Here is a 57173-nt window from a genome sequence, read left to right as displayed (position 1 = left end):
TTTCCAAGGGGGCGATCCGGCTCGATGGCTGGAATGTCGAAGGTGCGGACCCGGAACGTGCCGTTGTATTTCAATCGCCCAATCTGTTTCCATGGTTAACTGCCAAGGAAAACGTCGCGATTGGTGTGGACAAAGTTTACCCGCGCGCATCGCAAGCGGAACGACAGGATGTTGTTGAATATTACCTCGAACGGGTGGGTCTGGCCGACAGCATGAACAAGGGGGCCGCATCCCTGTCGAACGGTATGAAGCAACGTGTTGGAATCGCGCGTGCTTTTGCATTATCGCCAAAGTTGTTACTGCTGGATGAACCCTTTGGAATGCTCGACAGTTTGACCCGTTGGGAGTTGCAAGAAGTCCTGATGGAGGTCTGGTCGCGCACCAAAGTGACCGCGATCTGCGTCACCCATGACGTCGACGAAGCAATCTTGCTGGCGGATCGCGTGGTGATGATGACCAACGGGCCGCAGGCCACAATCGGCAAAATCACCGACGTCAAATTGCCACGTCCGCGCACCCGCAAGGCGCTGTTGGAACATCCAGATTACTACGCCTACCGCCAAGAGGTTCTTGATTTCCTTGAGGAATACGAACACGGCGCGAAACCCAAGCCCAAATCAATTGCAGCGGAGTAATCGGTATGACACAGAAACTGATCATCATCGGCGCGGGCATGGCCACGGGGCGGATGCTTGAAACCTTGATCGAGGCCGAGGCGGATTACGACATCACGTTGATCAACGGCGAGCCGCGCGGGAATTACAACCGCATCATGTTGTCGCCGGTGTTGTCCGGTGAAAAGACGTACGATGAAATCGTCACCCACGACGACGAATGGTACGATTTGAACGGCATAAAAACGCGATTTGGTTGTTTTGTGCAGGACATTGACCGCGAAAACCGGACGGTTACGACCGATACCGGAGAGGTAATTGCCTACGACAAGCTGGTCTTCGGGACGGGGTCGAACCCGTTCATGATCCCGTTGCCCGGACATGATCTTGAGGGCGTCATCGCCTACCGTGATCTGGAAGACACGCAGCGGATGATGGACCTTGGACCTGATCACAAGTGCGTCGTCATTGGTGGTGGGTTGTTGGGCCTTGAGGCGGCGGCAGGTATGGCCGCGCGCGGTGTTGATGTGACCGTGGTGCATATCATGGGGCACCTTATGGAACGCCAGTTGGATGAGGCGGCGGGCTATCTGCTGCGCAAGGCACTGGTGGACAAAGGGATCACAGTGAAGTGCACCGCAAATTCAAAAGAAATTCTGGGCGACAATGGCCGCGTCAGGGCGCTGTTGCTCGATGACGGGACGCAATTGCCTTGTGACCTGCTGGTTATGGCTGTTGGTATTCGACCGAATGTCAAGCTCGCCAAAGACTGCGGACTGGCCGTTGGCAAGGGCATCCATGTGGATGATCAGATGATTACATCTGACGCGGATGTCTTGGCCGTGGGCGAGTGTGTGGAACACGACGGGGCGATCTTTGGGCTTGTGGCCCCGCTGTATGATCAGGCCAAGGTGGCGGCGCGGACGTTGATGGGGGAACCCGCGCAATTCGTTCAAAAAGAGCTATCCACCAAGCTGAAGGTCACCGGTTGTGATCTGTTCAGTGCGGGCGATTTCGCGGATGGTGAAGGCCGCGAAGACATTGTGTTTCGCGATCCGGCGCGCGGTGTCTATCGCCGTTTGGTGATTGAAAACAACGTGATCATGGGCGCGGTGATGTATGGTGATACCGCTGACAGCAATTGGTTTTTCGGCCTGATCCGTGACAAGGTCGATATCAGCGATATGCGCGATACGCTGATTTTTGGCCCCGCCTATCAAGGGGGGACCCCCCTGGACCCTTTAGCAGCTGTTGCAGCCTTACCGCGTGACGCGGAGATCTGTGGCTGCAACGGAATCTGTAAAGGACAAATCGAAGATGCGATCGCAGCCGGGGCCTCTGATCTGGGTGCCGTGCGATCAACCACCAAGGCATCGGGGTCCTGCGGGACCTGCACAGGGCTGGTTGAACAGGTACTGGCCGTCACGCTGGGCGATGATTTCGTCATGCCCGCGGCCGCGGCCATTTGCGGCTGTACCGACATGACCCATGAGGACGTGCGCCGCATGATCAAATCACAGCGCCTGATGTCGATGCCCGCCGTCTGGCAAGAATGCGGGTGGAAGACTTCGTGCGGGTGCCATGTGTGTCGCCCGGCGTTGAACTTTTATCTGCTGGCTGATTGGCCGTTGGAATATCAAGACGACCCTCAAAGCCGTTTCATCAACGAACGCAAACACGCCAACATCCAGAAAGACGGCACGTTCAGTGTCGTACCGCGCATGTGGGGCGGGATCACCACACCCAACGAATTGCGCGCGATAGCCGATGCCGCCGACAAGTACATGGTGCCCACGGTAAAAGTCACCGGCGGGCAGCGTATCGATCTGTTGGGTGTCAAGGGCGAGGATTTGCCTGATATCTGGGCCGATCTGAACGCGGCTGGCATGGTGTCGGGCCACGCCTATTCCAAAGGTTTGCGCACGGTCAAGACCTGCGTCGGGACGGATCATTGCCGTTTTGGCACGCAGGATTCCACGGGTCTTGGGATCAAGTTGGAGAAAGAGCTTTGGGGGTCTTGGACACCACATAAACTGAAGCTCGGTGTGTCCGGTTGCCCGCGAAATTGCGCGGAGGCAACGTGCAAGGACATCGGCGTTGTCTGTGTCGATAGCGGATATCAGATCAGCATTGGCGGTGCGGCGGGGATGGACGTGCGCGAGACCGAACTGTTGTTACAGGTCGCCACCGAAGACGAGGCGATAGATGTGATCAAGGCTGTGACCCAGCTCTATCGTGAGAACGCCAAATACCTTGATCGTATCTACAAATGGATGGGCAAAGTGGGTCTTGATTGGATCAAGGAACGTGTTGAGGCCGAAGGTCCAGCTTTGGTTGACCGGTTTGAATTGAGCCAGTCGATCTATCGCAAAGATCCTTGGGCAGAACACACGCAGACCAAAGCGGATCGTTATCAGCCTTTGGCGAACTTGACGTTGGAGGCCGCAGAATGACGGACTGGATTGATATTGCCCCGCTTGAAAACGTTCCGATGCGGGGTGCACGAATGGTAAAGACCGCTTTTGGATGCGTGGCGGTTTTTCGGACGGCTGAGGATGAGATATTTGCACTCGACAATGCGTGCCCACATAAAGCAGGGCCCCTGGCCGAAGGGATTGTGCACGGAAAGTCAGTGACCTGTCCGCTGCATAACTGGGTCATTTCGCTGGAAACCGGGCGCGCACAGGGCGCGGACGAGGGCCGCGTCGCAACTTATCCCGCGCGCGTTGAGAACGGGCGCATTCTGCTGGATCGCGCCTTTTTGCGGGCGCGGGTGGCCGCATGAGCGTGACCCGCACCACATGTCCCTATTGCGGCGTGGGCTGCGGGGTTCTGGCTGGGGCTGATGGCACGATCAAAGGTGACCCTGATCATCCGGCGAATTTTGGACGTCTGTGCTCCAAGGGGGCGGCGTTAGGCGAAACGATTGATCTTGAAGGACGACTTTTGCACCCCAAGGTGAACGGCGCGGATGCCGATTGGGACACTGCCCTTGATCTGGTGGCGCAGAAATTCAGTGCTGCGATTGCCGAACATGGCCCCGAAAGCGTGGCTTTTTATGCCTCTGGCCAATTGTTGACCGAGGATTATTACGTCGCCAACAAGCTGATGAAAGGGTTCATTGGTGCCGCGAATATCGACACCAACTCGCGGCTGTGCATGGCGTCATCTGTCGCCGGACATAAACGTGCATTTGGCACGGATACGGTTCCGGGCATCTACGCTGATTTGGAACAGGCTGAACTGATCGTGCTGGTTGGGTCCAACCTCGCGTGGTGCCATCCGGTGTTGTATCAACGCATTGCGGCGGCGAAAGAGGCGCGGCCCGGCATGCATGTCGTTAACATCGACCCGCGCCGCACTGCCACGACGGACCTTGCGGACATGCATCTTCAAATTGCGCCTGATGGTGATATCGCGCTGTTCAATGGGCTGCTTGCGCATCTGGCTGATACGAACAAACTGGATGCGGCATTCACCAAGAACCACGTGAATGGCACATCTGCTGCGATCGACACAGCGCGCGCGTCTGATCCGTCCCAATCCGGTTTGACCCATCAGGAACTGGCGAATTTCTTTGCCCTTTGGGCAAGGACCAAACGGGTCATTACAATCTATTCCCAAGGGGTGAACCAAGCCAGCTGTGGCACTGACAAGGTCAACGCCATCCTGAATTGTCATTTGGCGACGGGCCGCATCGGGCACCCGGGGGCGGGGCCTTTTTCTGTCACCGGTCAACCCAATGCGATGGGTGGTCGCGAAGTCGGGGGGCTTGCCAATATGCTGGCAAACCATCTGGAATTGGACAATGCAGAGCATCGACAGGTGGTGCAGGAATTCTGGGACAGCCCGACCATTTGTACCAAACCGGGCCTGAAGGCGGTCGATCTGTTTGAGGCTTGTGCGAACGGGAAAATCAAGGTGCTTTGGGTGATATCGACCAATCCTGCTGTGTCCTTGCCCGACTCTGACGGCGTCTCAGCTGCCATCGCCAAGGTTCCATTTGTCGTCACGTCCGACATCATGGAAAAGACAGATACCAACGATCTTGCTCATGTTCTTTTACCAGCCACCGGGTGGGGTGAAAAGGACGGCACCGTCACCAACTCCGAACGCCGTATTTCGCGTCAACGGGCCTTCTTGCCGGCCCCGGGAAGTACGCGGCCCGATTGGAAGATTCTCAGCGACGTGGCGGTGCGTATGGGGTTTGGCGATGCCTTTGATTACCAAAAACCTGCCGATATCTTTGCGGAATATGTGGCGCTGGACAAAGCCGCCTCCCATATTGCGCGTGATCTGGATCTGAGCATTTTTGCTGATGCCGATTATGCCCGTCTGATCCCGACACAGTGGCCGGGAAATGATCATCGGTTTTTTGCGAACGGTCGTTTTTTTCACCCCGACGGCAAGGCCCGCATGATCGCGGTGACCGCGCCGGTATTGTCAAAATCACGATTCACGCTCAACACAGGGCGCAACCGCGACCAGTGGCACACCATGACGCGGACGGGCAAATCGGCGCGGTTATGCGCCCATTTCGCCGAACCTTATGTTGAGGTAAACCCCACTGACGCGGCTGAATTGGGCGTCACCCCCGGCGCTTTGATGACAGTGGAAAGCATCTATGGTCGAGCGATTTTGCGCGCGCTCGTCACCTCCCGCGTGGCGCAAGGACAGCTTTTCGCGCCGATGCATTGGACACGTCAACGCACGACAACAGGGACCGTGAACAGTGTCACAGCGCCACGGGTGGACCCGTTTTCTGGCCAACCTGCGTTGAAATCGAACGCCGTAACAGCGCAGCTATATAAGGCGAAGTGGTACGGGTTTTTGGCCTGTATCAATGAGCCCGACCCCCAAACACCCTACGCTGCCATCGCGCGCACGCAAACGGGCTGGCAGGTGGAACTGGCGAGCGCAAAAAACCCAAGCGATTGGGAAACCGAGGTGCGGGATCTAAGTGGACAACCGGGGGGTGATGCGTCAATCCAAACGGACGCCGCCACTGGAAATACACGCATCGCCATAACGCAGAACGGCCAAATCACAGCGCTGCTCTTTGCCGCGCCGACCCCTGTTGTCGTGTCGCGCATGGCGATCGTTGATATGATCGGCACAGAGACACCACCGCTTGTCGCTCTGGCAGGACGCAGTCCCTCTGACCGGCCAGATGTGGGCGCAACCGTTTGTGCATGTTTCAACGTGGGCCGAAATACTCTGTTGGCTGCCGTTGCGAATGGCGCGCACAGTGTTGCCGCTTTGGGCGAAGCAACCTGTGCAGGCACCAACTGTGGATCCTGTAAGCCTGAATTGACCGCTCTCCTGGCGCAGGCTCACCTTCCGATGGCGGCAGAATGACCCTCGCGCCCTTTGTTCAGATCTTGGCACGTGGCAAGGGCCGTGCTCGGACAATGACGGATGCCGCGCAAGGTGTGATGGCGTCGATCCTGACGCGGAGCGCCGCACCTGCCGCGGTGCAAGGTACGTTTCATCCGTCCGACCGCAGCCGTCAGGCGCAGGTCGCGGCCATCGGAGAGGCCGGGCTTGCGCTTTGGACGCCAAAGGCGGCACCAACCCCCGATAAAGCACATCAGATCGCGCAGGACCTGTGGGACGCGCGTCATCACACAGAAAGCCCGTCCGCATGAGAACCTTCCCCATGTTCCTGCAAATGGCAGGTCGCCGCGTTGTCATCATTGGTGGTGGCGAACAAGCCGCGCAAAAAACAAGGCTGATCCTCAAAACCGAAGCGATGGTCGACATCTGGGCACCGGCGCTCGACCCTGAATTGTCGGGCCTCGCGGTTGAGGGGCGGATCACACATCAAATTGGCCCCATTACGCCCGACACGTTTTCAGATACCGCGCTGGTGTTCATTGCTTCGGGGTGCCCCGGTATCGACATGGCGCTGCATGCGCTGGCAAAAGCGGGCGGCGCGACGGTAAATGTGGTGGACCAGCCCCGGCTGTGTGACGCCATCACGCCGTCAATTGTGGATCGTGACCCTGTGGTTGTCGCCATTGGCACCGAAGGCACAGCCCCCGTGCTGGCGCGCCAAATCAAGACCAAATTGGAAGAGGTACTTGAACCTCGCCTTGGTGATCTTGCGGCCCTTGCGGGTCGTATGCGCGGGGCGGCGGCGGCCCGTCTCGGACCTCGCGCGCGGCGGGACTTGTGGCGCTGGGTGTTCAATGACACACCGCGCCAATTGTTTTCCGGCGGGGCCGAACGCGAAGCAGCCAAGTTGATAAAAACGGCCATCGAGACAGGTGACTTTGGGGCCACAAAGGGCGGTAGCGTTAGCCTTGTGGGGGCGGGGCCCGGTGCGAAGGATCTAATCACCCTGCGCGGCGTTCAGCGCCTGCAAGAAGCAGATGTCATTTATTATGATCGCCTTCTTGATCCCGAAATTCTGGAACTGGCACGCCGCGACGCTGAACGCATCTATGTTGGTAAGTCTCCGGGGTGTCATAGTTGGCCGCAAGAAAAGATCACTCAAACGCTTGTCGCTGCCGCCAAACGTGGGCAAAGGGTGGTGCGCCTGAAATGCGGTGACCCCGGAGTGTTCGCACGCAGTACTGAGGAAACCGATGCCCTCAAAGCCAGCGATATCCCGTTTGAAATTGTGCCCGGTGTTACGGCGGCCTGTGCGGCGGCTGCGAGTGTCGGCCAAAGCCTCACGGAAAGAGGCAATATCGACACACTTGTGCTGAGCACAGGGCACCGCCAAAGCGGATTTACGGTGCCCGATGCGATCAAGGACATCAAACCGGGTACATGTGTCGCTCTCTATATGGCTGTTGGCGCAGCCCCCCAAATCGTCGCACACCTACAAACGTGTCATCCCGATGTTCCATTTGACGTTCATGTCGTCGCAAAAGCCCAGCGAAAGGGACAAATCGTCCTGAACTGCCCCCTTGGTGATTTAGCGCACACCTTGCTCGTCCATGATATTGCGGGCGAATCCATGCTCTTTGTGCGTTGGCCCTTTGGCGTTCAAACGTCAAATGATGCCGGCACGAGAGCCTTGGCGACCGTATGACTGGACGAGCGCCCTCAGCTTTCTCCCTCTGAAAGCAAGCATGCATCGCTAAGACGCCGCGAAACACCGAATTGAAATCAACCTGGATTGGTCACATTGAACGGCCGATTTAACGCGAGAGGCTGCAATGCAGCAAAAATTCTGCTGCAACAGCGAGGGAATGGTGCGTGAGCAAAGGTCGAACATCGAATGTCCGGTTTGTTTCGCATGGTGTGAGTTCACCGCGAACCCGATAGCGCAGTTGCAGCGAATGGCTGGTTTGACGGGCCGCATCTCAGCATGGCCAATTTAACGCGAGAGGCAGCTTTGGGCCGTGCCTCATCCGAGCGAAATGCGCATAGATGCTGCGCTTGCTCCAATGGCGCTAGCGAGCCCGGAGTGCGTCGTTTCTGCGCCGCAGCGCATGTCTGCCATCACAATAGAGCCAAAAACCTCGACCAACTGATTGGATTTTGAAACACTTCTTTTGGTAACTTTGATCAACGTGGCTTACGTATACTCTAGAGTTAGGATTTTTTGGAACATATTAAGGTCGGGGCGCGGAGGTTTGGTCGGCCATCATTACACTTGCCGGATAGTGGACAGTCGCCGGTTTCGTAAAATCAGAACCAGCGCGATTGTCTCTGGGATTAGGGCGAGTATGGCGGTCATCGTCAGGCTGATTGTTTCACTGGCTGTATTGGCTCCCGACTGACCGCTCAAGACTGCCGTCAAAATATCAACACTGTCGATGACGATGCAGCCAATCAGCAGTGGGACGATAGTTGCAGGCGTGGCAATGACCACTAGCACTGTGATAACCATATCGCGAATGGCCCACACGCGCACGACATAGGGCATCTGCAAATTTTCATCAGGCAACGCGCCCAGCTCCAGCATCAGGAAGTCCGGTGCAACATATCCTACAGCGCCGAGTGAGAAACGAACCAGACACATCAATCCGATGAAAATTGCGATGGTCCGTGTTTGTTGTCGCATGTCTTGTTCCTTTCAAATGTATTCTTGCTTTTCAACATTAGCCGTTTGAAGGTAATCAAATCTATTACTAGAACATCATAAACGGAGACCTGTTTGAAATTCGGGCAAACCCTCACCGAAGCTAGACGCCGGTTTCGCGCCTCTCAGACTCAGCTTTCGGCGCTGTCGGGGATTTCTCAACGACAGATCAGTTTTTTGGAAAGTGGCCGTGCAGTCCCAAGACGGCAGACCGTCGACAAATTAGCTGAGGCGTTGGCACTTAATTACGAAGACGCTGCTCCGCTGTATGCAGCTGCCGGATTTCTTCATTGGAACGCTCGGGTCGAATGGTCAGATGTTGCATTTGACGAAATACGCTCACCGGTCGCCGCTGTCCTTCAAAAGCAGGAGCCCTACCCAGCCTATGCTGTTAATCGCGCTGGTGATATCCTGACATCCAATCAGGCGTTCTGCTCTCTGGTAACTCAAGCGCTTGGAAAGGGCGGTGTGCAGGACAGGCTGCGCAGAAACATCTACGATTTGACACTATCGCCCGATGGAATTGGACGCTTTCTTTTGAACCCAGAACAGGTAGTCCCGCATGTGTTGCGCCGTCTTAACATGGCCGCTCTCATAAGCGCTGACGCCAGACATGTTTTAGACAGGAACCAGCAGACCCCGCTTGCCCGAAAATATGCACCGCGATCACGCGAACCCATGCGAGGAATGCCTGTATTTCCGGAACGATACCGGATCAATACCGCCGAAATCGGGCTGATTGCCATCACGGCCAGTTTTGGTAGTCCAGAAGATGCGGTTGCTCAAGAAATCCAGATTGAGTTCTTTCTGCCTTCAGATAAGACCACGTTTGATTGGCTGTCAGCCTGAATACAACCATGTTCAAATAGGACCGTTCTTGTCAGAGGCAGAATCACAGTCGATCTTAGGCCGTTAGCTCAAAAGCCGTCGTTAGTGCAACTGCGGCGAAAGCCCGCTTCTGGTCAGTTGGGACTTACGTTCTCGCTGCGAAAAGAATGATCGACCGGATTGTCCGCCGCATTGCAGCGGATCCAGTTTTGCGCATGCTGCGATTTCCATACTGCGAGCGCGCACAGCAAGAAATCAAATTCACAAGCTGTGCTCGTAGCGGCCATCAGAGGCGATGCAGCATGCACCTCGGCCCAATTCAAACGGATCTTGCGGACGGCCCACAAGAGACATTGGATGTGCGTCCGCAACGCTGCGGCTGTAGCCCGATTGCCGAACACTCGCTGCAAGCGCAACACTAAGACCCTTACTAAATCACAGTCGGCGAGACAAACTTGCCGTTCGATTGGTAGTAACCAAGACTTGCTAAGTGCGCTTCGCGGGAACCACAGCAAGCGCCGCAGGAGGAAAAGTGTGAATTCGCTGCTATCTTGCGTGATATTGCGGTCTCTACAGCGTTCAGTTTGGTGGACGGCAGCTCAATCCTTCGCCGTCAGTGCGCGCGGCAAGGATGGCCCGTCCCAATCTGAGTGAGAACGGCCATCAATTTCATGCAACGGTATAAGTGTCTTGCTGACCTTCAACGCCGCGGATCGGAAATCGGCCCAAAACACCTAGCCCCAGCGTCTTGCTTGCGATGAGGCCAGTCGCCTCGTCTATGAGTATGCGCTGGTCAACGCGGTGCTGGTACAGCAGATCAATGCGATCCGTGCCAAGACGTTTCAACGACCCTTCAACGGGGCGACGAAAACGCTCTGGCTGGCTTGTGACTGCAAAGTCCCACACACCAGTTTCGGGGTCGACGCCAAAGCCAAACTTGGTGGTGACCTGAATGTCATTGCGAAACGGTACCATGGCCTCTCCAAGGATGCGTTCGCACGCGAAGGGTCCATAGACTTCTGCACAATCAAAGAAGGTCACCCCATGCTTATTGGCTGACCGGATCAAGCGGATCATCTCGTCACGGTCCGGCACGATGGTGTAGAACGTCCGGTGCATGTTCTGGACGCCAAGCCCCCGCTCGGACACTTCCAGATTTCCCAACAGTCTGCGTCCGGTGGCAACGCGTGGCGATGTTTGGGCGGCAACCTGCGATGCGCCCAGTGCAACGGTTGCCGCAGTGGCTGGAATACCGGCGAGAAAGGCACGGCGGTTTTGATTGATGTTTTCCTTCGAGTTTGTCATCGGATGTCTCCTTGAATTATCTGTGTTGCGGGGTGAGTGGTGGCACTCAGCTGCCCGGCGTGTCGCGGACAAAGTCGTTGCCGCGTTCGGCAGTGGCAAAGAAGCTGATACCGTTCACGCGCCAACCGTCTTCGGTCTGGGTGAAACTGTGCTCGTAGGTGCCCCACACTTCCTAAATTGCATTGCCGCCATTCTCGGGCAGGGCACCGCGTTCCATCTGGTTCCATGCGTAGCCGTGGCTGACCACCGTGGCAGTTCCGTCGGCTTCAAAGGTGATCCTATGATTGCCGCGCAGATGGAAAGACGCCTTGTCCTCGGTGACCCTCGGTTTGGCTACCATTCCACTTTTGATTTGGTTACGGCACCGCACGAGGGGCGGCCGCCTGTCTGTTTACAAGTTTTGTATCCTCGCAATTTTGGGGGCCGCTGCTAGGTCTGATCGCTGTGGCGGGCTACCGGTTTGCGCCGGTCGCCGTTTTGTGTCTGGATCAGGTTTCAGCGCTGTTCTTTTGAAAGAGCACGTTTCCGCATCGCGCGTTTTTGGCGCGCTCATCATGTTTGGCGGGCTTTCCATGCTAGTGGGTGTCGAAACCACCGGAGCGCATAAAAATTGGCTCGTCGGCACCGGCCTGTTTGTCGCCGCGGGGATCATATGGGGTGGATGTACAGTTTTGCTTCGTCTTTGGCAGGTCCCTCTATTCGAAGGCACAAGCGTGATCGCTTCCTTTGGAGTTATGTTCGCCGTCTTGGCGCTTGGTCCAGCGGCATGGCCATCACTCAACGAGATCTCTACCGCCATGCTGTTCACACAAATCGTTATGCAAGTCATCGTGGGCGGTATCCTCAGCGTCATTGCCTTGGTCGCCGCGCTGCAACGTCTGACGGCTCAAACGGCAGCGTGCAAGCATGGCCGCGGGCGGGTCCAAGAAGGGTCATCAGCTTCGGGGGCATACCCTCGGCAATCAATGCACGTGCCAGATTACCGGTGCCGCAGCCAGTGATGATGAAGTTTGCCATGGCGAGGCGTGAGTTTGTCATAAAGATCAACCGCATCGCCTAAAGGCGTTTTTGCCAACATCTTGTTGTTTCCGGTACTCACTCGAAATGTCTGCGGTGCGCACACATTTTTACGAAGAACTTGCGTCAGATTGCGGCACGGCATGTTCATGCTTGGGCCACGTCCACGCGGTCCAGAGGATCCCAACAATGGCTGCCAGCTCGATGACGAAGGGAAAGGTGTCATCCATGTCGGTGGGGGGCGAGGAAAGGAGAGTACCCGTCGTGACGATCGCTGCAAGAAAGGTGACAGAACGACCGACCCTGCGGGTTAGCGGGAGAGAAGAGAGCACCATCGCAATCGCCAATTGGACGAGGAAACCGCCCAGAAGCAGCAGCCCTTCGGCGATCTCGATGCCGTTGTAGAGGCCTGTCAGCAGCATCTCGATATGGGACGCGAGGACAAACTGGTGAGTGTCGTGAAAGATGATGTTGAGTAATATGAACAGTCACAAGGCCGACAGAAGACTATGGAATTCGAGCCGCTTCATTTCGGTGTCTTCTTTCTTTGTTTTGGGAGTTTTCCGGTATTTGGCCGGGAGCACGGTCGGGTTCAAATCACGGCGTCGGATGTGCGCGCCGCAAAGGTGCGGCGGATTAGAAGTTCCGCAATCGCAAGGTTGATGGTCCACGCCCCAACCATCAGAAGGTCTCGTGCAAATCCCTGCAGTTCGGTGTCAAAGAAGGCCATCGCGCACAGAAAGAGCGCGGTCTGCGTTGAGGCGCCCTGGCCGATGGCATAGGCGCGCAACATCGCAGCGCGGTGCGCGGCGACTTTTCGCGACCGGATTGCAACGATCGCCCATGCGATAAAGGCGACCATCGCGAGGCTGAGCGTGACCCTTCCCGCGTAAAGCAGTGGTCCCTGCAGGGCGTCGGGAAATGCATAGGCCACGGTCATCCAGAGACCGGTGAGTGCGCTGATGCACCCTGCTGCTGCCACGATCCGCCCGAGCGTCCTGTGCAGGGCAGGGCGGTAGCGCCTCAGGCTCGGCAGGAACTGAACAGCCCCCACAAGGCAGAAAACTGAACTGCCGAGGATATGCAATGTGATCGGGAGGGGATCGATCACCGCACGCGGGTTAGACGGGATGATCGCTGGAGCGCCGAGAAGTTCCGGAAGCCGGATCAGACCGACGACTGCCGGGATGAAAGAGTAGAGGAACACGAGGGCAAGGAACGCCCATTCGCGACGGCTGATAATGTGCATGCTTCGGTCTCTCAGAATAAGGTGTCGGTCTGCCTCAGGCGGGCTTGCGCGCGACGATAAAGGGGCTCAGTCGGTTCTTTCCGAAGTACCGCGTCTGCTCGATTTCGAACCCGGCCCGGATCAGGTGCCGGGTCAACTCAGCGCTGCTCAAGATGATCACATTAGGCGCGATCCGCACGGCCATGAGCACGCGAACCATGGCTCGCATCCAGCCCGGCGCGTCCTTCAGGCAAACCGTTTTTGAAATGAAGTGACCGCCGGTTTTCATTTGGTGGAATGCTGCATCCAGCACGGTGGGTATGTCATCCACCAGATGCAGCAGGCTGAACGCGCAAATGATCTCGAACGGTTGGCCAGGAATGTGCTGCGCCGCCTCCGCCTGAAGGAATTCCGGTTTTCCCGCGCCATCTCCGCCTGATCGTGATCGGGCGATCCGGATCATCTCGGCAGAGAGGTCGGTTGCGGTCACATGAGCGACGACAGGCGCGATCTTGCTCGCCGTGCCGCCTGTCCCGCAGCCGATTTCAAGAACCCGATCGGTCGGTCGAAGAAGCGCGGTGACGCAATCCAGCTTTTCTTTGTAGGCGGAGACATCAGCGATAGGCTTATTCGCGTACTTGGGCGCATGCCGGTCCCAGAAGGCTTCGGCAGTCATGTCGGCATCCATTGCGTGTTGCACTTCAGGTTTGAAGCAACGCGGATGCGCCAGTCAGAAAAAACTGCGAAGTACATTGTGTCGCTTTCAATGGCTAAGACCGGGTTGATCTCGTTTCGCAGTCGGTATCATCCATGCGCTCGTGAAAGGTCGATTGCCTAAATTCGTCCACCTGCTATACGCTGATGGATGAACTGGCAGGCTATCTCCTTCGATTGGAATCAGGTGCGCGCCTTCCTCGCGACAGCTGAGGAGGGCTCGTTCAGCGGCGCGGCGCGCGTGTTGAAGACAACGCAGCCGACGATAGGACGGCAGATCGGTGCGTTGGAGGAGGCACTTGGCGTGACGCTGGTGGAGCGCAGCGTCCGTGGTCTTACCTTGACGGAAGCAGGGCGCGACCTGATTGATCACACGCGTACCATGGGTGAGGCTGCGACGCTCATCTCGATGGTGGCCGACGGTAAATCACAGGAAGTCTCGGGTGAAGTTACTGTAACGGGCACAGACCTCTTGTCCGCAGCAATCCTGCCCGGCGTACTCAAGCCGTTGCGACAGACGGCGTCCGGCATCCGCGTCCGCATCCATGCATCAAGCGAGATGCAGAATTTGACACAGCGCGAGGCGGACATCGCGATACGCCACGTCCGCCCAGATCAGCCGGACCTGATTGCACGGCATTTGGGCGACTTTCGCGCCAATCTCTATGCCGCGACTGACTATCTTGATCGCGCAGGTCGCCCGCATACGCCGCGTGATGTGGCGACCCTCGATTTCGTCGGAAATGCTGATCCTGAGCGCTTGATGGCCCCGCTGCATAACATGGGCGTGCCCGTTCGCGCAGAGAGCTTTGTGATGTCGAGCGAGAGCGGTGTCGTCGCATGGGAATTGGTAAAAGCGGGCTATGGCGTCTCGATGCAGCCCGAAACGTTAGGTGAGGCTGAACCGGGCTTAGAAAAGGTCTTGTCGGATTTCCCCTCGCTTGAGTTTCCAATCTGGCTGGTTACCCATCGGGAGTTACAGACCAGCCGCCGTATCCGGATCGTATTCGACCTGCTGGCTCGGGGTCTCACGGACGTTGCGAAGCGCCGAGGTAGCGGCGATTGACAGGTATAAATGCGCCGAACCCGGAGCAAGTGAGGTCGCATGGCGGTAATTAAAGCTACGCTTGCGAGAGTTCGTTTTGTGCGATGAGTGCACGTTAATGTTGGAAATGCTGCGCAATCGATCAACGCCGCTCCGGGGAAGCTGCAATACGGCAACGGTTCTCGCGATGAACGGCTGGTTGGGGCCGTTCTCAAAGGCCCTTCATCATTGCGTATCGTCGATGCTGCGAAGGTGCCGACGACAGGTTTGAGCTCGCAGCCGACATGCTAGAATTGTACTGGGTGTGTTTGCAGCGTAAAAAATTCTGCATGCACGAAAAGATCTGCGTTGCGAGGCGGTGCAAAAAGCAGTCATCCGTGTCAGCTTTAGGAAACCGTTTGGTGTCGCGTGACAGAACATAGATGGTCGCGGCCCTTTTTCTCTTTCGAAGATCAATTTCGTAGACATTCAGAACAATTCTCCTGAGATCCTTTTAACCATTTGACGCTTCTGCGCGATCAACTTACACGTAGATCTATATCTGTTGGGGTGCCCTTAACCGGGCTGAGATGCACAAGCTGCGAACCCATTGAACCTGAACCGGTTAGGACCGGCGGAGGGAACAGCTCGCGGAACTCGCATCCGTGATGTCCTGCGCCCTTTAGCTTCCTGACTCTTAAACCGAGGGGCTACGACGTGGTAGCAAAGGCGTTAACGATTGCTGGCTCCGACTCTGGTGGTGGGGCTGGTATTCAGGCCGATCTCAAGGCTTTTTCCGCAATGGGTGTTTATGCTGCTTCTGTTGTGACGGCGGTTACCGCACAGAACACCAATGCTGTCACAGCCATTCATCCGATCCCGGATGAGGTCGTTGCTGCGCAGATAAAAGCCGTTCTGGATGATATCGATATTGACGTGGTCAAGATCGGAATGCTGGGCACACCGTCGCTGATTGCAACGGTGGCGGATGCGCTGGCGGGCTATGATGGGCCAGTTGTGCTTGATCCCGTGATGGTTGCTAAATCAGGCGATACTCTGCTGGCCGATAGCGCGATAAATGCGTTGAAATCTTCACTTTTCGGACGCGCGACCCTGCTTACACCCAACCTACCTGAAGCAGCGAAACTGGTCGGCGAGGGCAGCACGCAGTCGCAGGCGTCCGCCCTTCTCGAACTTGGCGTCGGTGCAGTTTTGATGAAAGGCGGACATGCCGACGCAGAGACCTGCACCGATCATCTTGTCTGGCAAACGGGAACGCAAGCCTTCTCGGCCCCACGAGTGAATACCCGCAACACCCACGGCACGGGATGTTCCTATTCCTCTGCAATCGCTGCGGGCCTGGCGCAGGGTATGGCGTTGAGTGATGCGGTATCGCGTGCGCACACCTGGCTACATCAAGCGATTTTGCGTGCCGATGAATTGCACGTCGGGCGGGGTCATGGGCCCGTTCATCACTTTCATGCGTTTTGGAAGTGAGCGGCCCATTCACCATTCTGGGCGGCGGCGTTTGCGGGTTGGCAGTGGCGGCAGAATTGTCGTCACGCGGCGCGCAGGTCACGCTCATTGATCCCAAAGGCGCGCCGGGCGATCATGCCTGTTCTTGGTGGGCGGGCGGCATGCTGGCGCCCGATTGCGAAGGCGTGAGCGCAGAGCCCGAGATCGTGCGCCAAGGCCGCAAAGCTGCAAGGTGGTGGGAAAGCCAAGGCGGGATTGTACATCACGAGGGCACGCTCGTTGTCGCACTTAATCGCGATCAAAGCGATCTGGCAACTTTTGCGCGCCGCGCGCCGACCGCGACATCGCTGTCAAAAACGCAGATCGCTGAGTGCGAGCCGCTTTTGGCCGAACGCTATTCCAAGGCGCTATTCTTGGCAGATGAGGGACATCTTGACCCTCGCGCGACACTGACCGCGCTGCATGCGCGGTTGGAGCAAAGAGGCGTGGGGTTTGGCGGTAACATCAAAGGTCAGGTGATTGACTGCCGCGGGCTTGCTGCGCGCGATACCCTCACAGATTTGCGCGGCGTGAAGGGCGAGATGCTTGTGGTCCGCTGCCCCGACGCGACGCTGTCGCGCCCCGTCCGACTGCTTCATCCGCGATTCCCGCTGTATATCGTGCCGCGTGGCGACAGTGTCTTCATGTTGGGCGCGACCCAGATCGAAACCGGCGAACGCGGGCGCGCGACGCTGCGGTCTGTTATGGAATTGATGAATGCGGCCTACGCCCTGCACCCCGCTTTTGGTGAGGCAGAGCTGTTGGAAATTGGCGTTGATGCGCGCCCTGCCTTTCCAGACAACCAACCGCGCATCCGGCGGATTGGTGATGTGATTTATGTAAATGGTCTGTTTCGGCACGGTTTTCTGCTTGCACCTGCAGTGGCGCAGATGACCTCGGACCTGTTGCTAAAGGGCAAGATACCGGAGGTTTGGTATGAAGATCATCGTGAACGGTGAAGCACTTGAGACCGGCGCGCTCACACTGGTCGCGCTCTTGGATGCCCTGGGGAAGGGTGAGGCCAAGGTGGCCACCTCGCTCAACGAGACGTTCGTGTCCAAGCATCAGCGCGCAGAACATACTCTGCAAGAGGGGGACCGCGTTGAAATCGTGGCCCCTCGACAAGGAGGATAGAATGCCCACTTTCTACGGCACAGAAGTGACATCCCGGCTGATGCTGGGCACCGCGCAATACCCGTCGCCCGCAATTTTGGCGGATGCTTTTCGCCGCTCGGACGCAGGGATTGCCACGGTTTCAGTGCGGCGCGAGGCGGGTGGTGATCAGGCGGGGCAGGATTTCTGGGCGTTGATCCGGGATCTGGGTGTCGCCGTGCTTCCCAACACCGCAGGCTGTTATTCGGTGCGCGAGGCCGTGACCACTGCCCAGATGGCCCGCGAGTTGTTCGACACCAACTGGATCAAGCTTGAGGTCATCGGCCACGCCGACACCTTGCAACCTGATCCCTTCGGGCTTCTCGAAGCAGCCGCACAACTGGCCGAGGACGGGTTTGAAGTGTTCCCTTATTGCACCGAAGACTTGGTGCTGTGCGAGCGGCTGGTTGAGGTCGGCTGCAAGGTTTTGATGCCATGGGGCGCGCCCATCGGCACCGGCTTGGGCCTGAATAATATCTACGGTCTGCGCAGCCTGCGCGCCCATTTTCCCGATACGCCACTGGTCGTGGATGCAGGTCTTGGACTGCCCTCCCATGCGGCCCAAGCGATGGAATTGGGCTATGACGCGGTTTTGTTGAACACAGCCGTTTCAAAAGCGGGCGATCCAGCGGCGATGGCGCGCGCCTTTGCTCTGGCGGTCGAAGCAGGCGCGCTGGCCGCCGGTGCTGATCCCATGGATGCACGCGACATGGCGGCGCCGTCCACGCCCGTCTTTGGAAAGGCCATGCTATGACGCTGCCCCGCTTTTACCCGATCTTTGATGATGTGGCCTGGCTGCGGCGCATGCTGCCCTTGGGGGTCAAGCTCGTGCAACTGCGCATCAAAGACCAGCCGCAAGATGCACTGCGCGCCCAACTGACCGAAAGCCGCGAGTTGTGCCGTGCCCATAGTGCACTGCTGGTGGTCAATGATCACTGGCAGCTGGCCATTGATCTGGATTGCGACTGGGTGCATTTGGGTCAGGAAGACCTTGATGCGGCCGATGTGGCGGCGATCCGTTCCGCCGGACTTAAGCTTGGGATTTCGACCCATGACAAAGCCGAACTGGCACGCGCGCTGGAGTTGAAACCAGACTATGTTGCACTGGGGCCGATCTATCCGACGATCCTGAAAAAGATGAAATGGCATCAGCAGGGCGTTGAGAAGCTCAGCGAATGGAAAGACCGTGTGGGCGATATCCCTCTTGTCGCCATCGGCGGGATGAGCACGGACCGCGCACCGGGGGCATTTGACGCCGGGGCGGATGTTGTCTCGGCCGTTACGGACATTACGCTGCACGACGATCCAGAGGGCCGCGTCAGGGAATGGCTGGAGGTCTGCGGATGAGCCGCTATGCCCGCCAGACTGCGGTACTGGGACATGCCGCGCAGGATAAGCTGGCAGGGTCGTCTGTCCTCGTTATCGGTGGCGGCGGTCTGGCCGCCCCTGTGATGCAATACCTCGTGGGTGCGGGTGTCGGCCAAATCCGAATTGCGGATGCAGATGTCATAAGCCTGTCCAACCTGCACCGCCAAACGTTGTTTCGCGAGACTGACATCGGCTTGCCAAAAGTCGATGTGGTCGCAAAGGCGATGGCTGCATTAAACCCTGACACGACCATTGAACCCATTCGCCAGCGCGTCGATCCAGCCAATATTGCAACCCTTTGCGAGGGTATGACACTGATCCTGGATTGTGCAGACAGTTTCGCGGTCAGCTATATCGCGTCTGATTATTGCCTTGGGACAGGTCAGCCCCTCGTCAGCGCCAGCGTCGTGGGCCGCGACGGTTATGTCGGTGGCTTTTGTGGCGGCAAACCGGGGTTGCGCGCGGTTTTTCCCGATCTGCCGGGTCAGCTTGGGTCTTGTGATACAGACGGCGTACTGGGGCCAAGTGTCGGTGTGATCGGCAGCCTTCAGGCGCAGATGGCGATCGCAGTCCTGACGGGCGATCTGCACGTCTTGGGGCAGCTTGTAACCTTTGACGCGGGCGGGATGCGGTTTGGGGGCTTCCGCTTTGACACGGCATCAGACCCTGCGCCCAATCCCGCCTTTATCGCCCCGCGCGACATCGCCGTGACTGATTTTCTGATCGACCTGCGCGCGAAAGATGAAAAGGGGCCAATCCTACCGCGGGCAACGCGCCATGCCGTGTCCGATTTTGGGCCACATGGCCCCACACCTGACGCAAACCAACGTGCCGTTCTGGCCTGTCGGTCAGGCCTGCGTGCCTGGCAGGCGGCGGACCGGCTTTCACAACACTGGCAGGGCGAGATCAAACTTCTCGCTCTCGGAGAGTAAGGAAACCCCTATGAAATACCTCATCACCGCAGCGGCGCTATGTGTCGCGACACCAGCCTTCGCTCAAGACAAGATGACCCTGCTGCTGGATTGGTTCATCAACCCCGATCACGGTCCGATCATCGTGGCCGAAGAGCTGGGCTATTTCGCCGATCAAGGCCTTGAGGTCGAGATCATCCCCCCCGCTGATCCATCAGCCCCGCCGAAACTCGTGGCGGCTGGCCAAGGTGACATCGCCGTCAGCTACCAACCCAGCCAACATCTGCACGTGGCCGAAGGTCTGCCGCTGATCCGTGTGGGCACTTTGGTGGCAACGCCGCTCAACTGCCTGTTGGTTCTGAAAGACGGCCCCATCAAGGAGATCAGCCAGCTCAAGGGCGGCACAATCGGTTTTTCCGTGGCGGGCGTCGAAGAGGCGGTTCTAAGTGCGATGCTGGGTCGCCACGGTGTCACGCTGGATGATGTCGAGATGGTCAATGTGAACTTCTCGCTCAGCCCGTCGTTGATGTCGGGTCAGGTTGACGCGGTCATCGGAGCCTACCGCAATTTTGAGCTGAACCAGATGGAGATTGAGGGCGTTGAGGGGCGCTGTTTTTATGTCGAGGAAGAGGGCGTACCGACCTATGACGAATTGATCTACGTGGCGAACCCAGACCGGATGGATACCGATCAGATTCGCCGCTTTTTGCGTGCGACGGAACTGGCGACACAATATATCGTCAATAACCCGCAGGCATCGTGGGAGCTGTTCAAAGGCTACGCGCCTGAGCTGGACGACGAACTGAACGCAAAGGCGTGGGGTGACACGCTGCCCCGTTTCGCATTGCGCCCTGAAGCGCTGGATGAAGGGCGCTACACACGGTTCGAAGCGTTTCTTGCCGAGAGTGGTCTGGTTGAGGGCACGCGCCCTGTCTCGGCCCTTGCCGTCGATCTGGGGGCAGAATGACCTACGGTAAAACCTTCGCGGCCTTGCGGGATAACACGCCTGTCTGGCCCGCCTATACCCGTCATGCATTTGTGCAGGGCTTGGGCGACGGTACGCTGCCTCACGCCGCCTTCCTGCATTATCTGAAACAGGATTACGTCTTTCTGATCCACTTTTCGCGCGCTTGGGCTCTGGCGGTGACCAAGGCGGATACGGTCGCGGAAATGCGTTTGGCTGCTGGTACGGTGAACGGGTTGATCAATGAGGAACTCGCCCTGCATGTCACAATCTGCGCAGAGGCTGGGATTGATGAGGCGACGCTGTTTGCCACGCAGGAACGGCAGGAAAATCTGGCGTACACCCGCTATGTTCTGGATGCGGGCCATTCCGGCGATCTGTTGGACTTGCTGGCGGCTTTGGCCCCTTGTGTCATGGGCTACGGTGAAATCGGCACGCATTTGGCCGCCACCAAGACTTCTGACACCTACGCCGACTGGATCGACACCTATGCCAGTGCCGAGTATCAGCAGGTTTGCCAGGATGTGGGCGTGCTGATTGATGGGGCAGTTGCGCGGCGCATCGGCAATGATCCGGCGACCAGCCCCCGTTGGGCCAGTCTTCAGGCGCGGTTCGCGATGGCGACACAGCTGGAGGTCGGGTTTTGGGATATGGGACTTGATCCGTGAACCAGCCCTTGCGAATGACAGGATCGGCGACGATCGACGGCACGCCGATCTTTACGCAGCTCGACTTGACCCTGACACCGCACAGCTGGACCTGCCTTTTGGGAGCAAGCGGGGTGGGCAAATCCACGGTACTGCGCCTCTTTGCGGGGCTGGCCGATGGCATTACCTTTGACGGGAGCCTCAGCGATCCCGGTCGCGTTGCCATGATGGCACAGCAAGATTTGTTGATGCCCTGGCTGAGCGTGTTGGACAATGTCATGCTTGGTGCGCGATTGCGGAGGGAGCGTCCAGACAAGGACCGAGCCCGCGACATGCTTGTTCAAGTGGGCTTGGCAGATCATGCTGACAAACTGCCACGCGCTCTGTCAGGCGGCCAACGTCAACGGGTGGCATTGGCCCGTACCTTGATGGAGGACCGCGCGGTTGTGTTGCTGGACGAACCGTTTTCAGCGCTCGACGCGCTGACCCGTGCGCAGATGCAGGAACTGACAGCAGAGCTGTTGACCGGCCGCACAGTGTTGCTGGTCACCCATGACCCGAATGAAGCTGCGCGATTGGGCCAGAAAATCCTCATCATGACCCCATCAGGCCTTGTGGAGGTTGCTGCCCCCCACACCACCATTCCGCGCGATATCTACGCACCGGATGTCGTGCGCACGCAAACAGATCTGTTTGATCAACTTCGGAGACCGACATGAGCGCAACACAATATCTGCAATCGCTTGTGGCACAGGATTGGCACGCCGCTACACATCACGCGTTCACCAATGCCTTGGCCGATGGGACCCTGAGCCGTGAAAAGATGGCAGGTTATTTGCAACAGGACTACCAGTTCATCGACGGGTTTGTGCGGCTTTTGGCATCCGCCGTGGCCCATGCGCCCACACTGCAAGATGCCGTGCCCGGCGCGCAATTTCTAGGCGTGATCTGCGGCCCGGAAAACACCTATTTTCTGCGATCTGCACAGGCCTTGGAGATTTCGCTGAGTGCGCCGGCAGCCCCTGAGACGATCGCGTTTCAACAGCTGATGGATCAAGCCCGCCGCTCGGGCCGCTATGAGATTATGCTGTCGGTTCTCGTGGTTGCCGAATGGATTTATCTTGATTGGGCCACCCCGGTTGAAGGCTGCGCAGATGATCTGCCGTTTTGGCTGGGTGAGTGGATAAGCCTGCACTCAGGCGATGGATTTGCGCAGGTCGTCGCCTATTTGCGCGATCAACTGGATATTGTTTGGGAGGCGCTTGACGATGACGCCCGCGAAAATGTCACTGCGACCTTCACTGAAGCGGTGCGTTTGGAGCGCGCGTTCTTTGACGCCTCCTGGGCTGGCTTTGTGGTCGCAAAATGACCGGATGGCGGGCAGGCCTGGCGGCGACATGTCTGGTGTTGGTGCTCTGGCAGACGGTGATCTGGGCCACGGGTGTCGCCCGTTTCATCTTGCCGCCCCCTGCGCTGGTCGGGCAGACAATCTGGGAAAGCCGCGCACTTCTGACGGAGCATGCGTTGGTCACGATGGCCGAAGTGCTCATCGGCCTCATGCTGGGTGCCGCACTTGGGTTTGTGTCAGCCATCGGGCTGGTCGCATCCCCAACGGCACGCGCGCTGGTGCGTCCTATCTTGGTGTTCAGCCAAGCAGTGCCGGTGTTTGCATTGGCACCTATCTTGACCCTTTGGCTGGGCTTCGGTCTTTGGTCCAAGGTCACGATGGCCATAATCATCATTTACTTTCCCGTCACGTCGTCCTTTTTTGACGCCCTGATGCGCACGAACCGCGACTGGATCGGTTTGGCCAAGGTGATGGGCGCAAGTCCTGCGCGCATTATGTGGCACATCAGGATTCCCGCAGCCTTACCAGGATTTGCATCCGGCTTGAGGCTCGCGGCGGTTTACGCCCCCATCGGTGCGATCATTGGTGAATGGGTCGGTGCCTCAAAGGGCTTGGGGTATCTTATGCTTTTGGCCAATGGCCGGGCCAAAACAGACCTTATGTTTGCCGCCCTGATCGTGCTTGCAGTTCTGACGGTCCTGCTGCACGCAGCCGTGAATAAACTGTGCGAAAAGACATTGGACCGCCCGGAAGGGCCTTGATCGGCTCATATTGAAAGCCGAATTCGTTAACAAGTCCTGTGTGGATAGCTCCTGCATAGCAAGACATATTTGAAGTAATTTCGCACTGGTCAGAAGCAGACGTGTGTCCGGCCTGTTTGCGCGGCACTCGTAGCCGCCGGCCCTGATGGTTTCCGCGACCAAGTCCCAAACGGCTTATCGAACAACAATGTGTCCTGGACATTCGACGGGGTGTCTTGGTTGGCGGGCTGACTGTGCGCCATCATTTCGTAGGTCTTGCTGTCTCGGGTGTTCCTTTTGTTAGGCTGTGTGAGGCCGGTAGTATTCGTTCTTGGTTAACACCGCCCAGACAATTCGAGCAGTCTTGTTTGCCATTGCAACGGTCGCCAGTCGAGCAGGTTTGCGCTCAAGAAGGCCGATAGCCCATGGATCGACGCGGTCAGGATTCACTTTCATTTGCCGCAATCTCGCTGTCATCCCGGTCACCAAAAGACGCCGAATGTATCGGTCACCCATTTTTGTGATCCGTCCTAATCGTTCTTTTCCGCCACTCGACATGTTCAGAGGTGTGAGCCCCAGCCACGCTGCAAATTGTCGACCATTCTTAAACTGTTTTGCGTCGCCGATAGTGGCAACAATGGCGGACGCGGTCACAGGGCCAACGCCTGGGATCGTGCGCAACAGCATAACGCGTTTGTCCAGTTTCGAATGAAGTCGCATGCGCATCTCGTACCAGCGGAACCGGAGATGCATAGCGACAAGTTGGTGGCTAAGTTGTTTCAGAACATCAATTGCGATTTGCGGAAGGGCGGGCTTTTCTCCCTCCAGAACACCTTTGGCGTATTTGACTGCGGCTCCGGTTCCTTGTGGAATGATGACACCAAACTCGGCGAGCAAACTGCGAAGCATGTTGCTGAGTTGTGTTCGTTGCCTGACGATCAAATCGCGCGCACAATGCAGGAACAAGACGGCCTGCTGTTCCTCGGATTTGGGCGCAACAAACCGCATCGTCGGGCGTGTCACCGCTTCACATATAGCTTCGGCATCATTCGCGTCAGATTTGCCGCGTTTGACATAGGGCTTCACATAATTGGCTGGGATCAAGCGAACATCGTGCCCAAGCTTGGTCAGTTCTCGCGCCCAATAGTGGCTGGACCCGCATGCCTCCATGCCGATCAAACAGGGCTCCAGATTGATGAAGAACTGCATGAGTTGTGCGCGCCGGATCGCTCGATTGAAGACAACCTCCCCATCCTCAGTAATTCCGTGAACCTGAAAAACATGTTTGGCCAGATCGATACCGATTGTTGTAACTTGCATTGGGTAGCTCCTTTCATAGCAGTGATAGACAACTGCAGTATGGCGCATTGCGACGCCGGGTGGAGCAGGAGCTATCCACACCATCCGCTTGTGTATGCTGCTTCAGCGAAAATGGAAAAGCCAAAGGCAACTCTCCCCACTCTCCTATGATCGATCCCGGTTACGGCGAAAGATCCATTTGGAATCCACCAGTATTGCCATGGTTGAACGTCCCTTCTTGGCAAATTTGCCGCTCAGCAAAAGTTCTCGCCCCGAGTTGCATAAGGCTTCTGCGCCAGCAGTAGCTGCACCTGCACAAGTCCGCTGTGCGGAGAGGCTGTGTGAAAACTCCCCCATTTTGACCGGACTGATGGTATAATTTTCGTATTCGATACGGAGGTTGTTGATGACGCAATTTATCGAGGGTCTGGACCGGCAGCAGAGGATGTTGCTGCCCGAATGTCTGGACGATTATGTTGATGAGAACAGTCCTGTCCGCGCCATTGATGCCTTTATAGACCTGCTTGATCTTGCGGTGCTGGGCTTCAATGCGATGCCAGCGGCAACTGGACGGCCTGGCTATCATCCTGGCTTGTTGCTTCGGATTTATCTCTACGGGTATTTGAACCAGATCCAGTCATCGCGTCGCCTGGAGCGCGAGTGCGGTCGCAATCTGGAACTTGTCTGGCTGACGGGTCGGTTGAAGCCGGACTTCAAGACGATTGCAGACTTTCGGAAAGATAACGGCCCCGCGATCCGCAAGGTGTGCCAGCAGTTTGTCGCGCTCTGCCGCAACATGAACCTGCTCGATGGGGATGTGGTTGCCATTGACGGTAGTCGGTTCAAGGCGCTGAACTCCAAGGCCAAGAATTACACGCGCGGTAAGCTGCGCCAGAAGTTGGGTGAGATTGACAAGGCAATCGAGCGCTATTTGGGTGAGTTGGATCGCGCCGACGAAGTGTTTGAACAGACCGGCACGGTGCTGCCAGAGGCCCGCATGGAGCGCACTCTACGCAAGCTGGAGCATCTGCAAAAGGAGGCGGTGCGCTACAGATCAATCGAGCAGCGCATGGATGAGACCGGCGAAACCCGAGTCTCACTTAGTGATCCTGATGCCCGATCCATGGCAACAACGGCCCGGATGCCCCGCATTGTCGGTTACAATGTTCAAACGGTCGTCGAAGCCAATCACCACCTGATCGTTGCGCATCAAGTAACAATGCTTGGGTTCGACCGGGATGCCTTGTCGATGATGGCCGCGGCAGCAAACGATGTCATGACGACAGATCAGCTCACAGCAATCGCGGATAAAGGTTATTACAAGAGCGAGGAAATTGTTGCCAGCGAAGAGGCTGGTATCTCGGTTGTCGTTCCCAAACCAATGACATCGAACGCCGCTGCGCGCGGTCAGTTTGACAAGGCTGACTTCACATATGACAGCGACAAGGATGTCTATGTCTGCCCGGCAGGCAAGCAGCTGACCTACAGATTTACCGGCCAGCAAGACGGCAAAGCTATCAGATCATATTGGTCGGGAGCCTGCGCCGATTGCGTCATCAAGGACAAATGCACGGCCAGCAAGGAACGGCGCGTGCGTCGATGGGAGAAAGAGGATGTGCTTGAGCGGGTGCAAGAAAGGTTGGACGCAGACCCAGCCCAACTGGCCGTCCGCAGCATGACCGTCGAGCATCCTTACGGCACGATCAAATCTTGGATGGGGGCGACACACTTCAAGATGAGACGGTTGAAAAATGTCGCCACCGAGATGTCGCTGCATGTGCTCGCCTACAACATGACCCGCGTCATGAACTTGATAGGCATCCCGGCAATGATCGCGGCGATGAAGGCGTAAGGGGTATCGTTCGGCTTGAAATTAGCCTCGAGAACGCCGGGGTGAGCCGGAGATTGCCTCAGCCGCCTTCTCAACCCATCTAAGTAGTGGAAATGACGATGCCGAGCCAAAATGCCCAAAAAAACACCGAACGCTCACGCCGACACCACAATCAACAGAGTTTCCACACAGCCTCTCCGCGAACTGTTGTTTGACTTGAACTCTGATTTCGTAGTCGCAGCGAATGAGGCCAGCGCGCCATGCACTTGAGGCTGGTCTGATGCGCTTCGACATCTCTGGGTTTCGATCCGCTGTACGCAATGCTTTGTAGGCAAGGCAGATGAGACAGGCTGCGCCAGTCAACCGCACTTAGGTCATCACATCGCTCATCTGGGCCATAATTGCCGCCAGCCCATAGGCAGTCGCCGTTGAAAGGACAATGGAGGCGCACACGATGCTGAAAGCTGTAACGAGAGAAGGAAATCAGCCTTGGCGCGTTGCAATGGCCAGAATTAACTTGACGGAAACTGCCCACGCTAGTGATGCGAAAGCTTGAGCACAGAAAACCGCAAGATCGAGCAAGCCAGAAGCTGTTGAGCAATGATATCGTCGAAATTCAATGTGGGTCGCTCATTGGTGACCGATAGCATATTATTAATGAGACGGTCCGTTGATGATCGCCGTCGCTTGTTTTCGCGCAAACCGTAGGGAGGTCAAATGTCAAAGAGTGTCAAACGTGTAACTGAAGCAGCGCAAATACTAGGTCTGAATATATCGATTCAAACGATGCCTGATTCAACCAGAAGCGCTGCCGACGCGGCCAATGCTTGTAATTGTGAAGTCGGTCAGATTGTGAAGTCTTTGATTTTTAAGGGTGAGAACTCCAACGCACTCAAATTGGTTCTTTTGGGTGGTCATCACGATCTCGATCTGAAGAAAGCAAAGGAAATCTTCGGCGAACCGTTGACGCGCGCTGATCCAAAGCGTGTACGGTCTGAGACGGGTTTTGCCATTGGTGGCGTTGCACCAATTGGACACCTTGAGACACCTGAGACGTGGATTGATGCGAATCTGCTCAATCACAAGCAAGTCTGGGCTGCCGCAGGCACTCCAAACTCGGTCTTCAGCGTTGACCCCGAGCACCTGATGCGGGCGATTAACGCCCAAATATTCACAAACTCATAGTCCTGAGAGACGAACACCGCCGCCCTGCTCTTCATTGCGGTGCTGATTTGGGGAACAAGCTGCGTTGCGATAGCGCTTCAAATTGGTCCCGTATCGGTCGGCGTTTCAGTCTTCTATCCAATGACATTAGCGGCGCCGCTTCTGTTCGCAACCCTCGCAGCCACTAAACGGCTCATGTTGCCTGCCCCATGGTGGTTTGTGATCCTTTTAGCGATCTGCTTGTTCAGTCTGAACTTCGTCGCGCTACGCAACGCGGCGGCCCTTATACCTTCTGGACTGCTGTCGGTTGTGTTTTCGCTGGCTTCAATCTTCAACGCAGTGAACGCACGTATGCTCTTTGCGGAGAAAACCCCTTTTCGGGTCTTTAACCGCTCGGTTGTGGACGGGTTATTGTAGTCTCGGAGGCCAAGTTCAAGGCCACCGAAATCAATGACCCTTCCGAGCATTCCCAGCTCTTTTTTTGACCGATAAGGGAGCGACCTTTTCCCGTTGCCACCTTGCTTTTCCCGGAGATGACATGTGGTCACGAACCTTTCGTGCATGCACTCGCGATATGTCCGACAGCGGCTTCATCTATGAAAGCCCTGCCGCGTCAGCCAAACGCAACACGCGTTCGTGGCGAACGATTGCAGCGAGATGATCACGTACAGAGCCACCATCCGGTCTCTCTTTTTACATAAATCTCATAGGCATCTTGAAGCGCGTAGGCTGGCGGGGTCCAATGCGGACTTAGTAAAGCTTGCACAAGCGGTTGTTTGCGGTCGCCCGAAAAAACCACTCGCTCCGACAGCGTCTTTAGCGCGTCTTTTTGTCTGAAAGTCTCAATTTCATCGTGGGCTTCATCAGTGTTTACTAAGCCAGACACACCAGCGGTCGTCCGCTCTACTTCTTTTAGAGCAGCCTGTCACGCAACCCAAGGCGTCATTTTAGGTGTTGGAGCTTTGACTCCAGCGATCTCGGTGTCAATTTTTGCAACAATTGAAGCGTACTTCCGCATTAAGTCTTTGATCTGAACTTGCGTGGATCACCTCTTTTCGCTCAGTCTTACCGAGCGCCTTGTGAGCAGCGGCGGGGATGCGCTTGCGGTATTCCCACTTCCCTTACCGAGTTCTGTCAAACCTTTTATCTTCAACGTCACGCCCTTATTTTGGACCTGAATGTGGAACCTAGGATGCAGTTATCGACCAAGTTGCGTTTGACATATGAGGGATTTCTAGTGATTTTGGTGCCCAGGAGAGGACTCGAACCTCCACACCCTTGCGAGTACTAGCACCTGAAGCTAGCGCGTCTACCATTCCGCCACCTGGGCAGGTGTCGTTGAGACGGCTGTTAATCTGATCGGCTTTAGGTGTCAAACGAAAACTGATGGCACAGGCGTGTTCGCGGGATATGCCAGAGATGCGCCTATTTGCGCCTTGTCTCACCCTCTCTGCAGGGGTAGTTCTAGCCAATAATCTGATCAAAGAGGCACGCAATGTCAAAGCTGGTTACGATCTATGGCGGTTCCGGGTTCATAGGGCGCTACATCACTCGGCGTATGGCCAAAGCGGGATGGCGGGTCCGGGTTGCCGTAAGGCGGCCTAATGAAGCTATGTTTGTGAAGCCTTATGGTGTCGTTGGTCAGGTTGAGCCGGTTCTGTGTAACGTCCGCGATGATGCGTCGGTGCGGGATGTGATGATGGGGGCGGATGCTGTTGTGAACTGCGTTGGAATACTGGCGGAGGACAGCAAGAATACTTTTGACACGGTTCAGGCCGAAGGCGCCGAACGCATCGCGCGGATCGCCGCCGAAGAGGGTATCGCGAAAATGGTGCATATTTCAGCCATCGGAGCTGACGCGCATTCAGACAGCGACTATGCCCGCACGAAAGCGTTGGGGGAAGCGGGTGTTTTGCAACATATTCCGGCCGCTGTGATCCTGCGTCCCTCCATCGTTTTTGGCGCTGAAGACCAGTTCTTTAACCGTTTCGCTGATATGACCAAGCTCGGTCCTGTTTTGCCAGTTGTCAGCGCGGATACCCGGTTTCAGCCGGTTTATGTCGATGATGTGGCGCAGGCCGCTGAAAAGGCTTTGACCGAAACGGTGGCGCCGGGCGTGTACGAGTTGGGCGGGCCAGATGTCTGCTCTTTCCGCGCGTTGATGGAGCTTATGCTTGAGACGATACACAGGCGTCGGTTGATCGTGAACATCCCGTTTTTTGCGGCCCGGATTATGGGGTTCACATTTGACATGATCCAAACGGCTTCTCTCGGATTGATAAAGAACGGAATGATCACGCGGGACCAAGTGAAAAACCTTGCCCGTGACAACGTCGTTTGCGAGGGTCAGCGTGGGTTCGACGCGCTTGGCATTGAGCCTGCGACGATGGTGTCTGTTTTGCCAGAGTATTTATGGCGGTTCCGCCCGTCGGGACAGTACGACGCGATCAAGAAATCTGCCAAGAACCTGCGGTCTTAGCTGTAGGCGTAAACCAGCAGGATGATGCCGAGGATCACCCGGTAAACAACGTATGGTGTGAAGCTGACGCTCTTTAGCAGACGCATCATCAGGGCTAGCGCCAGTAGCGCCGACACAAAAGCAAGCACCGCTGCAAATGCGCCATCCTTTGCCATCTGCCAGTCCGCCTCGCCAATGACATCCGCGCCGAGCAGAGCGCCGGATGCGATTATCGTGGGAATGGACATCAGCATTGCCAGCTTTGCCGCCCCTTCGCGTCCATAGCCCAAACGCCGCGCTGCGGTGATCGTGATGCCCGAGCGTGATGTGCCGGGAATCAGGGACAAGATCTGTGCAAGGCCCATGGCAAAGGCATCCTTCAGCGTCCAGCCGCTGGCGGTGCGCGTCGATGCACCAGTTCTGTCCGCCCAATAGAGAACAAGACCAAAGCCAAGCATGGTCCACCCGATCACGGCCACGGATCGCATCATTTCGTCAAGGCCGGTCAGCTTTATGATAAGGCCCGCGATCATGACGGGGATGGTCGCGATGATAAGGCAGAGCGCGAGGAATGCGCCTTGCGTGTCGACCTTGCCCTGCGCGAGCCTGAGGGAGCCTGCGGCAGCTATACGCACATCGCTCCAGAAATACAGGATGACCGCCAAGAGGGATCCGACATGGACGGCCACGTCAATCGCCAGGCCCTGATCAGGCTGTCCGGTCAGGGCGGGTAGCAGTACCAGATGGCCCGAAGAGCTGACGGGCAAAAACTCCGTCAGACCCTGAATCGCGGCGACAAGAATAAGGTGGAAAAGGGTCATATGGGTAATCCGCTGCCTGCGTGCGTGCAAGGCTGGTATAAGGGCAGGGAATCAAATGAAAAGTCTCAATTTAGGTCCGAAACGGACACAAAAAACTAAATAATTTGGATTCGATTTCATTTTTCAGGTGCTTTTTGTAAAACTAGGTAAGTAATACTGACTTTATTTCCGATTTGAGTTGGCGTATGGGTGCACTTCGGAAATCGTTGTGGAGCATCATCCTTATGGCCAGTCAGCAGATGTTGAAGTTTGTCACTGTAGAGCGCGGCATGCCTGAAAAGCGTGAAGCAGACGCGCGGCGTGAAGACTTCAAGGAAATATATGCGGAATATGCTGACGCCAAGGCCAAGGAGCAGTCCAGCCGGTGCAGCCAGTGCGGTGTGCCCTATTGCCAGACGCATTGCCCGCTGCACAACAACATCCCCGACTGGCTGCGCCTGACCGCCGAAGGCCGCCTGCGGGAAGCCTATGAAGTCAGTCAGGCCACCAACACATTCCCCGAGATTTGCGGTCGCATTTGCCCACAGGATCGCCTGTGTGAAGGCAATTGCGTAATTGAGCAATCCGGCCATGGCACCGTGACCATCGGGGCTGTGGAAAAATACATTACCGATACGGCGTGGGAAGAAGGTTGGGTTCTGCCAATTTCGCCCCCGCGCGAGCGGACCGAATCCGTGGGCATCATCGGCGCGGGTCCGGGCGGGCTGGCGGCAGCGGATGTGCTGCGCCGGGCCGGGGTGCAGGTCACGGTTTATGACCGGTACGACCGGGCGGGCGGCTTGCTGACCTATGGCATTCCGGGGTTCAAGCTGGAGAAAGACGTGGTGATGCGCCGCAACAAGCAGCTGGAGCTTGGCGGGATCACCTTTGAGCTGAATTGCACGGTGGGCGAAGACGTCTCTTTTGAAGATATCCGCACCAAGCATGATGCGGTCATCATTGCCACTGGCGTCTATAAAACAAGGGAGATCGAAGCCCCCGGCGTGGGCGCGCAGGGCCTTGTGCGCGCGATTGATTTCCTGACGGCGAGCAACCGCAAGAGCTTTGGCGATGCGGTGCCGGAATTCGATGATGGCACGCTGAATGCCGAGGGCAAGCGCGTCGTCGTCATCGGGGGCGGCGACACGGCGATGGACTGCGTGCGCACGTCTGTGCGTCAGGGGGCGACGTCGGTCAAATGCCTTTATCGCCGTGACCGCGCGAATATGCCGGGATCCCAGCGCGAGGTTCAGAACGCCGAGGAAGAGGGCGTTGTTTTCGAATGGCTCTCCGCGCCGAAAGGGTTTGTCGGCGACCCGGTGACGGGTGTGATGGTGCAGAAGATGCGTCTGGGTGCGCCCGATGCCACCGGACGGCAGGCCCCGGAAGTGATCGAGGGGGCCGACTATGTCGAGGAGGCCGACATCGTCATCATGGCGCTGGGCTTTGAGCCTGAGGATTTGCCGGCACTTTGGGATCAGCCGGAATTGCCGGTCACGCGCTGGGGCACGATCAAGGCGGCCTTTACGACGGGTGAGACCGATCTTGACGGCGTCTATGCGGTTGGGGACATCGTGCGCGGCGCGAGCCTCGTGGTCTGGGCGATCCGTGACGGGCGCGATTGCGCCGAAGCGATCCTGCAAAAGCTGGACGCAGGCGCGCAGATCGCAGCGGAGTAAAGCGACGAAATGCACCATCGGTATCATGTCGGTGTTGCGTCGGTATCACGTCGGTGCGCTTGGCGGTGTAAGGATTTGGCAAGGACAGCAAGGCTGACCTTTGACGGAAACGTAACGGGAATATCCAGAAATGGGCGATAAACAGAAGATTGACGGTCAATGCCTGTGCGGCGCGGTGAAGATCGCGGCGGTTGTTGATGCACCCACGTTGGTGGCCTGTCATTGCGGCATGTGCCAGCGCCAGAACGCTGGGCCCTATATCTCCATCATGACGGAGCAGGCGGGGACCGAGGCCAGCGGCCCGATCAAGGTTTTCAAATCGTCCGACTGGGCGGAGCGGGCGTTTTGCGGCACCTGCGGTTCGACCCTCTGGTACGGCACGGTGCATGACGGTGCGCGGTATTTGTCGTCGGGGTTGTTCCCGGATGCGGCGGGTGCCCCGCTGACGCTTGAGTATTTTTCGGACAATTGCCCGCAAGGTTATGCATTCACAGGCGATCACCGGCGCATGACGGAGGCCGAGACGATTGCGGCCTTTACCGAAGGCGGAGAGCCGGGCGCATGAGCACAGACCATCTGACAGGGCAATGCCTGTGCGGCGCGGTGCAGATCACCGTCGTGGGCGCGCATGATCCGCGCCCCGGTGCCTGCCATTGTCGCATGTGCCAGCGTTGGAACGGCGGCGTGTTCATGTGTTTCGAGGCGCAGGCCGAGGCGGTAACGGTCACGGGGGATGTGGCGCGCTATGCCTCGTCCGACTTTTCGGAGCGCGCATTTTGTCCGCGCTGCGGGTCGCATTTGTGGATGCGCGACACGGATACGCCGGGCACCGCCTATGAGTTGATGCCGGGCCTGTTTGATGCGGCGCGCGACTGGACCATGCGGTCAGAAATTTATGTGGACGGCGCGATTGCGACGCTCACCGGGGATCATCCGCGCGCAACCGGCGCGGAATACGAAGCAAAGAACAGATTTGTCGAGGGAGACGTAAAATGACTTATGATGACGCATGGGTAGCCCGCGAAGAAGCAAAACGCGCCTATATGGCGGAAAACGGGCTGTATTCCGAAGCGGAAGAGCATTCGTCCTGCGGGGTCGGGTTGGTCGTTTCCGTGGATGGCAAACCCAGCCGCGAGGTCGTTGAAAACGGGATCAAGGCGCTCAAGGCGATCTGGCACCGGGGGGCCGTCGATGCGGATGGCAAGACCGGCGATGGCGCGGGCATTCATGTGCAGATCCCGGCGCCGTTTTTCTATGATCAGGTGCGCCGCACGGGCCACCAGCCCAAGACGGAATTGCTGATGGCGGTTGGGCAGGTGTTTCTGCCGCGCACGGATTTCGCCGCACAAGAAACCTGCCGGACCATCGTGGAAACCGAAGTGTTGCGGATGGGGTATTACATCTATGGCTGGCGTCACGTGCCGGTCAATATCTCGGTGCTGGGCGAAAAGGCGAATGCGACGCGGCCCGAGATCGAGCAGATTTTGATTTCCAACATCAAAGGGGTGGACGAAGAGACATTCGAGCGCGAGCTTTATGTCATACGCCGCCGTATTGAAAAGGCGGCGGCGGCAGCACAGGTGCCGACGCTGTATATTGCGTCCATGTCCTGCCGGTCGATCATCTACAAGGGGATGATGCTCGCCGAGCAGGTGGCGGAGTTTTACCCCGACCTGATGGATGAGCGGTTCGAGAGCGCATTCGCGATCTATCACCAACGGTATTCGACCAACACCTTCCCGCAGTGGTGGCTGGCGCAGCCGTTCCGGATGCTGGCCCATAACGGGGAGATCAACACGCTGAAGGGCAATCTGAACTGGATGAAGAGCCATGAGATTCGCATGGCATCGTCGACCTTTGGGGAGATGGCAGAGGACATCAAACCGATTGTGCCTGCGGGGTCCAGCGACAGTGCGGCGCTTGATGCGGTGTTTGAGGTGCTGGTGCGCGCCGGGCGCAGTGCGCCGATGGCCAAGACCATGCTGGTGCCGGAAAGCTGGTCCAAGCAGGCGGTGGAATTGCCGCAGAGCTGGCGCGACATGTATTCCTATTGCAACTCGGTGATGGAGCCGTGGGACGGGCCTGCGGCGTTGGCCATGACGGATGGGCGCTGGGTCTGTGCGGGGCTGGATCGCAACGGGCTGCGGCCCATGCGCTATGTGGTGACCAATGATGGCATGCTGATCGCTGGGTCCGAGGCGGGCATGGTGCCGCTGAACGAGGCGAATGTGGTGGAAAAGGGCGCATTGGGTCCGGGTCAGATACTGGCCGTGGACATGCGCGAGGGGCGGCTGTTTCATGACACGGAGATCAAGGACAAGTTGGCGGCAAACCAGCCCTTTGGCGAGTGGGTCGGCAAGATCAAGGATCTGGATGAGGCGCTGACCGGCGTGACGGAAACCACCATCTTTGCGGGCAATGAACTGCGCCGCCGGCAAGTTGCGGCAGGCTACAGCATTGAAGAAATTGAACAAATTCTGGCACCTATGGTGGAGGATGCCAAGGAAACACTGGCGTCAATGGGGGATGATACGCCCTCGGCGGTGTTGTCCAAACAGTACCGCCCGCTGAGCCATTTTTTCCGTCAGAATTTCAGTCAGGTCACCAACCCGCCGATTGACAGTTTGCGCGAATACCGGGTGATGAGCCTCAAGACGCGGTTCGGGAACCTCAAGAACGTGCTGGATGAGGACAGCAGCCAGACGGAGATCATCACGCTGGACAGCCCGTTCGTGGGCAATGCGCAGTTTGATACGCTGGTGAGCCATTTCAACGCCGAGCTGGTGGAGATTGACTGCACCTTCGAGGAGGGGCGCGGCACCCTTGATGCAGGGCTGAAGCGTATCCGGGCGGAGGCCGAAGACGCGGTGCGTTCGGGGGCCGGGCATATCGTGCTGACCGACCACATGAGTGACGCCACAAAGGTCGGCATGCCGATGATCCTCGCGACCTCGGCGGTGCACAGCCATCTGGTGCGGCAGGGGCTGCGGACGTTCTGTTCGCTGAATGTGCGCTCGGCGGAATGTATCGATCCGCATTACTTTGCGGTGCTGATCGGGGCGGGCGCGACCATCGTGAACGCCTATCTGGCAGAGGACACGGTCGCGGACCGGATCGAGCGCGGGTTGATTGACGGCACGCTGACCGAGGCGGTGGCGCGCTATCGCTATGCGATTGATCAGGGTCTGTTGAAGATCATGGCCAAGATGGGGATCTCTGTGATTTCTTCCTATCGGGGGGGGCTGAACTTTGAAGCGGTGGGCCTGAGCCGCGCGATGTGTGCGGAATATTTCCCCGGCATGACCAGCCGGATCAGCGGCATCGGCATTCACGGCATCCAGCACAAGGTCGAAGAGGTGCATGCCAAGGGATGGGCAGGCATCGGGTCCGTCCTGCCCATCGGCGGCTTTTACAAAGCACGCCAGTCCGGCGAGACCCACGCCTGGGAAGCGACGTCGATGCATATGATGCAGACGGCGTGCAACACCGCATCCTATGCGATGTGGAAACAGTATTCGGCCAAGATGCAGAGCAACCCGCCGATCCATTTGCGCGACCTTCTTGACGTAAAGCCATTGGGCAAACCGATCCCGTTGGAAGAGGTGGAAAGCATCACTTCCATACGCAAGCGTTTCGTGACGCCGGGCATGAGCCTTGGCGCGTTGAGCCCGGAGGCGCATAAAACGCTGAACGTGGCGATGAACCGGATCGGCGCGAAATCCGACAGTGGTGAGGGCGGCGAAGACCCGGCACATTTCGTCCCCGAACCCAATGGCGACAACCCGTCGGCCAAGATCAAGCAGGTCGCCTCCGGGCGTTTCGGCGTGACGGCGGAATACCTCAACCAATGCGAAGAGCTTGAGATCAAGGTCGCGCAGGGGGCCAAGCCGGGCGAGGGCGGGCAATTGCCGGGGATGAAGGTCACGGACCTGATTGCGCGGCTGCGTCATTCGACCAAGGGCGTGACGCTGATTTCGCCGCCGCCGCACCACGACATCTATTCCATCGAGGACTTGGCGCAGCTGATCTATGACCTCAAGCAGATCAATCCGCGCTGCAAGGTGACGGTGAAGCTCGTTGCCTCCTCCGGGGTTGGCACGATTGCGGCTGGTGTGGCCAAGGCCAAGGCGGATGTGATCCTGATTTCGGGTCACAACGGGGGCACGGGTGCCTCGCCTGCGACCTCGATCAAATACGCAGGGCTGCCGTGGGAAATGGGTCTGACCGAAGCGCATCAGGTGCTGGCGATGAACAACCTGCGCGAGCGTGTGACCCTGCGCACCGATGGGGGTTTGCGCACAGGCCGCGATATCGTGATGGCGGCTATGCTGGGGGCCGAGGAATACGGCATCGGCACCGCAGCCCTGATCGCGATGGGGTGCATCATGGTGCGGCAGTGCCAGTCCAACACATGCCCCGTCGGGGTTTGTACGCAGGATGAAGCGCTGCGCGACAAGTTCACCGGCAATGCGGATAAGGTCGTGAACCTCATCACATTCTATGCAAGCGAAGTGCGTGAAATTCTGGCGCAGATCGGGGCGCGCAGCCTTGATGATGTGATCGGGCGCGCGGATTTGCTGACGCAGGTCAGCCGGGGGTCGGCGCATCTGGATGATCTGGATCTGAACCCGCTGTTGATCACGGTCGATGGGGCGGCGGATATCGTCTATGACCGTGCCAGAGCGCGCAATGCGGTGCCCGATACGCTGGATGCCGAAATCGTGCGCGATGCGCAGCGTTTTCTGGAGGATGGCGAAAAGATGCAGCTGTCCTATGCCATTCAGAACACGCACCGCACCGTGGGCACACGCACCTCAAGCCACATCGTCAAGAAATTCGGGATGCGCAACAGCCTGCAGCCGGATCACCTGACGGTCAAGCTGAGCGGGTCGGCGGGCCAGTCGCTCGGGGCTTTTGCGGCACCGGGGCTGAAGCTGGAAGTGTCCGGGGATGCCAATGACTATGTGGGCAAGGGGCTGTCCGGTGGCCGGATTGTTGTGCGCCCGCCCATGGCCTCGCCGATTGTGGCCGGGGAGAATACGATCATCGGCAATACCGTGCTCTATGGTGCGACGGATGGCTATCTGTTTGCGGCCGGGCGCGCAGGCGAGCGGTTTGCGGTGCGCAATTCGGGTGCCAAGGTGGTGATTGAGGGCTGCGGATCGAACGGCTGCGAATACATGACCGGCGGCGTGGCCGTGATCGTTGGGGACATCGGCGCGAACTTTGGTGCGGGGATGACCGGGGGCATGGCGTATTTGTATGACCCCGACGGCAAGGCACCGGCGTTGATGAATATGGAAACGCTCGTGATCTGCCCGGTGGCCGAAGGTCATTGGCTTGCGGAGTTGCGCGGGCTGCTTGAGATGCATCTGGCGGAAACCGGCAGCCGCCGCGTTGGCGATATCCTGCAACATTGGGATATCGAAAAGCAGCATTTCCTGCAGATTTGCCCCAAGGAGATGCTGGTCCATCTGCCTGCCCCTCTGGCATTGGAAGAAGGCGCGATCCCGGCGGAATAATTGATGCCGCTGCGCGGTTCACAAGCCATGGCGACGCGCCTACTGTGGCGCCATGGCGAAGCGTAAAACCAGAACCAACCCGACTAGTCGCGTAAGGTCGCAAGGTCTTGTGCGCAAGACCCTGCGCATCGCGGTGCGTGTGGGGCTGGTCGTCGTGGCCTTGGGTCTGCTGGTGATGTTTCTGGGCCGTTTCGTGCCGCCCTTAACCACCCCCTATATGTTCGCAGAAGGGCGCAAACTGGGTGGTGTGTCCTATGAATGGGTTGCGCTGGAGGATGTGGCACCGGTCATGGCGCGGTCGGTGGTGGCGGCGGAGGATGCGAATTTCTGCACCCATTGGGGGTTTGATATGGTTGCCATCCGGGAGGCGATCGAGGATGGGGGCACGCGCGGGGCCTCGACCCTGAGCCAGCAGACGGTCAAGAACCTCTACCTGTGGCATGGGCGCAATTACACGCGCAAAGCGGCGGAGGCGTTGTTGACCCCGGTTCTGGAGGGTCTGTGGCCCAAGCGGCGGATCATTGAGGTCTACCTCAATATTGCGGAATTCGATTCGGGCGTCTTTGGCGTCAAAGCGGCGGCTGCGCATTATTTTGGCGTCAGCCCGGATGCGTTGAGTGCCACGCAGGCGGCACGGCTTGCCGCGATTTTGCCCAGCCCGAAAACACGGTCCGCCTCGCGCCCGTCTGATTTCGTGCGCAAACGCACGCGCGCGATCATTGACGGGGCCGCGACGATCCGCAGAGATGGGCGCGCCGCCTGTTTCGAGAGTTGAATCCGCGCGCAGTTGCGGGCATTGAAGAGAGACCCTTTGCACTGTGGAAAAACTGATGGCCCGTCTCTTTCATGTTCCCTTGTCCCCGTTTTGTCGGAAGGTCCGGCTCAGCCTTGCTGAAAAGAAGATCGATGTTGAGCTGGTTGAAGAGCGCTATTGGGAAGAAGACCCGGAATTCATGCGGCGCAACCCGGCGGGCAAGGTGCCGGTGCTCAAGATTGACGGCGTGATCATGGCCGAGAGTGCCGCGATTTGTGAGTATATCGAAGAGACGCGGCCTGACCCGTCGCTGATGCCCAAGGACGCGATTGCGCGGGCCGAGGTGCGTCGCCTTGTGGGGTGGTTTGATGACAAGTTTCACCATGAGGTGACGTCGAAACTGCTGTATGAGCGGGTCAACAAGAAGATGATGAAACTGGGCTATCCCGATAGTAAAAACGTCAAGGCGGGATCAAAGGCGATCAAGTATCACCTTGATTACATGACGTGGTTGCTGGATCATCGCCGCTGGCTGGCCGGGGATGCGATGTCGCTGGCGGATTTTGCCGCTGCCGCCCATCTGAGCGCGCTGGATTACAATTCGGACGTGGATTGGAACCGATCAGACGTGGTGAAGGACTGGTATGCCAAGATCAAATCCCGTCCGGCCTTTCGCAACATTCTGGCAGATCAGGTGCCGGGCTTTCCGCCCGCCAAACATTACAATGATCTGGATTTCTGATTTGCGGATCGCATGAGCGGCCTCAAGGAAAAGCTCGTCGCGCGCGCTTTGGAAGAGGGGTTCATCGCCTGCAGGATATGCCGACCGGATGCGGTGCCCGATGTGGCCGCGCGGCTCAAGGCGTTTGTGGATGCGGGCTATCACGGTCAGATGACGTGGATGGCGGATCGGATGCATTGGCGCGGGGATCCGACGCAGCTTTGGCCGCAGGCGCGCTCGGTGATCATGCTGGCCGAGAGCTATGGCCCTGAACATGACCCGATGGCGGTGCTGCAGCAGCCCGAGCGCGGGGCCATTTCGGTCTATGCGCAGGGGCGCGATTATCACGATGTGGTCAAGAAACGGCTCAAGCGGCTGGCGCGCTGGCTGATGGCTGAGGCCGCCGATGCTGACCCGCAGGTCAAGGTCTTTGTCGATACGGCCCCGGTGCCGGAAAAGGCGTTGGGTCAGGCGGCGGGTCTGGGCTGGCAGGGCAAACATACGAACCTGCTCAGCCGGGAGTGGGGCAACTGGGCGTTTCTGGGCGCGGTGTTTACCACGCTGGATATTGCGCCGGACGCGGCGGAGGTTGATCATTGTGGATCCTGTCGCGCCTGTCTTGATGTCTGCCCGACGGATGCCTTTCCCGCGCCCTATAAGCTGGACGCACGCCGGTGCATTTCCTATCTGACGATTGAGCACAAAGGACCCGTTCCGACCGATTTGCGCCCGCTGTTGGGCAACCGGATTTATGGCTGTGATGATTGTTTGGCGGTGTGCCCGTGGAACAAATTTGCCACTGCTGCGCGCGACATGCGCTTGTCGGCGCGGCCCGAACTGACGGCACCCCGATTGGCCGACCTCGCCGCGCTTGACGATGCGGCGTTTCGTGCGCTGTTTTCGGGGTCTGCGGTCAAGCGCATCGGGCGCAACCGTTTCGTGCGCAACGTGCTTTATGCGATTGGCAATTCGGGTGAGGCGTCTCTGCGCCAGATCGCGTCTGAGCTGACGGATGATCCGGATGACGCCGTGGCGGATGCGGCGCGCTGGGCGGTGGCGCAACTGGGTGGTTGATGACGCAAACAGGCGGGAAACGTCGTTTTGCTTTGCTACATCGGGACCAGTAACAGGAGAAGAATGCATGCCGATCTTGCTGGGTGTGGACACGGGCGGCACCTATACGGATGCGGTTTTGATCCGCGATGAAAAAGAGGTCATCGCCACGGCGAAATCCCTGACCACGCGGCACGATCTGGCCGAGGGCATTGGCGCTGCCGTGCGGGCGGTGTTGCGCGCGGCGGCGGTTGCGCCCGCTGATGTGTCCATGGCCTCACTGTCGACCACGCTGGCCACCAATGCGCTGGTGGAGGGGCAGGGCGGGCGGATCGCTTTGATCTTGATCGGTTTTCAGGAACGTGATCTGGACACACATGGCCTGCGTGACGCGCTGAAAGGCGACCCGGTGCTGATCTGTTCGGGCGGGCATGACCACGCAGGCGCTGAAGTGGCTGCATTGGACAGTGATCTGATCCAACAGTTTCTGAGAGGGCAGGCAAAAGACGTGAGCGCCTTTGCCGTCGCGGCGCAATTTGCGACCCGCAACCCGGCGCATGAACTTGAGGCTGCCGCGCTGATTGAAGAGGTGACGGGGCGGCCTGTTTCTGCCTCGCATGAGCTATCCGCCAAGCTGAACGGGCCGAAACGGGCCATGACGGCGCTGCTGAATGCGCGGCTTGTGGGGATGATTGACCGGCTGATCGGGCGTGCGGAAGATATGCTGCGCGCGCTTGGCATCACGGCGCCGATGATGGTCGTGCGGGGGGATGGCGCGTTGATTTCGGCAGTACAGGCGCGGCACCATCCGATTGAGACGATCCTGAGTGGCCCGGCGGCGTCACTGGTGGGTGCGCGGTGGCTTACGGGTGCGCAGGATGCGCTGGTCAGTGATATTGGCGGGACGACGACGGATATCGCCCTGCTCAAGGATGGTCGCCCGGCGATTGACCCGGCGGGGGCGCAGGTTGGCCCCTATCGCACGATGGTCGAAGCGGTGGCCATGCGCACCACGGGCCTTGGCGGGGACAGCGCGGTCGAGATGGTATCGGGCGGATTGGCGCGCGCGATCACGCTGGGGCCGCGCCGGGTCGTTCCGGTGTCGCTGATGGCGCATCATGCGCCCGAGGTTGTGCATGCTGCCCTGGACGCTGCCCTGCGCGCCGCAGCACCGGGCGAGCATGATGCGCGGTTTGTGCAAGCTGTGCGCGGGCAATCCACCGAGGGGCTGAGCGCGCGGGAAACTACGCTGCTGGATCGGATCGGTAGCACGATGCACCCGCTGGGCTCGGTTTTGCGCGCGCGCCTTGAGCACAGCGCGCTCAACAGGTTGGTGGAACGCGGCCTTGTGCAATTGGGCGGCGTTACCCCGTCGGATGCGAGCCATGTGCTGGGAACGCTGACGGATTGGGATGCGGAAGCGGCACGCAAGGCGTTGGTTTTGCTGGCGCGGCGACGCTCCGGCGCGGGCGAGGTGCTGGCGCGAACGGCGCAGGACATGGCGCAGATGATCGTGGATCAACTCACGCAGCAAACGGTCACGGCGCTGCTGGAGGCCGCCTTTGCCGAAGAGAATGCGGATTTTGGCGGTGCACCGGGCGATCTGGCGCGCCATGGGCTGATGCAGGCGGGATTGCGGGCGCATCGCGGTTTGCTGCGGTTTGATGCAGCACTTGATGTGCCGGTTGTGGGGCTGGGGGCGTCGGCGCCAACCTATTATCCGGCGGTCGGGCGCGCCGTCAGGGCCGAAATGGTGTTGCCCGAACACGCCGGGGTGGCGAATGCGATCGGTGCGGTGGTCGGGCGCGTGACCATGCGCCGGGCTGGTAGTGTGACGTCCCCCGCGGAAGGGAGGTTTCGCGTTCACTTTGACAGTGGGCCGGAGGATTTCGCGGATTGCGATGCCGCACTACAGGCGCTTGAGGCACACCTGAGGGAGCGTGCGCAGGCCGATGCCGCGCAGGCGGGGGCTGCCGATATACAGCTGACCGTGACACGCGATGTCAAAACCGCTGGCGTCGAAGCGCGCGAAGTTTTTGTCGAGGCCTTGATCACAGTCGAAGCCGCGGGCCGCCCCCGGGTCACGGTCTGACGCGGTATTGAGGCAGCTCACAACAGACATTTACCTTGCTCTGAAAGGCACACACAGGCACACAGCAAGACGGATGAGTGGATTTTAAAAAGAGGATGCAGTCGTGGAGTTTGACCTCGCCGAGCAGCCGGAAATTGTGCAGCTTGCTGCTGGCTATGCATTGCAGATATGGGAGATCGCGCAGTCATGGGCCCTGAGCCCGGCGGCTTGGTCACAGTTTGCCTTGTTGGTGCTTGCTTATGCGCTGGCGGTGATTGCTGCGGCACGGCTGCGCGGAACGCTGACGCGCCTGCTGACCCCGGCCGCTGAGGCGGAGTCGATGATTGCGCGGTCCCGGCGCACGGTTCTGATGTTCCTGCCCTTGCTGTTGCCGCTGCTGGCCTATGGTTTCACCGCCATTGGGGAAAGTGTCGTCCGGTCAATTTTCGACAGTGGCGCGGTGATCGCCTTTGGCAAACGTGTGTTCCTGTTTCTGGCTGTGCGCACGCTGGTGCGGGACATTATTTCGGACCCGTTGCTGAAGCTGCTGGGGAAATATGTGCTGATCCCCATCGCTGCGATCTATGCGCTGGGTCTGCTTGATGCGGTGAGCGCCAAGCTGACCGAGACGACCATAAGCCTCGGGAACATCTCTTTCTCGGTGATGAGCCTGATCCGGGGTCTGATCGCGGGCAGCGTGTTGTTCTGGCTCGGCGGATGGTCGAACCGCCAAAGTGCGCAATTCATTGAAAGTCAGAAGGACATGCGCCCGTCGCTGCGCCAGCTTGTGGCCAAAGTGGTGGAATTTTCGATTTTTGGTATCGCGTTTCTGCTGTTGATGAACATCATGGGCATCAACCTCAGCACGCTGGCCTTTATCGGGGGGGCGGTCGGTGTGGGCCTTGGGTTCGGGCTGCAAAAGATCGCGTCGAACTTTATATCCGGCGTAATTCTGCTGGTCGAGGGACAGGCGACCGTTGGGGATTACGTCGCACTGGATGGCGGCGAATCCGGTCGCATTGTGAAAATGACCGCGCGCGCGGCTATTCTGGAAACCTTTGACGGGCGCTGGATCGTCGTGCCCAATGAGGATTTCATCACGACGCGGGTGGTGAACTATTCCGACAGTGGATCGGCCAATCGCTATGAGGCCCCGTTTTCCGTCAGCTATGATACGGACATCAATCGGGTGCCCGCGCTGATCGAGGCGGCGGTGGCGACGCACCCCGGCGTGCTGAACGATCCCTACCCGCCGGATTGCGAGTTGCGTGGGTTTGGCGACAGCGGCATCGACTTTGCCGTCGAGTTCTGGGTCAACGGCTTTGACGATGGCCCCAATAAATTCACGTCAGATGTGCTCTTTCTGATCTGGAATGCTCTGAAGGAGAATGACATCGAAATACCTTATCCGCAGCGTGTGGTCGAAATAAAAGGCGGTTTACCGGGCGTCTCATCGTGAGCACGGCATTGGTGATCGGGGCAGGCCCCGCAGGTTTGATGGCCGCCGAAACGTTGAGCGATGCGGGCCACAGTGTCATTGTCTGTGATGCGAAGCCCTCTGTTGGACGCAAGTTTTTGATGGCGGGCAAGTCGGGTTTGAACCTGACACGAGACGAGCCGTTTGCGCCTTTCATGACGCAGTATTCTGCCGCTGAGACGCCTTTGCGTCCAATTGTCGAAAGCTTTGACGCTGAGGCTGTTCAACACTGGGCGCGCGGGCTTGATCAGGATTTGTTCACAGGGTCCACGGGTCGCGTGTTTCCAAAAGCCATGAAGGCATCGCCGCTGTTGCGCGCGTGGCTGGCGCGTCTGGATGCAGCGGGTGTAGAGCGTCGAACCCGCTGGCGTTGGTTGGGATGGGATCAGGACGCCGCCCTGTTTGATACGCCAAAGGGCAGCGAACAGGTGAAAGCGGATGTCACTGTGTTGGCCATGGGGGGTGCAAGCTGGGCGCGGTTGGGGTCTGATGGCGCATGGGCCGATGCGGTTGGTGCAGAGGGCTGCGCGCTGAGCCCCTTCGCGCCGTCGAATGCGGCGGTGTCGATCACGTGGACGGACCATATGGCCCCGCATTTTGGGAATGCTCTTAAGTCAGTGGCATGGCAGGCTGGTGGCCTGTCATCACGTGGAGAGGCGTCGATTACGCAATACGGTCTCGAGGGCGGCGGGGTTTATAGCCTTACACCGGCTTTGCGGGACGGTGCGCCTTTGTTTGTGGATCTTGTCCCGGATCTGTCCGCAGAAAAACTGGCGGCGGATTTGGCCAAGAAGCCAGCCAAGCTACGGCTTGCCCATTGGCTGCGAAATAACCTGCGTCTGTCACCTGCGAAAATTGCTTTCTTTTTTGAGATGACTGCGACGGCGCGACCGTCGCGGGACACATGGGTCACGACCCTCAAGAAGCTGGCTGTCCCATACGATGGGCTGAGGCCGATGGATGAAGCGATTTCAACGGCTGGCGGCGTGCGATTCGACGCGATGAACGATCGCCTGATGCTGAAATCGCGCCCTGGCGTCTTCTGTGCGGGGGAAATGATCGACTGGGAAGCACCGACGGGCGGCTACCTGATCACCGCATGTCTTGCGACCGGACGCTGGGCGGGACGCGGGGCGGTGGATTACCTCGCAGCAGCTGCCTGAAACGCGGGCCGTTGGCGGAGGTTTTTGCCATAGGCGAATAGTTTGTCATCCACGCGCGGGAATCCAGCACCGACGGCCCAGTTCAGGCAATGACAGGCGAGAATGTCCGGAACCGTAAGGTGATCGCCCATCAGAAACGGCCCATTGAGTTTTGCGGCCAGTTGATCGGCGGATGCGCTGAACTCTGCCTTGAGGGAGTCTTTGACCGCCGGTACGCGGTGTTCCTGCGGCAAGACAAAACTGTGTTTTGCTGCTGCCCAGAGGATCGCGTCGAATTCGTCTACCAGCCAGAAGGTCATCGCGTCCTGCCGCGCCCGCGCAACTGTGCCCGCCGGTGCGGTGAGCTTGCCGTGTTTATCCGCCAGATAGGTGAGGATTGCCATCGAATCGGTGAGCACCTCCGCGCCGTCGATCAGCGCGGGCACCTTACCGGATGGGTTATATGTGCGCGCCTCGTCGGACCGGGGTGCGGCGTCGATGTGATTGTAAGCCTCGCCCAGTTCTTCGAGCATCCAGAGGACGCGCATGGCGCGGGATTTGACGGGGCCGATAACCGTATACATTTGCGTTTCCTTTTGCCGTTATCTCGGGGCCAGCATGGCGAGGCGGATAAATGCGCGTTCCACCAGCGCCATGCCCGGCGCATGTTGCCCGGCAGAGCGCAGTTTGAGATCCGTATCCGTCAGGACGGTCAGCGCGGTTTCAAGTTTGACAGCGCCCCATTTGCGAGACTGCGCCAGCATGCGATCCCGGTTGGGGCCAAATATCGTCGGCCTGCCGGATGTGTCACAGGCCGCCCGGTGCAAGGCCCGGAAATGACGCATCGCCCCGATGCACAGGCCGACCGGATTGGCCCCCTGCGCGATGAGTTTCTGCATCATCGGGCCAATTTCATGCGCACGCGCTTCGGCAACCACCATCAGGACGTCATCCACATCCGCCTCGGTCGAGGTTGGCGCACAGGCCGCGATGTCCTGCAGGGAGATCGGGGCCGGGTCGTGCAATTTGTAGAGGGAGAGTTTTTCGATGGTCTGGCGAAAATCACCGGGGTCAATGGCCTGCGCCAGATCGCTGAGGGCGGCCATCACGTCACCTGTCGGCAGGGCGAGGCCGGTTTCAGCCAGCGTCGTTTCGATTTCTGCGCGTGTGGGTGGGTTGTCGTAAATACCGGCGGCATAGGCGTTCGGATGGGCCTCAAAGGCCTTGCGCAGTTTCGAGGTTGGTTTCAGCGCCCCTGCGGTCACGATGATCTGCGCATCCCCGCTCTGCCAATCGGCGAGGGCGGTCAGGATTGCGGGGGCTGTGTTTTCGTTCGCCTCTTGCACGAATGCGGCGCGTGGGCCGGGGAAGAAGCCAACGGCCTTGACGGCATCGAGCAAAAGCGCTGGGTCCTTGCGCAGATCACCGCCATTCAGGCGCGTCAGGCGCATTTCTTCTTCGGCCTCCTTGCCCAGAAGGGCGGCCAGCAATTGCTGGCGTTTCAGGGCCACCCGCATGGCGTCCGCGCCGTAAATCAGAATGCCGGCCTTGTCCGGGTCAGGGCGCGCGAAATAGGAAACTGCATCGCGGGTAGAGAGTTTCATGTCAAATCAGTGCTCAGCAAGCGGACGACAATCTGGTCTGCGAGCAGGGACATCAGCCGTTCGCGGGCATCCCGTTCGGCGGCCAGTGTTGCAACGGTCGTGCCTGTGGCTGACGAGCCGGTGAAATTATCCACGGATCCCGAGGTGACAACCCGCCCCGTCGCCTGTTCGACCAGAACGTAATCGGCAGTGCCGACGATGTTGTAGCGGTTGATGTTGCTATCCCTGTTCACCGCCAGCGCTTCGCGTTTGGAATCAACCGCCAGCGTCAGTTTGTAGGTGGGCTGTGCGGCGCGGCCCAGACGCTCTTCAAGGCGGCGGACCACGAGGTATCCGTCAACATCATCGGGGTCGCTGACCTCAACCGCGTTTTGCAGCGCACTGCCGGTGCTGCCGGTTCCATAGACCGGCGCAAAGCCACAGGCCCCCAGAGCGAGGGGCAACAAAAGCAGGCTGCGGCGGCTATACGACGACATTCACAATCCGTCCCGGTACGACGATGATCTTTTTCGGGGTGGCCCCATCCAGTGTTCGTATCACAGCTGGGTCCGCAAGGGCGATTTTTTCAACCTCTTCCTTGCTTAAATCGGCGGATACGACGATTTCTGCGCGCCGCTTGCCGTTGATTTGAACAGGCAGCGTGACGGTATCGGACACCAGCATCGCCTCGTCCGCCTTGGGCCAGGGCGCGGTTGTCACCAGTCCTGTGCCCCCCTGATGCGCCCAGATGTCTTCGGCCAAGTGCGGCGTCATCGGGGACATCAGTTGCGCCAATGTCATGATGGCAGTGCGTTGTGCGGCGTAGCCTGCCTTGGATTTCTGCAATTTGGCGGTGAAGGCGTAGAGCTTGGCAATGGCGGCATTAAAGCCAAAGGATTCGACGCCCATTGTCACATCGTGAATGCACACATGCATCGCGCGCAGCAGGTCCTCATCCCCTTTCCCGGCGGTATCCTTGTCCATTTTGCCGATGCGCTCGCTCAGGGTCCAGACGCGGGTCAGGTGTTTGAAGGCGGCTTCGGCGCCTGATGCTGTCCATTCCACATCCCGTTCGGGCGGGCTGTCGGAGAGGACAAACCAGCGGGCGGTATCCGCGCCATAGCTTGCAATGATGCCCAGCGGGTCGACCACGTTTTTCTTGGATTTCGACATTTTGGCCGACGGGATGATTTCCACCTCGGTGCCATCCGCGAGCCTGCCATCCGTGACATCTTCGGGCAGGTGATAGACCGGGCGACCGTTCGCGTCGCGGGTCTGGTAGATTTCATGCGTGACCATGCCTTGGGTGAACAGGGCGTCGAAAGGTTCGATCGCGCTTTGCGGCAGGTGACCGGTGATCTGCATGGCGCGGGCAAAGAAGCGCGAATAGAGCAGATGCAGGATCGCGTGTTCGATGCCGCCGATATATTGATCGACATTCATCCAGTATTGCGCGTCTTCCATGACGGTCGGCGTCTCGGCGCGCGGCGCGGTGAAGCGCGCAAAATACCATGAGCTGTCGACAAAAGTGTCCATCGTGTCGGTTTCACGCTGCGCCGGTTTCCCGCAGGCGGGGCAGGGCGTGTCGCGCCATGTGGGGTGGCGGTTCAGTGGGTTGCCGGGGGTGTCAAAGCTGACGTCATAGGGCAGTTCGATGGGCAGGTTTTCTTTCTTTTCCGGCACAACGCCGCAATCGTCGCAATGCACCACTGGGATCGGGCAACCCCAATAGCGCTGGCGGCTCAGACCCCAGTCGCGCAGGCGGTATTTGGTGACGCCCTGACCGATGCCATTGCTTTCGCAAAAGTCGATGGCGGCATTAATCGCCTCAAGCCCCGTCTGAAATTCCTCCCCGGCAAAGCCTCTGTTATAAAACACTTTTTCGGTTTTCGCCGGTACAAAGGCTTCGCTCAGCACCTCGTCGGCGTCCTGTGACGGCAGAAAGGTCGAGATAATGGGCAGGTCGTATTTCGTTGCGAACTCGAAATCGCGCTGATCATGTGCGGGGCAGCCGAAAATCGCTCCGGTGCCATAATCCATCAGAATGAAATTCGCGATGTAGACGGGCAATTCAACAGCCGTGTCAAAGGGATGGCGCACCCGGAGACCGGTGTCAAAACCCAGCTTTTCAGCGGTTTCGATGGCTTCTTCGGTGGTGCCGCCTTTGCGACATTCGGTACAGAAGGCCGCCACGTCGTCGTTATCGCGTTCGAGTAGTTTGGCGAGCGGATGGTCCGGCGAGATGCCGACAAAGGAAGCGCCAAGCAGCGTGTCAGGCCGGGTTGTGTAGACTTCGATCCGGTCATGGCCGTCGGGTCCGTCAATCGTCGAAAAGGCAAATTGCAGCCCGCGCGATTTGCCGATCCAGTTCTCCTGCATCAGGCGGACTTTGGCCGGCCAGTTTTCCAATGTGTCCAGCGCGCTCAGCAACTCTTCGGAATGGTCTGAAATTTTGAAGAACCACTGGGTCAGTTCCCGCCGCTCAACCAAGGCACCAGAACGCCAGCCGCGCCCCTGCTCGACCTGTTCGTTGGCCAGAACGGTCATGTCCACCGGGTCCCAGTTGACGATTGCGTTCTTGCGATAGACCAGCCCCGCATTCAGAAAATCGAGGAACAGCGACTGCTGCTGGCCATAATATTCCGGATCGCAGGTGGCAAATTCGCGGGACCAGTCGATGGACAGGCCCAAAGGCTTCATCTGGTCGCGCATGTCCTTGATGTTGCCATAGGTCCAGTCCTTGGGATGACCGCCAATCGCCATGGCGGCGTTTTCCGCAGGCATGCCAAAGGCGTCCCAGCCCATCGGATGCAGTACGTTATGCCCGGTTGCGAGCTTATAGCGCGCGATCACGTCACCCATGGTGTAGTTGCGCACATGTCCCATATGGATACGCCCTGACGGGTAGGGGAACATCTCGAGCACATAATATTTGGGTTTGTCGGCGGACCTGACGGCTTTGAAGACTTCGTTTTCGGTCCATGCTTTCTGCCAGCGTGCTTCGATTTCGGCTGGGGTATAACGCGTCATGACGGCGTCCTTCTTAACGTGAGAGCGCCGGGAACCGTCATGTGTGCGGAGCCCGGCGCCGGGAATTGAATCTGGCTTGTTGCGCGTCTCAAAGTTAAAACGCACAGGCCAAGTTAGAGCGCATCATCCGCGATGCGCAGTTGGCGCGCCCGGCTGAGGATGGCGTTTTCGACGGCCTGAACGGCTGACGCACTGGCAGGCCCGTTGCGGGTTTGCAACGAAACATTCAAGGATCGCGCAGCGAGTGCCGGGTCATCAATAAGAATGGTCGCGCGGTACGCCCGCCCGCTGCCGGGCGGCGTGCCAAAGCCGGTTACGATAACACCTGTGAAGGGATCAACTGACTCAACAGGCAGAAAACTCAGCACTTCGAGCGACGCGGACCACAGGTACTTGTTCACAGCGACGGTTTGTTCCCTGTTCCCGCTGTTGAACGCATCCCAGATGGTGGTACCAGACGATCGGTTTCTATCGCGCTGACTTGTGAAGTTGTCGCTTCCTGGCGGGCCGGTGACGGCATTTGATGGCGTCGCGACGCCGCAGCCTGACAGCGTGGCGGCGACCGCCATGACCGTGATTATCTGTATGAACCATATCTTCTGCATCGAAAATCCGCCTCGATAGACCTTTTACAACGGCTTACTTCACTTGCCGGGGTGCCGCAAGCGGCAGGCATCAAATGGGCCGTCCGAAGGGGCCTTTCGGGGGTGTGGCAATCCAGCACCAGCTTTTTGGAAACTCGGGGACTTTTTTTGTCTTGGGTTGAGATTGACGGGGCTGTGAGACATTAGGTTTAGCACGTCCGGGATGCACAAACGCCCCAGACACTATCTAACCCTGAGGGATTGAGACATGAAAAAGATTCTTATGGCATCCACGATGCTTGTCGCGACCGCCGGAATGGCCGCCGCCGACATCACCTTCGACGGCTTCGGTCGTTTCGGTATTGTTTATAACGATGGCGCCGACGACGATGGCGATCGCAGCGACACACAGCTGGACCAGCGTTTTCGCCTGAACGTTGTTGGTACAACTGAAACAGACGGCGGCGTCGAGTTCCGCGCACGTCTGCGTTTGGAGTCCAACGATAACGGTGACGGTCAAGGTTCCGGCGGCGGCAACGTCGTAGAAGCGCCTGAATTCGGCGTACGCGCCGGTGGCTTCAACGTGTTCCTTGGTAACACATCTGACCTTATCGACTCCGGCGACGTTGTTGATTACTACGGTAACGGTATCGGTCTTACAGATTTTGCTGAAACTTCCAGCAACTTCGTAACCGGTGACGTCATCAGCGGCATCAATGGCGGCGACGACATCGATCCAACGATCAAAACCAGCTATACCGTTGGCGACTTCACATTCGGTGCGTCCTACTCTGACAACGCGCTGGACTCTGCAACTGAAGAGTACCAGATCGGTTTGGGCTACAAATTCGGCAACTACGGTGTCGGTGCTGCGTTCGGTAACGTTGATGGCGGTGACTTTGACGATACGGACTTCTGGGCGTTGTCCTTCAACGGCGACCTCGGCTCCTTCGCATTCTCGCTCTTGGCAGCCGATAGCGACGACCAAGACGACGTAGCACTTGGTGCATCCATTGCCGTACCAGTTGGTGCAGCAACAGACGTCCGTTTCGTTGTGTCAGACAACGGTCTTGACAGCAGCGACTCGTTCGCGGCGACCAAAGGTGACGACACTGCATACGCCATCGGCTTCCGTCACAGCCTCGGCGGCGGTGTACGCCTCCAAGGTGGTATCGGTGAAAACAGCCTCGGTGATACCGTTGGTGACCTGGGTGTAATCTTCAACTTCTAAGTTGAAAATAACATCGTGAATTTGGGGCGGTCCTTTGGGTCCGCCCCTTTTCTTTTGGGCAACGGGTTTATGTTGTCCATGGACAGTAAACGAGAGACATGATGAGCCTGAGCGACATTTCACAACGTATCGAAAAGGCAGTGGCGGACGCGGGGCGCGCTGCGGGCTCCGTCAAGCTGATTGCGGTGTCAAAAGTGCAACCGGATGAGCGGGTAGAAGCGGTGCTGAAAGAGGGCCACCGCTGCTTTGGTGAAAACCGGGTGCAGGAAGCGGCAGGCAAATGGCCCGCGTTTCGCGATGACTACGACGGCGTTGATCTGCATTTGATCGGCCCTCTGCAAACCAACAAGGCGCGACAGGCCTTTGACCTGTTTCAATCCATTCACACCTTGGACCGACCCAAGCTTGCCAAGGCTTTTGCCCGGCTGGCGCAGGATACGGGTCACTGCCCGGAAATGTTCGTTCAGGTCAACACAGGCGAAGAGCCGCAGAAAGCGGGCGTTTTCCCATCCGACGCCGACGGGTTTGTCGCGGAGTGTCGAGCACTTGATTTGCCGATCAAAGGCTTGATGTGTATCCCGCCGATTGACGAGGAAGCCTCCCTGCATTTCGCCTTGCTGGCCAAAATTGCAGAGCGCAACGGGTTGGCGGGCCTGAGCATGGGCATGAGCGACGATTTCGAAAAAGCGATTTCCTTTGGGGCGACGCATATCCGCGTCGGGTCTGCGATCTTCGGGGCGCGCGTTCCGGCCTGATCGGGGGCTAGGATACAATCAGCCGCGTCTGGAGCGTAATTCGCGGGGCGATACGGCGCAGGTTGTGGCGCGACAGGGCGACACAGCCCTCGGTTGGAAAGCCGGGGCGGCGGTACTGATGCATGAAGATCGCCGAACCACGCCCTTTGACCGCGTAGGGCCAGTTCCAATCCGTGAGCAGCACAAGATCGTACAATGGATCCGCCCGGCGCAGCTTTTCATGACTGTGCGGGTAGGGCGCGCGCACCATCATGTTGTAATCTTCATGCCCGGCATCATCTGACCACAGGTCATTCAGCCCGATGGGCAAGGCCCAGTCTGCGGGTTTGGCCATCCGGTCTGGGCGGTACAACATGCCGACAATCCGGTGGATGCCCGTGGGTGTGGCCCCGTCCCCTTCTTTCTTGCGCCGGGTTATGCCGGTTTTCCCAATCGTGCAGGGAAAGAGTTGCCCCTGAAACCGCAGGCCCCGTGGCGTGACAACCAGATCATCCGGCGTCATTTCAGGTGGCCCGATTTGGCAACTTTTGTCGCGAGATAGGCGTGATTATGCGGGTTTTCGCCCACATGCAGGGGCACACGTTCGGTCACGTCGATGCCGTTTTCGCACATCATGGCGACCTTGCGCGGGTTATTCGTCAGCAGCCGCGCCTTGGAAAACCCCATGGATTTCAAGATTGCTGCGCCGAGGCGAAAGTCGCGTTCGTCATCCTCAAACCCGAGCCGGTGGTTGGCCTCGACCGTATCAAAGCCTTGATCCTGCAGGGAATATGCCCGCATTTTATTGGCCAGACCGATGCCGCGTCCTTCCTGATTCATATACAAAAGCACGCCGTGCCCCTCATCCCCCATCTGCGCCAAGGCGGCGCGCAATTGTGGCCCGCAGTCGCATTTGAGCGACCCCATCAAATCACCGGTAAAGCACGCGGAATGCAGCCTTGTCAGCAGCGGCTCAGCGCGATCAGGTTTGCCGATTTCAATGGCGTAATGCTCTTCGCCGCCATCTTCGGGACGGAATACATGCAACCGCCCGGCCTCTGAAACCTCCATCGGCAACCGCGCACTGATCACCGAATGCAACGGGCTGGAGGCGTCCAGCATCGCCTGGCCGCTGTGCGCGGATAAATAAACGAGGTTGTGCTCCGCCGCAAAAGAAAGTGCGTGTTCCAAAGGGATGCACACAACAGCCGGCAACAGGCGCGCAGCTTTCGCCAGCTGAATGGCAAACCGATGCGTTTCAACGTTCCCGCCGCGGGCGCAAGACAGCGGACCTTTCATCGGGTGCATCAGATCACCCGCCGGGTCCGCGATCCCGTTGACCCATGCCAGTGTCGCATCGCGCGGCAGTTTCACCCGGGCCAGATCACCATCATAGGCGGCGGCCTTCAGCGTCGCCGCGCGCCGCGCCGTAACGACCAGCATTGCATCCTGAGACAGGGCCATCATGGTGCCCAGCCGGTCGGTATTGAGCGTCTCCGCCGTTGCTGCGAGAAGAGGCGTCGGTCCGTCAACAACAACCGGCACGCCCATACGCAGGTCTGCGCGCGCACGCGCCATCAACTCGTTTTGGTCTGGAGAAAAGTTCATGATGTTACAATGCCTGACAAATCATGCCTCGATCTAGGGCAATTCGGATGGAATTGAAACATTTGAGCCGCTTTGTAACACGAGGCCGTGAGGCGTGAGCACACAAGCTTGTGAGATCGCTTTGAAATGCACAAGTCTAATAGGGCAAAACGGAGGCGGCAGATGGCACAGTTAAAGAAAATCCTGTTGGTAGATGATGATGATGATCTGCGCGACGCGCTGAGCGAACAGTTGATCATGACCGAAGACTTTGATGTCTTTGAAGCGGCAAACGGCGCGGATGCGATGGTGCGCGCCAAGGAGGCGCTCTATGATCTTGTGATCCTTGATGTGGGGCTGCCAGATACGGACGGTCGCGAATTATGCCGTTTGATGCGCAAGCAAGGTGTGAAAAGCCCGATTCTGATGCTGACCGGGCACGATAGTGATGCTGATACGATTTTGGGTCTGGATGCCGGCGCCAATGATTATGTCAGCAAACCCTTCAAATTTCCCGTGCTGTTGGCGCGGATACGCGCGCAACTCAGACAGCATGAGCAGTCAGAAGACGCGGTGTTCCAGCTTGGGCCCTATACATTCAAGCCTGCGATGAAAACGCTGATTACCGAAGACGAAAAGAAAATTCGCCTGACGGAAAAGGAAACCAATATTCTGAAATTCCTCTATCGCTCGACCGAGGGTGTGGTGGCGCGCGATGTTCTTTTGCACGAGGTCTGGGGATATAATGCCGGGGTCACAACGCATACGTTGGAGACGCATATTTACCGTTTGCGTCAGAAAATTGAACCGGACCCGTCAAATGCGCGTCTGCTGGTTACAGAATCTGGTGGATACAGACTAATGGCTTAAGAAATTTCTCGCAGTTTTTGATATGAATCAAGAATCTGTTAACCATCTTTTGCTAAACATAGATATCCCGCGCATGTCCGGGTTTTTGACATGCACCTCCCTGTTGGACTTGGCCGGGCTTTATGCCCGGTCTTTTTTTGTCTGGTCCGCGGGTAGAACCCCCCTCAAAAGAAAACACGATCCGTCACGGTTGGGCATGGTGCCAGCGGCGCGCAGTGTTTAGGGTGCCGCAGAATCTCAATGGCGGAGTATCTCTATGGCTTTCTCGTTAGCAACCTGGAACATCAATTCTGTGCGGTTGCGTGAAGGCCTCGTGCTGAAACTCATGACCGAAGAAGCGCCCGATGTCCTGTGCCTGCAGGAATGCAAAAGCCCTGTCGACAAGATGCCGTTGGATGCTTTCGCCGCCGCAGGTTACGCGCATGTCGTGGCACGCGGCCAAAAGGGCTACAACGGGGTGGCCATTCTGTCCAAAATCCCGATGGAAGAAGCCGCTGCCGAAGACTTTGCTGCATTGGGACACGCGCGCCACATCGCGGGCCGATTGGAAAACGGCGTGACGGTGCATAACTTTTACGTCCCAGCAGGCGGAGACGTCGCGGACCGGGAAGTGAACGAAAAATTCGGTCAGAAACTGGATTACCTGACGGAAATGCGCGACTGGTTTCATACGCAAAAGCCTGAAAAATCAATCCTTGTGGGTGATTTGAACATTGCCCCACGCGAAGACGATGTATGGGATCATAAAAAGCTGCTGAAAGTTGTCAGCCACACGCCCATCGAGGTTGAGCATCTGGCGCAAACGCAAGACGCCGGTGGCTGGGTCGATATCACCCGGCAGGACATTCCTGAGGGCAAGCTCTTCAGCTGGTGGTCCTACCGCGCTGCCGATTGGGATGCGGCGGACAAGGGGCGGCGGCTGGATCATGTCTGGGCCACGTCGGATATCGCCGCAGCGGGTCACGACAGCCGCATCGTTCGCGGTGCGCGAGGCTGGGAAAAGCCCAGCGATCACGCCCCGGTTTTTGCGCAATTTGACCTTTGAAAAAGCAATTTGCCTCCCATATAACGCTAGACGCGCAGGCGGAAGGATAACACGATGATGGACCTGAATTTGGGGGCTGCACCCGCAGCGGATGACCTGATCAAAGACGCAACCGAAGCGACATTCATGGCGGATGTGGTTGACACGTCCCAGACGGTGCCGGTGATCGTCGATTTCTGGGCGCCTTGGTGTGGACCGTGTAAAACGCTTGGTCCCCAGCTTGAAGCCGCTGTGCGCGCGGCAAAGGGCGCGGTCAAGATGGTCAAGATCAACGTGGACGAAGCCCAGATGATCGCCGGACAGTTGCAGATCCAATCGATCCCGACCGTCTATGCGTTTTCCAAAGGGCAACCGATTGACGGGTTTCAGGGGGCGTTGCCTGAATCTGAAATCAAGGCGTTTGTGGACCGTGTGGTGAAAGCTACCGGTGGTGAAGCGCCCGGAGATGGCCTGGCCGATGCGGTGGCTGCGGCCGAAGAAATGCTGACCGAAGGGGCGGCGGCGGATGCGGCGCAGACCTTCGCCGCCGTATTGGGCGAGGATGAGAAACATGCGGCGGCCTACGGTGGCATGGTGAGGGCCCATATCGCGATGGGCGAACTCGATCAGGCAGAGGCGATTTTGAACGGCGCACCGGCAGAGATTTCAAAAGCGCCTGAGCTGGAAGCGGCCTTTGCGCAGCTTGAACTTGCCCGTCAGGCCGAGGGTGCAGGCCCCGTTGACGAGTTGAAAGCCGCCGTTGCAGCAGACCCGGACAACAATCAGGCGCGGTTCGATCTGGCGCAGGCCATGCACGCGAACGGCGATGTCGAGGGCGGCGTGGCCGAGTTGCTGGAACTTTTCCGGCGCGATCAGGAATGGAATGACGGGGCGGCCAAGGCGCAATTGTTCACGATATTCGAGGCGCTTAAGCCGAATGACCCGATTGTTCTGAATGGGCGGCGCAAACTTAGCTCCATCATATTTGCCTGATCGTTCGGGCGGGCTAGGTTCCCCATTATGATAAAAGCTTCAGAATTGCCTGACACGATTGCAATCTTTCCATTGGGCGGAGCTTTGTTGCTTCCCCGGTCCCGATTGCCACTGCATATTTTCGAACCGCGATACCTTCAGATGCTGGAGGAT

56 protein-coding genes, 1 tRNA gene and 1 riboswitch (2 of these 58 cut by a window edge) are annotated in these 57173 nt (G+C 58.2%); of the genes, 39 read left to right on the top strand and 18 right to left on the bottom strand.

From position 1 onward, the window contains the following. The 6 genes in view from RLO149_RS19335 to cysG are tightly spaced (at most 5 nt apart) and all read left to right on the top strand, a layout consistent with a single transcriptional unit that may run on beyond the window. A protein-coding gene (locus RLO149_RS19335) for an ABC transporter ATP-binding protein (RefSeq protein WP_013963767.1) crosses the window boundary here: on the top strand, window positions 1-635 show its end. It extends 1024 nt beyond the left edge of the window; the window shows 635 of its 1659 coding nt (coding positions 1025-1659); its start codon lies off the left edge, out of view; the stop codon is at window positions 633-635. Between the two features lie 5 nt (window positions 636-640). Continuing rightward, the gene (gene nirB / locus RLO149_RS19330; RefSeq protein WP_013963766.1) at window positions 641-3067 is read left to right on the top strand and encodes a nitrite reductase large subunit NirB; all 2427 of its coding nucleotides are present in this window, start codon (window positions 641-643) and stop codon (window positions 3065-3067) included. Then, window positions 3064-3399, top strand: coding sequence for a nitrite reductase small subunit NirD (gene nirD / locus RLO149_RS19325; protein WP_013963765.1), 336 nt, complete (start codon window positions 3064-3066; stop codon window positions 3397-3399). The genes nirB and nirD overlap by 4 nt, the downstream gene beginning before the upstream one ends. Beyond that, window positions 3396-5972, top strand: coding sequence for a nitrate reductase (locus RLO149_RS19320; RefSeq protein ID WP_013963764.1), 2577 nt, complete (start codon window positions 3396-3398; stop codon window positions 5970-5972). Before nirD ends, RLO149_RS19320 begins: the two co-directional genes overlap by 4 nt. Continuing rightward, complete coding sequence (locus tag RLO149_RS19315) at window positions 5969-6262, top strand: hypothetical protein (protein WP_013963763.1); 294 nt, start codon at window positions 5969-5971, stop codon at window positions 6260-6262. Before RLO149_RS19320 ends, RLO149_RS19315 begins: the two co-directional genes overlap by 4 nt. Further along, complete coding sequence (gene cysG, locus RLO149_RS19310; RefSeq protein ID WP_013963762.1) at window positions 6259-7656, top strand: siroheme synthase CysG; 1398 nt, start codon at window positions 6259-6261, stop codon at window positions 7654-7656. The genes RLO149_RS19315 and cysG overlap by 4 nt, the downstream gene beginning before the upstream one ends. A 561-nt stretch (window positions 7657-8217) precedes the next feature. Here the strand turns inward: cysG and RLO149_RS19305 are convergent. Then, window positions 8218-8634, bottom strand: a complete 417-nt coding sequence (locus RLO149_RS19305) for a hypothetical protein (protein ID WP_013963761.1) — start codon at window positions 8632-8634, stop codon at window positions 8218-8220. Window positions 8635-8727: 93 nt separating this feature from the next. Between RLO149_RS19305 and RLO149_RS19300 the strand changes: the two genes are divergently transcribed. Beyond that, window positions 8728-9501, top strand: coding sequence for a helix-turn-helix domain-containing protein (locus tag RLO149_RS19300; protein ID WP_013963760.1), 774 nt, complete (start codon window positions 8728-8730; stop codon window positions 9499-9501). 648 nt (window positions 9502-10149) lie between these two features. On the opposite strand, the gene RLO149_RS19290 is transcribed toward RLO149_RS19300, so the two are convergent. The 7 genes from RLO149_RS19290 to RLO149_RS19265 form a co-directional block, all read right to left on the bottom strand. Then, window positions 10150-10785 carry an aldo/keto reductase gene (locus tag RLO149_RS19290; RefSeq protein ID WP_013963758.1) on the bottom strand — a complete coding sequence of 212 codons (636 nt, stop codon included), beginning with the start codon at window positions 10783-10785 and terminating at the stop codon, window positions 10150-10152. A 46-nt stretch (window positions 10786-10831) separates the two neighbouring features. Continuing rightward, window positions 10832-10954: a hypothetical protein gene (locus RLO149_RS24375; protein WP_259650476.1), complete on the bottom strand. Its 123-nt coding sequence runs from the start codon at window positions 10952-10954 to the stop codon at window positions 10832-10834. Between the two features lie 3 nt (window positions 10955-10957). Further along, the gene (locus RLO149_RS23860; protein ID WP_158308171.1) at window positions 10958-11125 is read right to left on the bottom strand and encodes a hypothetical protein; all 168 of its coding nucleotides are present in this window, start codon (window positions 11123-11125) and stop codon (window positions 10958-10960) included. A 509-nt stretch (window positions 11126-11634) separates the two neighbouring features. After that, window positions 11635-11823: a hypothetical protein gene (locus RLO149_RS23665; RefSeq protein ID WP_148264408.1), complete on the bottom strand. Its 189-nt coding sequence runs from the start codon at window positions 11821-11823 to the stop codon at window positions 11635-11637. A gap of 89 nt (window positions 11824-11912) precedes the next feature. Continuing rightward, window positions 11913-12284, bottom strand: coding sequence for a DUF6326 family protein (locus RLO149_RS19275; RefSeq protein ID WP_281015733.1), 372 nt, complete (start codon window positions 12282-12284; stop codon window positions 11913-11915). A 110-nt stretch (window positions 12285-12394) separates the two neighbouring features. Next, window positions 12395-13051 carry a DUF2306 domain-containing protein gene (locus RLO149_RS19270; RefSeq protein ID WP_013963755.1) on the bottom strand — a complete coding sequence of 219 codons (657 nt, stop codon included), beginning with the start codon at window positions 13049-13051 and terminating at the stop codon, window positions 12395-12397. Between the two features lie 34 nt (window positions 13052-13085). Beyond that, window positions 13086-13706 carry a class I SAM-dependent DNA methyltransferase gene (locus tag RLO149_RS19265; protein ID WP_148264407.1) on the bottom strand — a complete coding sequence of 207 codons (621 nt, stop codon included), beginning with the start codon at window positions 13704-13706 and terminating at the stop codon, window positions 13086-13088. Between the two features lie 189 nt (window positions 13707-13895). On the opposite strand from RLO149_RS19265, the gene RLO149_RS19260 reads away from it, so the two are divergent. From RLO149_RS19260 to RLO149_RS19205, 12 genes are all read left to right on the top strand, one after another. Then, a complete protein-coding gene (locus tag RLO149_RS19260; RefSeq protein ID WP_044025447.1) occupies window positions 13896-14810 on the top strand; it encodes a LysR family transcriptional regulator in 915 nt (304 codons plus the stop codon). Window positions 14811-15324: 514 nt separating this feature from the next. Then, window positions 15325-15428, top strand: a riboswitch (TPP riboswitch). Window positions 15429-15485: 57 nt separating this feature from the next. Continuing rightward, window positions 15486-16265, top strand: coding sequence for a bifunctional hydroxymethylpyrimidine kinase/phosphomethylpyrimidine kinase (thiD, locus tag RLO149_RS19255; RefSeq protein ID WP_013963751.1), 780 nt, complete (start codon window positions 15486-15488; stop codon window positions 16263-16265). After that, window positions 16262-17242, top strand: coding sequence for an FAD-dependent oxidoreductase (locus RLO149_RS19250; RefSeq protein WP_013963750.1), 981 nt, complete (start codon window positions 16262-16264; stop codon window positions 17240-17242). Before thiD ends, RLO149_RS19250 begins: the two co-directional genes overlap by 4 nt. Continuing rightward, window positions 17220-17417 carry a sulfur carrier protein ThiS gene (gene thiS, locus RLO149_RS19245; protein ID WP_013963749.1) on the top strand — a complete coding sequence of 66 codons (198 nt, stop codon included), beginning with the start codon at window positions 17220-17222 and terminating at the stop codon, window positions 17415-17417. The genes RLO149_RS19250 and thiS overlap by 23 nt, the downstream gene beginning before the upstream one ends. Before the next feature lies 1 nt (window position 17418). Continuing rightward, window positions 17419-18189, top strand: a complete 771-nt coding sequence (locus RLO149_RS19240; protein WP_013963748.1) for a thiazole synthase — start codon at window positions 17419-17421, stop codon at window positions 18187-18189. Beyond that, window positions 18186-18782 (top strand): thiamine phosphate synthase, encoded by a 597-nt coding sequence (locus RLO149_RS19235; RefSeq protein WP_013963747.1) that lies wholly within the window; start codon window positions 18186-18188, stop codon window positions 18780-18782. Before RLO149_RS19240 ends, RLO149_RS19235 begins: the two co-directional genes overlap by 4 nt. After that, window positions 18779-19735 carry a HesA/MoeB/ThiF family protein gene (locus tag RLO149_RS19230; RefSeq protein WP_013963746.1) on the top strand — a complete coding sequence of 319 codons (957 nt, stop codon included), beginning with the start codon at window positions 18779-18781 and terminating at the stop codon, window positions 19733-19735. The genes RLO149_RS19235 and RLO149_RS19230 overlap by 4 nt, the downstream gene beginning before the upstream one ends. A gap of 10 nt (window positions 19736-19745) precedes the next feature. Beyond that, window positions 19746-20681, top strand: coding sequence for an ABC transporter substrate-binding protein (locus RLO149_RS19225; protein ID WP_013963745.1), 936 nt, complete (start codon window positions 19746-19748; stop codon window positions 20679-20681). Next, complete coding sequence (gene tenA / locus RLO149_RS19220) at window positions 20678-21346, top strand: thiaminase II (RefSeq protein ID WP_013963744.1); 669 nt, start codon at window positions 20678-20680, stop codon at window positions 21344-21346. Before RLO149_RS19225 ends, tenA begins: the two co-directional genes overlap by 4 nt. Then, entirely contained in the window at window positions 21343-22044 is a 702-nt protein-coding gene (locus RLO149_RS19215) for an ABC transporter ATP-binding protein (RefSeq protein WP_013963743.1), read from the top strand. Before tenA ends, RLO149_RS19215 begins: the two co-directional genes overlap by 4 nt. Continuing rightward, window positions 22041-22694 (top strand): TenA family protein, encoded by a 654-nt coding sequence (locus tag RLO149_RS19210; protein ID WP_013963742.1) that lies wholly within the window; start codon window positions 22041-22043, stop codon window positions 22692-22694. The genes RLO149_RS19215 and RLO149_RS19210 overlap by 4 nt, the downstream gene beginning before the upstream one ends. Continuing rightward, window positions 22691-23434 (top strand): ABC transporter permease, encoded by a 744-nt coding sequence (locus tag RLO149_RS19205; protein ID WP_013963741.1) that lies wholly within the window; start codon window positions 22691-22693, stop codon window positions 23432-23434. The genes RLO149_RS19210 and RLO149_RS19205 overlap by 4 nt, the downstream gene beginning before the upstream one ends. 279 nt (window positions 23435-23713) lie before the next feature. Here the strand turns inward: RLO149_RS19205 and RLO149_RS19200 are convergent, their stop codons facing one another. Continuing rightward, complete coding sequence (locus tag RLO149_RS19200) at window positions 23714-24733, bottom strand: IS110 family RNA-guided transposase (protein ID WP_013960549.1); 1020 nt, start codon at window positions 24731-24733, stop codon at window positions 23714-23716. A 385-nt stretch (window positions 24734-25118) separates the two neighbouring features. On the opposite strand from RLO149_RS19200, the gene RLO149_RS19195 reads away from it, so the two are divergent. The 3 genes from RLO149_RS19195 (at window position 25119) to RLO149_RS24420 (ending at window position 28124) form a co-directional block, all read left to right on the top strand. After that, on the top strand, window positions 25119-26564 hold the full coding sequence (locus tag RLO149_RS19195) for an IS1182 family transposase (RefSeq protein ID WP_013963740.1): 1446 nt from the start codon (window positions 25119-25121) through the stop codon (window positions 26562-26564). Between the two features lie 696 nt (window positions 26565-27260). Further along, entirely contained in the window at window positions 27261-27728 is a 468-nt protein-coding gene (locus RLO149_RS19190) for a YbaK/EbsC family protein (RefSeq protein WP_013963739.1), read from the top strand. A 24-nt stretch (window positions 27729-27752) separates the two neighbouring features. After that, entirely contained in the window at window positions 27753-28124 is a 372-nt protein-coding gene (locus RLO149_RS24420; RefSeq protein WP_342626662.1) for an EamA family transporter, read from the top strand. Window positions 28125-28951: 827 nt separating this feature from the next. Here the strand turns inward: RLO149_RS24420 and RLO149_RS19180 are convergent. After that, window positions 28952-29037: transfer RNA gene (locus RLO149_RS19180), tRNA-Leu, on the bottom strand. A 165-nt stretch (window positions 29038-29202) separates the two neighbouring features. Here RLO149_RS19180 and RLO149_RS19175 point away from each other — a divergent pair. Continuing rightward, window positions 29203-30186 carry a complex I NDUFA9 subunit family protein gene (locus RLO149_RS19175; protein WP_013963737.1) on the top strand — a complete coding sequence of 328 codons (984 nt, stop codon included), beginning with the start codon at window positions 29203-29205 and terminating at the stop codon, window positions 30184-30186. Here the strand turns inward: RLO149_RS19175 and RLO149_RS19170 are convergent. After that, window positions 30183-30986, bottom strand: a complete 804-nt coding sequence (locus RLO149_RS19170; RefSeq protein WP_013963736.1) for an undecaprenyl-diphosphate phosphatase — start codon at window positions 30984-30986, stop codon at window positions 30183-30185. The genes RLO149_RS19175 and RLO149_RS19170 overlap by 4 nt on opposite strands. Before the next feature lie 224 nt (window positions 30987-31210). Here RLO149_RS19170 and RLO149_RS19165 point away from each other — a divergent pair, with 224 nt between their 5' ends. From RLO149_RS19165 to RLO149_RS19120, 10 genes are all read left to right on the top strand, one after another. After that, the gene (locus RLO149_RS19165) at window positions 31211-32644 is read left to right on the top strand and encodes an NAD(P)-dependent oxidoreductase (protein WP_013963735.1); all 1434 of its coding nucleotides are present in this window, start codon (window positions 31211-31213) and stop codon (window positions 32642-32644) included. 130 nt (window positions 32645-32774) lie between these two features. Next, complete coding sequence (locus RLO149_RS19160) at window positions 32775-33209, top strand: GFA family protein (RefSeq protein WP_013963734.1); 435 nt, start codon at window positions 32775-32777, stop codon at window positions 33207-33209. Then, a complete protein-coding gene (locus RLO149_RS19155) occupies window positions 33206-33640 on the top strand; it encodes a GFA family protein (protein ID WP_013963733.1) in 435 nt (144 codons plus the stop codon). The genes RLO149_RS19160 and RLO149_RS19155 overlap by 4 nt, the downstream gene beginning before the upstream one ends. Next, entirely contained in the window at window positions 33637-38166 is a 4530-nt protein-coding gene (gene gltB, locus RLO149_RS19150; RefSeq protein WP_013963732.1) for a glutamate synthase large subunit, read from the top strand. The genes RLO149_RS19155 and gltB overlap by 4 nt, the downstream gene beginning before the upstream one ends. Before the next feature lie 52 nt (window positions 38167-38218). Further along, window positions 38219-38941 carry a monofunctional biosynthetic peptidoglycan transglycosylase gene (gene mtgA / locus RLO149_RS19145; protein ID WP_013963731.1) on the top strand — a complete coding sequence of 241 codons (723 nt, stop codon included), beginning with the start codon at window positions 38219-38221 and terminating at the stop codon, window positions 38939-38941. A gap of 55 nt (window positions 38942-38996) precedes the next feature. Beyond that, the gene (gene fzlA / locus RLO149_RS19140; RefSeq protein WP_013963730.1) at window positions 38997-39662 is read left to right on the top strand and encodes an FtsZ-binding protein FzlA; all 666 of its coding nucleotides are present in this window, start codon (window positions 38997-38999) and stop codon (window positions 39660-39662) included. Between the two features lie 12 nt (window positions 39663-39674). Next, window positions 39675-40715: a tRNA epoxyqueuosine(34) reductase QueG gene (queG, locus tag RLO149_RS19135; RefSeq protein ID WP_013963729.1), complete on the top strand. Its 1041-nt coding sequence runs from the start codon at window positions 39675-39677 to the stop codon at window positions 40713-40715. A 67-nt stretch (window positions 40716-40782) separates the two neighbouring features. Next, complete coding sequence (locus RLO149_RS19130) at window positions 40783-42786, top strand: hydantoinase/oxoprolinase N-terminal domain-containing protein (RefSeq protein ID WP_013963728.1); 2004 nt, start codon at window positions 40783-40785, stop codon at window positions 42784-42786. Window positions 42787-42889: 103 nt separating this feature from the next. Next, window positions 42890-44224, top strand: a complete 1335-nt coding sequence (locus RLO149_RS19125) for a mechanosensitive ion channel family protein (protein WP_013963727.1) — start codon at window positions 42890-42892, stop codon at window positions 44222-44224. After that, entirely contained in the window at window positions 44221-45405 is a 1185-nt protein-coding gene (locus RLO149_RS19120; RefSeq protein ID WP_044025444.1) for a TIGR03862 family flavoprotein, read from the top strand. The genes RLO149_RS19125 and RLO149_RS19120 overlap by 4 nt, the downstream gene beginning before the upstream one ends. On the opposite strand, the gene RLO149_RS19115 is transcribed toward RLO149_RS19120, so the two are convergent. The 5 genes from RLO149_RS19115 to RLO149_RS19095 all read right to left on the bottom strand — a co-directional run bounded on the left by RLO149_RS19115 (window position 45384) and on the right by RLO149_RS19095 (window position 50602). Then, entirely contained in the window at window positions 45384-45968 is a 585-nt protein-coding gene (locus RLO149_RS19115) for a glutathione S-transferase family protein (protein ID WP_013963725.1), read from the bottom strand. The genes RLO149_RS19120 and RLO149_RS19115 overlap by 22 nt on opposite strands. Before the next feature lie 18 nt (window positions 45969-45986). Beyond that, complete coding sequence (gene holA, locus RLO149_RS19110) at window positions 45987-46988, bottom strand: DNA polymerase III subunit delta (protein WP_013963724.1); 1002 nt, start codon at window positions 46986-46988, stop codon at window positions 45987-45989. Then, window positions 46985-47464, bottom strand: a complete 480-nt coding sequence (gene lptE / locus RLO149_RS19105) for an LPS assembly lipoprotein LptE (RefSeq protein ID WP_013963723.1) — start codon at window positions 47462-47464, stop codon at window positions 46985-46987. The genes holA and lptE overlap by 4 nt, the downstream gene beginning before the upstream one ends. Next, window positions 47451-49997 (bottom strand): leucine--tRNA ligase, encoded by a 2547-nt coding sequence (gene leuS, locus RLO149_RS19100; protein ID WP_013963722.1) that lies wholly within the window; start codon window positions 49995-49997, stop codon window positions 47451-47453. Before leuS ends, lptE begins: the two co-directional genes overlap by 14 nt. A 113-nt stretch (window positions 49998-50110) precedes the next feature. Continuing rightward, window positions 50111-50602 carry a DUF3576 domain-containing protein gene (locus RLO149_RS19095; RefSeq protein WP_013963721.1) on the bottom strand — a complete coding sequence of 164 codons (492 nt, stop codon included), beginning with the start codon at window positions 50600-50602 and terminating at the stop codon, window positions 50111-50113. Window positions 50603-50849: 247 nt separating this feature from the next. Here RLO149_RS19095 and RLO149_RS19090 point away from each other — a divergent pair, with 247 nt between their 5' ends. Then, entirely contained in the window at window positions 50850-51812 is a 963-nt protein-coding gene (locus tag RLO149_RS19090) for a porin (protein ID WP_013963719.1), read from the top strand. A gap of 101 nt (window positions 51813-51913) precedes the next feature. Further along, window positions 51914-52567, top strand: a complete 654-nt coding sequence (locus RLO149_RS19085) for a YggS family pyridoxal phosphate-dependent enzyme (RefSeq protein ID WP_174270239.1) — start codon at window positions 51914-51916, stop codon at window positions 52565-52567. 7 nt (window positions 52568-52574) lie between these two features. On the opposite strand, the gene RLO149_RS19080 is transcribed toward RLO149_RS19085, so the two are convergent. Both RLO149_RS19080 and ribA read right to left on the bottom strand, forming a co-directional pair. Continuing rightward, window positions 52575-53069, bottom strand: coding sequence for a L,D-transpeptidase family protein (locus RLO149_RS19080; RefSeq protein WP_013963717.1), 495 nt, complete (start codon window positions 53067-53069; stop codon window positions 52575-52577). Beyond that, the gene (ribA, locus tag RLO149_RS19075) at window positions 53066-54154 is read right to left on the bottom strand and encodes a GTP cyclohydrolase II (RefSeq protein ID WP_013963716.1); all 1089 of its coding nucleotides are present in this window, start codon (window positions 54152-54154) and stop codon (window positions 53066-53068) included. The genes RLO149_RS19080 and ribA overlap by 4 nt, the downstream gene beginning before the upstream one ends. Window positions 54155-54316: 162 nt before the next feature. Between ribA and RLO149_RS19070 the strand changes: the two genes are divergently transcribed. The 4 genes from RLO149_RS19070 to RLO149_RS19055 all read left to right on the top strand — a co-directional run. Continuing rightward, window positions 54317-55003, top strand: a complete 687-nt coding sequence (locus RLO149_RS19070; protein ID WP_011566403.1) for a response regulator transcription factor — start codon at window positions 54317-54319, stop codon at window positions 55001-55003. A gap of 256 nt (window positions 55004-55259) precedes the next feature. Next, window positions 55260-56048 (top strand): exodeoxyribonuclease III, encoded by a 789-nt coding sequence (locus tag RLO149_RS19065; RefSeq protein ID WP_013963714.1) that lies wholly within the window; start codon window positions 55260-55262, stop codon window positions 56046-56048. A gap of 54 nt (window positions 56049-56102) precedes the next feature. Then, window positions 56103-57020, top strand: a complete 918-nt coding sequence (locus RLO149_RS19060) for a thioredoxin family protein (protein WP_013963713.1) — start codon at window positions 56103-56105, stop codon at window positions 57018-57020. Window positions 57021-57047: 27 nt separating this feature from the next. Next, window positions 57048-57173, top strand: partial view of an LON peptidase substrate-binding domain-containing protein gene (locus RLO149_RS19055; protein ID WP_013963712.1) — the start only. The gene runs 519 nt beyond the window's last position; the window shows 126 of its 645 coding nt (coding positions 1-126); it begins with the start codon at window positions 57048-57050; its stop codon lies beyond the right edge, outside the window.

Source organism: Roseobacter litoralis Och 149 (assembly GCF_000154785.2).
Classification (GTDB): Bacteria; Pseudomonadota; Alphaproteobacteria; order Rhodobacterales; family Rhodobacteraceae; genus Roseobacter; species Roseobacter litoralis.
This window is presented reverse-complemented; position numbering and strand designations above follow the sequence as displayed.

Coding starts and splice junctions, on each gene's coding strand:
- nirB (WP_013963766.1), top strand. CDS start 641: ATGACACAGAAACTGATCATCATCGGCGCGGGCATGGCCACGGGGCGG.
- nirD (WP_013963765.1), top strand. CDS start 3,064: ATGACGGACTGGATTGATATTGCCCCGCTTGAAAACGTTCCGATGCGG.
- RLO149_RS19320 (WP_013963764.1), top strand. CDS start 3,396: ATGAGCGTGACCCGCACCACATGTCCCTATTGCGGCGTGGGCTGCGGG.
- RLO149_RS19315 (WP_013963763.1), top strand. CDS start 5,969: ATGACCCTCGCGCCCTTTGTTCAGATCTTGGCACGTGGCAAGGGCCGT.
- cysG (WP_013963762.1), top strand. CDS start 6,259: ATGAGAACCTTCCCCATGTTCCTGCAAATGGCAGGTCGCCGCGTTGTC.
- RLO149_RS19305 (WP_013963761.1), bottom strand. CDS start 8,634: ATGCGACAACAAACACGGACCATCGCAATTTTCATCGGATTGATGTGT.
- RLO149_RS19290 (WP_013963758.1), bottom strand. CDS start 10,785: ATGACAAACTCGAAGGAAAACATCAATCAAAACCGCCGTGCCTTTCTC.
- RLO149_RS23860 (WP_158308171.1), bottom strand. CDS start 11,125: ATGGTAGCCAAACCGAGGGTCACCGAGGACAAGGCGTCTTTCCATCTG.
- RLO149_RS23665 (WP_148264408.1), bottom strand. CDS start 11,823: ATGACAAACTCACGCCTCGCCATGGCAAACTTCATCATCACTGGCTGC.
- RLO149_RS19270 (WP_013963755.1), bottom strand. CDS start 13,051: ATGCACATTATCAGCCGTCGCGAATGGGCGTTCCTTGCCCTCGTGTTC.
- RLO149_RS19265 (WP_148264407.1), bottom strand. CDS start 13,706: ATGACTGCCGAAGCCTTCTGGGACCGGCATGCGCCCAAGTACGCGAAT.
- RLO149_RS19260 (WP_044025447.1), top strand. CDS start 13,896: ATGAACTGGCAGGCTATCTCCTTCGATTGGAATCAGGTGCGCGCCTTC.
- thiS (WP_013963749.1), top strand. CDS start 17,220: ATGAAGATCATCGTGAACGGTGAAGCACTTGAGACCGGCGCGCTCACA.
- RLO149_RS19240 (WP_013963748.1), top strand. CDS start 17,419: ATGCCCACTTTCTACGGCACAGAAGTGACATCCCGGCTGATGCTGGGC.
- RLO149_RS19235 (WP_013963747.1), top strand. CDS start 18,186: ATGACGCTGCCCCGCTTTTACCCGATCTTTGATGATGTGGCCTGGCTG.
- RLO149_RS19230 (WP_013963746.1), top strand. CDS start 18,779: ATGAGCCGCTATGCCCGCCAGACTGCGGTACTGGGACATGCCGCGCAG.
- RLO149_RS19225 (WP_013963745.1), top strand. CDS start 19,746: ATGAAATACCTCATCACCGCAGCGGCGCTATGTGTCGCGACACCAGCC.
- tenA (WP_013963744.1), top strand. CDS start 20,678: ATGACCTACGGTAAAACCTTCGCGGCCTTGCGGGATAACACGCCTGTC.
- RLO149_RS19210 (WP_013963742.1), top strand. CDS start 22,041: ATGAGCGCAACACAATATCTGCAATCGCTTGTGGCACAGGATTGGCAC.
- RLO149_RS19205 (WP_013963741.1), top strand. CDS start 22,691: ATGACCGGATGGCGGGCAGGCCTGGCGGCGACATGTCTGGTGTTGGTG.
- RLO149_RS19200 (WP_013960549.1), bottom strand. CDS start 24,733: ATGCAAGTTACAACAATCGGTATCGATCTGGCCAAACATGTTTTTCAG.
- RLO149_RS19195 (WP_013963740.1), top strand. CDS start 25,119: ATGACGCAATTTATCGAGGGTCTGGACCGGCAGCAGAGGATGTTGCTG.
- RLO149_RS19190 (WP_013963739.1), top strand. CDS start 27,261: ATGTCAAAGAGTGTCAAACGTGTAACTGAAGCAGCGCAAATACTAGGT.
- RLO149_RS19175 (WP_013963737.1), top strand. CDS start 29,203: ATGTCAAAGCTGGTTACGATCTATGGCGGTTCCGGGTTCATAGGGCGC.
- RLO149_RS19170 (WP_013963736.1), bottom strand. CDS start 30,986: ATGACCCTTTTCCACCTTATTCTTGTCGCCGCGATTCAGGGTCTGACG.
- RLO149_RS19165 (WP_013963735.1), top strand. CDS start 31,211: ATGGCCAGTCAGCAGATGTTGAAGTTTGTCACTGTAGAGCGCGGCATG.
- RLO149_RS19160 (WP_013963734.1), top strand. CDS start 32,775: ATGGGCGATAAACAGAAGATTGACGGTCAATGCCTGTGCGGCGCGGTG.
- RLO149_RS19155 (WP_013963733.1), top strand. CDS start 33,206: ATGAGCACAGACCATCTGACAGGGCAATGCCTGTGCGGCGCGGTGCAG.
- gltB (WP_013963732.1), top strand. CDS start 33,637: ATGACTTATGATGACGCATGGGTAGCCCGCGAAGAAGCAAAACGCGCC.
- mtgA (WP_013963731.1), top strand. CDS start 38,219: ATGGCGAAGCGTAAAACCAGAACCAACCCGACTAGTCGCGTAAGGTCG.
- fzlA (WP_013963730.1), top strand. CDS start 38,997: ATGGCCCGTCTCTTTCATGTTCCCTTGTCCCCGTTTTGTCGGAAGGTC.
- queG (WP_013963729.1), top strand. CDS start 39,675: ATGAGCGGCCTCAAGGAAAAGCTCGTCGCGCGCGCTTTGGAAGAGGGG.
- RLO149_RS19130 (WP_013963728.1), top strand. CDS start 40,783: ATGCCGATCTTGCTGGGTGTGGACACGGGCGGCACCTATACGGATGCG.
- RLO149_RS19115 (WP_013963725.1), bottom strand. CDS start 45,968: ATGTATACGGTTATCGGCCCCGTCAAATCCCGCGCCATGCGCGTCCTC.
- holA (WP_013963724.1), bottom strand. CDS start 46,988: ATGAAACTCTCTACCCGCGATGCAGTTTCCTATTTCGCGCGCCCTGAC.
- lptE (WP_013963723.1), bottom strand. CDS start 47,464: ATGTCGTCGTATAGCCGCCGCAGCCTGCTTTTGTTGCCCCTCGCTCTG.
- leuS (WP_013963722.1), bottom strand. CDS start 49,997: ATGACGCGTTATACCCCAGCCGAAATCGAAGCACGCTGGCAGAAAGCA.
- RLO149_RS19095 (WP_013963721.1), bottom strand. CDS start 50,602: ATGCAGAAGATATGGTTCATACAGATAATCACGGTCATGGCGGTCGCC.
- RLO149_RS19090 (WP_013963719.1), top strand. CDS start 50,850: ATGAAAAAGATTCTTATGGCATCCACGATGCTTGTCGCGACCGCCGGA.
- RLO149_RS19085 (WP_174270239.1), top strand. CDS start 51,914: ATGAGCCTGAGCGACATTTCACAACGTATCGAAAAGGCAGTGGCGGAC.
- RLO149_RS19080 (WP_013963717.1), bottom strand. CDS start 53,069: ATGACGCCGGATGATCTGGTTGTCACGCCACGGGGCCTGCGGTTTCAG.
- ribA (WP_013963716.1), bottom strand. CDS start 54,154: ATGAACTTTTCTCCAGACCAAAACGAGTTGATGGCGCGTGCGCGCGCA.
- RLO149_RS19070 (WP_011566403.1), top strand. CDS start 54,317: ATGGCACAGTTAAAGAAAATCCTGTTGGTAGATGATGATGATGATCTG.
- RLO149_RS19065 (WP_013963714.1), top strand. CDS start 55,260: ATGGCTTTCTCGTTAGCAACCTGGAACATCAATTCTGTGCGGTTGCGT.
- RLO149_RS19060 (WP_013963713.1), top strand. CDS start 56,103: ATGATGGACCTGAATTTGGGGGCTGCACCCGCAGCGGATGACCTGATC.